The following is a 57671-nucleotide window of genomic DNA, read 5'->3' on the forward strand; positions in this document are numbered from 1 at the left end:
CACACCTCCGAGCCATGGGAAGGAGGTGAAACCGATGAGGGAGTTTTTCACCTCAGTGCTTGCGGGTCTTTTATCCGCTGTGCTATGGGAATTCGTTAGGTGGGTTCTCGCGCTCATCCGGGCACGAAAAAACCCGCCCAGCGCTAACAACCAGAGGCGGGTTTAAGACCCTGCGGGGGGCGGTTCGGTTCCGCCCCTCGTAGTTTTCTTATTGTATCACACTTCCCCATCGTCTGGCGACGGAACCGCTGCCTCAGAGGCGGAATCGACGGCAGCTGCCCCAGCCTCCTCCTTCTTGGAAGCCACCTTAACGGCGTGGTGGGCCAAGATGTCGGCTTTCAGCAGGCGATTGAACTCCTCCAAATCGTACAGCTCGCCGGTGTTTTCCTTCTCGTCCACCGCAGCAGCCTCTTCACCGTCGACGCCGATCGGCCAGTCGTCGCCGTCCTCCTCATCTACGGGCTCATCGAAGGCCACGGGGATGAGTTGCGGACCCTCGCCCCGGGCAGCTGCCGCAGCGGCCGCAGCGGCAGCCGGCGTAGATGCCGCACGCGCACGGGCAGCCTCGCGCTTACGCAGGGCGGCCTCCAAGGCGCTTTCCGCCGAACCGTCGGCCGCCGCAGCCGTCGCACCGGGCTCCGCATTGTCGCCAGTGGCATCTGCAAGTACCGCATCGTCGCCCAACACGTCGACATCAACCGCCACGCCCTCGTAGGCCTTCACCGGCACCCGCACCGCTTCCGAGCGCTCGCGCCGGGCCTTGTTGGCCTCCACGGCCAAGCCCACCGCCGCACCGGCACCCAGCACGCCCAGGGCAGCCAGCGACACCGGGCCCGCCATCTTCGCCCCGGCAATCCAGGGCATTTCCTCTGTTTCAGCAAACGGCTCGTTGATGTGCCCCTCGACACCGTACTTCAGCACCTGCAGCACGAAGTGGCCGCCCTGTTCGCTCTCGCCGAGCACCGCGGCGCGATCATAGCCGCGATCGCGCAGCACCGCAGCCCGCTCGCGAGCCTGCGCCGCCACCTCCTCGCGACCACCGTAGGACAGGGCACCGGTGGGGCACGCCCTCACGCAGGCAGGCGCGCCGCCATTGGTCACGATATCGGCGCAACCATCGCAAAGGCAAACGGCGGCGCGCCCATCGGCGTGATGGGGAACGGCCACCGGGCACACCATGGAGCACAAGCCGCAGCTCACGCACCGATCGCTATCGGGACCCACAAGACCCGCAGCGTCATCGACCACCAGGGCACCGGTGGGGCACACGCTGGCACACGGCGCCTCAAAACAGCGAACGCATCCCTTGCGCGCCGCCTCCCACACCAGGCCCGATCCTGTAGTCTCGCGTTCGGTGAGCACGATCATCAGGGGCGTCAAGCCGTCAAGGTCGGCTGCGCGCTGGTAGGCGTTGGCCGGGGCCTCGTTGCCCTCCTCGGTGTGAAACGGCAGCTGTCCGCGACGCTTGCACGCCACGGCACAGGCCTGGCAGCTCGCGCAGCGGCTGCCGTCGAACAGAATCGCCTTGTCCTTCATCGCGCCCCCTCGGCCTTCTCGACGTTCACGAGGAATCCCTTCACAGCGAAGCCCTCGCCCGCAGGGCTCGCCACACCCGGTGCCAGCGCAGCCCAACTGCCGCCCATCGCCGGCGCAGCGCCTTCGGTTTCCTCCTCGGCTTCCACGCCCATGCCGTTCAAATACACGTAGTGGGCCTCGTTGCCCTCGCAGACGAAGGGCGTCACGCGTGCCGTCACCAGCACCGGAGCCTCCACCGAGCCGCGCTCGTTGAACACGCGCGCCACATCGCCCGTCTGGAAGCCGCGAATGCGCGCCAGCTCGGGCGACACTTCCACGAAAAAGCCCGGATCGAAGGCCCGCGCGGCGGGAACCAGCGCGCGCCATGCCGCTGCATCCGCACGGTTGTTGTTCATCACCGCGCAAATGGGATACGCCTCGCGATCGGCCATCACATCGGTGTAATCGGGAGCCAAGGCCGCCTCCACCGCCGCATCGCGCGCTCCCGCGCCCTGCGCGTCAGCCGACCCGTCGGTGCCACCCGTTTGGGCCAGCACCGAACCCACGCCCCGGCGCGAAGCCGCCGCCAGAAGCACCGGCGATGCGTAGGAGGTGTTCAGCCGGTTGTTCAACGGCGACTCCAAGGGCTCGTAGTGCTCGGGCAGCGGACCGTCGGGTAAACGATCGGACCACAGCAGTCCCACTTGCTCCCACACCCCGGGAAACGCGCAGTTATCCGGAGCAACCCAACGACCGTCGCGCAAAGCCGGGAAGTCGGCCTGGTCGGCCATGGCCCACACCTGGCCATCCCAATACAGCAGATTGCGGTCGTTGCGCCAGGGCTGTCCGGCCAAGTTGGCGCTGGCCCGGTTGCCTCGCACGCGCACGTTCGACGGCCAGGTGAAACCCCAGCTGGCGAACAGACCCAGGCCGCTCTCGTCGGTCGCGTCGCGACGCCCCACCGGCTGCTCGGCCGGAGTCGCCGGGGCACTGTTGTTGTTCCAGCAGCCGGCGAAGGACGCGGCGGCGCAGGCGGCCGATCCGTCGGCCCGCAGACCCTGTGAGCCCTCCAGCAGCACCACCTTGCCGGCATTCCAATCGGCGCCCTCCACCTGATAGCCGTTCAGCGCCCAGGCGACGCGCGTCAAGTCGATGCCGTTCTCGCCCTCGTAGTCCCATTTGACGCCGAGCAGCGGGTCGGGCGCCGTGCCGCCCTTGGTGTCGTAGAGGTTGTACACGCGCCGCCACAGATCGCCGATGATGGCGGCCTCGCTGCGGCTCTCGTCGGCCGGGGGACAGGCGGCGGCCGCATACTGCACCAAGCGCGACCCGGCCACCCGCATGCCGTCCTTTTCGCAAGCCTGCGCCGTGGGCAGCTGGTACACCGTAGTGGAAAGGGCCGCCAAATCGCCATCCAGCTCACGCCAGAACGCGGCCGTGCGCGAAGGGGAGCCGTCGGCCACCACGAGCCAGTCCAAGCCGGCCAAGCCCTCGGGACCGAAGGCGCCGGGTGCCTGGGCCAGCAAGTCGGCCTCCCACACGAAGCAGCCCTTGGCGCCCCCTGCGGCCAGCGTATCGAACACCGAGGCGCCGGCCAGCGCCGCCGGGCGCTTCGGCAGCCAGTCGAAACCGTAGGAATTGTCGGCCTGGGCGCCTTCGCCCCACCATTCCTTCAAGGCCGATACGATGGCCTTGGGCTCCTGGGCTCGCGCGCCCGCCGCGGCCGTAACGGCCTCCAGCCACGTTTGCAGCGTGGGCGTCTGCTCGGTCGGCCAGGGCGTGCCGCCGGGAAACACCGCGCTCGTCAGACCCAGCACATCGGCTGCGCCCTCCCCCGCCGTGCCGCCCAGGTAGTGGATACCGCCGCCGACCACGCCCACATTGCCCAGCAGCAGCTGGGCCACGCAAGCGGCGCGCACGGCCTGGGCGCCGGTGCCGTGCTGCACCATGCCGGGACCCACCAGCACCTTCGCCGCGGTCTCGGGAGCGTTCGTGGCGGCCACAGCCTCGTACACCGCTTCCAACTGATCGCGGCCCACACCGCACACCGTGCTGACAGTATCCATGTCGTAGCGACCGTAGAATGCCTGCATCTGCATCCACACGCTCGCCTCGTACTGCAATGTGATGTCGCGAACCGGCTTCGGCACCGAGGGAATGGTCCACACGGGCACTCCCTCGCCGCGCACCCAGGCAAACTCGCCGTCGAAGCGCATGTTCCACGTGTCGAAGCCGTCGGTGCGGTAGCCCCACGTGCCGCGGTCGTAGGTGCCCCCCACCGGGTCCCAACCGCAGAACAGACCCGTAGCGTTGTCGAAGGAGAATCCGTCGCTCACCAGATACGAGGCGTTCGTGTAGTTCAGCACGTACTCCGGCTGCCAGCGGTTGTTGTCCATCAGGTACTTCACCAGGCCGCCGAAAAACGCCGTGTCGGTGCCGGGGCGCAGGGCCACGTGCACATCGGCCATCTCGGCCGTGCGGGTGCGCACCGGATCCACCACAATCCAGCGGGCCCCGGCATCGCGCGCCCGCTCGATCCAGCGCAGGGTAACCGGCTGGGTGGCCGCATGGTCCGATCCTACCGTGAGAATAACCGACGCATGGGGCGCATCGCTGGGAAGACCGTCGGGCGCGGCAATACCGAAGGCCGCCTCGCAGGCCGTCCCGAACGTACGCCGACCGAACAGGGCCTCGTTGTCCAGGTGCACCACGCCCCAGCCCCGCAGGGCCTTGGCCAACAGATACTGCTCCTCGGCCACCAGGCGCGCCCCGCCGAAGCTGACGATGGCCTCGGTGCGCATCACGGGCACCTCGCCCGCATACTCGACGAACGAGGCGTCACGGGTGGCCTTCACAGCGCTGGCAATTTCCGACAACGCCATATCCCACGAGATGTCCTCCCAGTGGTCGCTGCCCGCCCGGCGCACCCGCGGGGCGGCCAGCCGCGCCGGATTGGACGCCGCTTCACCATCGCCCTCGCCGGGAATCAACCGAGCATCCAGCAATTGCTGCCCCCGGGCGCACAGCGCGCCCTCGGTGAAGGGATTGGCGGCCTCGCCCCCCACCTCTACGGGCACGTCGAAATCGAAGGTGAGCAGAGCCGTGCAGCCGGCGGAACAGCCATCGCACACCACCGCACGCTTCTCGTTCTCGCCCTCGACCGGCGCCTCGGCAGCGTCCGCCTCGCCGTCGGCCCAAGCCTGCGGCACCGCGCCGACCCCCGCGCCCGCCACCGCTGCACCGGCGGCCAAAGTCGCGCCTGCGAGAAACTTCCTCCGCGTCAGTTCCATATACGCTCGATCTCCTCTGAGTACCTTATTCACACCCTGTCTCTCTTGGGTTGCATTTTCACACACCACACGCGAAAAAGGCCCCTGGAAATCAAGCATCCGCGAGCCGCGGGGGCCATCCTCATAAATTGTCCACGTTCGCACCCCTCATATCCCCTTTGATGAGGGAATTTATCAGCTTCTTACGCGCTCTAATCCGTAAGTGCGCGCACCCTCGCGGCTTCTTAACAAACCGTCTACAAGCTAAACCTGATCTTGTCCCTCATCCTTCAAGGGCTATACTGTCTGCATCGTTAATTGTCCCCGAATAAGGAGAAGCACCATGAACACCAACCATGCCAAGACCATCAAGGGCATGAGCATCGCCAACATCGTGCTGGCAGCCCTCGGCATCCTGGGCGTCCTCATCACCTGGATGGGCCTGGGCGCCAGCGGCGCGGCCGTTTCCGGCTCCGGCTACGACTACTTCTACACCGATGACGGCTACATCATCGAGACGAGCGACATCAACGCCATCCTAGGCGTGCTGGGCATTCTGGTGTTCTGGGTGTTCGTCTGCCTGGTTCTGGTGCTTATCGCCGGCATCATGGGCGTGCGCGGCGCCAATAAGCCCGAGAAGTTGAAGGGCGTCATGACCTGGAACATCGTGGGCGCCGTGGCCAGCTTCCTGGGCGCGGGCATCATCACGCTCGTGCTGTGCATCATCGTGGCCGTGTTCGCCAACAAGGACAAGCAGGCCCTGACGGCCGCCCCCTATGCTGCGCCGGCCTACGCTGCCGTGCCGACCGTCCCCGTGCAGCCCCAGCAGCCCGTGGCCCCGCAGGCCCCCGTCGCCGCGCCGGCTGCCGCCCCGGTGGCTGCCCAGCCCCTCGTGTCCGATCCGGCCCCCGTCACCCCGGCCGCTGCACCCGCTGCCGAGGCCGTGACCACTGCCGAAGTGGCCGCCGCCGAGCCCGCCGTGGTGCTCCCTGACAACTACATCGAGGACGCCCAGGCCAGCGTGACCATCGTGGAAGAGACGCCCGTCGACGGCGAGCAGAAGTAGCTTGCACGGGATATAGCTTCCCACACAGTGGTTCCGAAGAAGGGCGACCGAACGGTCGCCCTTCTTGCGTTTCGGAGTCCGCCCCGCACGAGACGGCACGCGGGCGGCCTGAAGGCCGCCCCTACGGGGATGCTGCAGGAGAGAGGGTCGCGGGGCGGGGGCGGGCGGCCTGAAGGCCGCCCCTACGAGGGCGTTGCGGGAGCGAGAGGGCCACCGGGCGAAAGACGTCCGGCCGCGGGGCGATTCCGTAGGGGACGGCTTCAGCCGTCCCGCGACTTCCCTAGTCCTCGTAGTCGGTGTCCACCACCACGTTGCAGGTGTAGCCGGGGTACTTCGCCTCCAGGGCACCCACCACCGCGTCACGGATGGCGTCGTTGTCGGCCGCGAAGTCGATCATCATGTCGAAGTACACCGTCTTCGCCTCCTCGTCCACGTAGAAGCCGTGCACCTGCAGTATCTTCGGATTCTCCTGGGCCAGCTTCTCCAGATCGGCCCGCATGGGGGCGAACTTCCCCGTGGTGTTGGCCGCGTACACGCCCACCGTCATGCTGATGTGGAACTTCGCGAACAGCCCCTCGGCGATCTTGCGCGTCAGCGCGTGGATCTGCCGGGCGTTCATGTCGTCGTCCACCTCGATGTGCAGCGAGCCGATCACCTCGTTGGGCCCGAAGTTGTCCAGCACCACATCATAGGCGCCGCGCACGCCGGGAAACCCGTTCGCATAGTTTTCGATGGCGGCCACAAGCTTCTTGTCCTCGGGCAGCCCGATAATGGGCGCCAGCGCGTCGCGCAGCACCTCGATGCCGGCCTTGCACACCACGAGCGATATCACAAGCCCCACCGCGCCGTCGATGTTCAGCCCCCACAGGTTCTGAGCCGCGGCCACCACCAGCGTGCCGGCCGACAGCACCGCGTCGTAGTTGGAGTCCACCCCCGAGGCGACGAGCGCCTCGCAGTCGGTCTTGTCGCCGAAGCGCTTGAACATGACGCCGATGACGATCTTCGCCAGAATGGCCACCACGATCACCGTGATGGTCAGCGTGGAGTACACCGGCGTGCCCGGGTGCAGTATCTTCACCACCGACTCGCGCAGCGAGATGAGGCCGGCCACCAGGATGATGACGGCGATGACCACGCTCGTGAGGTATTCCACGCGCCCGTAGCCGAAGGGGTGGTGGCGGTCGGGCCGGCGCCCGGCCAGCTTCGTGCCCACGATGGTGATGATGGACGACAGCGCGTCGGTGGCGTTGTTCACGCCATCCAAGATGATGGCGATAGAATGCGACACGAAGCCCACGGCCAGCTTGAAGGCCACGAGCAGCATGTTGCCCACGATGCCGTAGATGCTCGCCTTGACGATCTCACGCTCGCGATTCATAACCATCACCTTCACGATATTATGTGCGCCCTCCTGGCTCACATCAGATTATAGTCCCGGTGGCGCTTCGGGCCTGCGGCGGCGAAGTTGCCTTTGCAATGCAGTTCGGCAACTTCCCGCCAACAGGGGTCTCCGACGGCGAAAGCCACGGCCGCGGGCGGTCTATATTCTTGATCTGAAGCAGCGCTTCACCCTGCCCATTTTCGAGACCAGGAGGCATCTATGTCCACTGCACCGACCCCAACGGCCGCCGAGAACGCCAACCTCACCGACGGGTTCCATGTTCTCGTCCAGTCGCTGCTGAAGAACAACCTCGATAAGATGTACGGCGTCATCGGCATCCCCGTGACCGACGTGGCGCGCATCGCCCAGGCGAAGGGGATTCGCTATATCGGCCTGCGCCACGAGTCCGATGCCGGCAACGCCGCCGCGGCCGAGGGCTTCATCACCGGCAAGCCCGGCGTGTACCTGACCGTCTCGGCCCCCGGCTTCATGAACGGCCTCATCCCCCTGAAGGAGGCCACCGAGAACGGCTGGCCCGTCATCATGATGTCGGGATCGTCGTCCCGCGAGCTTATCGACATGGGCGAAGGCGACTACGAGGGCATGGACCAGCTGAACTACGCGAAGCCCTTCTCGAAGGCGGCCTACCGCGTCGATAAGGTGGAGGACATCCCGCTCGTGGTGGCCCGCGCCATCCGAGCCGCCTGCTCCGGGCGTCCCGGCGGCGTGTACATCGACCTGCCGGGCGACACGCTGGGCCAGACCATCGACGCTACCGTGGCCGAGGGCCTGCTCTATCAGGTGAACGACCCGGCCCCGGCCCAGATCCCGGCGCAGTCGGTGATCGACGGGGCCATGGAGCTTCTGGCCAGCGCGAAGAAGCCGCTCGTCTACATCGGCAAGGGCTCGGCCTACGCCCAGTGCGAAGACGAGGTGAAGCAGTTCGTGGAGTCCATCGGCGCGCCGTATTTGGCCATGTCCATGGCCAAGGGCGTACTGCCCGACAACCACCCGCAGAACGCCGCCAGCGCCCGCGGCATGACCATGCGCGAGGCCGATGTGGTGGTTCTTCTGGGCGCGCGCCTGAACTGGATGCTGAACTTCGGCAAGGGCAAGCATTGGAACGAGAACGTGAAGTTCATCCAGGTGGACATCGATCCCACCGAGATCGACAACTCCCGCTCCATCGCCGCGCCGGTGGTGGGCGACCTGAAGTCCACCGTGGCCAAGTTCAACGAGTACCTGGCGACGCATCCCTATCACGCCGACCCCGCGTGGCTTGAGGCCATCCAGGCTGATTCCGCCAAGAACAACGCCCGCTTCAGCGGCGCCGAGACGGCCGACACCGTGCCCATGACCCACTACAACGCGCTTGGCGCCATCAAGAAGGTCACCGACGCGAACCACGACGTGTACATCGCCAACGAGGGCGCCAACGCCCTGGACGACTGCCGCGACATCATCGACATGTACCTGCCCCGCCACCGCCTCGACTGCGGCACCTGGGGCGTCATGGGCGTGGGCCTGCCCTACGCCATCGGCGCGGCCGTGACCACCGGCAAGCCCGTCATCTCCATCCACGGCGACTCGGCCTTCGGCTTCGACGGCATGGAAGTGGAGACCATCTGCCGCTACCAGCTGCCCGTGACCGTGGTGGTGCTGAACAACGGCGGCATCTACCGCGGCGACTTCAAGAACCTGGGCGACGACGGCGACCCCTCGCCGCTGACGCTGTCGGCCTGCGCGCATTACGAGAAGCTCATGGAGGCCTTTGGCGGCACCGGCTACTACGCCACCACCCCGACCGAGGTGGAGAAGTACGTGGCCGCGGGCGTGGCCAGCGGCAAGCCCACCATGGTGTGCTGCGAGCTGTCCATCCACGCCGGCAAGGAGTCGGGGCACATCACCTACTTGAACCCGCAGCCCGTCACCGGCCCGCTCGTAGGCAACGAGCAGGAAGACCTCGCCGAGCACCGCGAGAACGGCAAACTCGTCGATTAGGGAAGACATCAACCGCGGCCGAGCGTAGAGGGCCGCGGGGTGGTGCTCACCAAGCGCAGTTCACCCCAAGGGTACTTGCTCGCTCCGCTCGCAGCGCCAACACGTGACTGGAAGTGCCCTCGACTATGGCAAAGCGTAGAGGGGGCGCAGGGTGCCTTGACCGAGCGAGTTCCGCAGCGGCTGAAACAGCCCAGCGGGCTGTTTCACAAAGCGAGGACTGTCTGAGCGAATCAAGGTACCCTGTGGCCCCGACTGGCGAAGAGCCGCAAACGGAAGTTCAAGTAAGAAAGAAGGCCCAAATGGGAGACATCGGTAACATCATCATCGCCGACATCCTGCCGATCTTCGCCATCATGATCCTCGGCTACCTCGGCGGCAAACTGCACAAGTTCGACAACGACCAGATGCAGGGCCTGAACAAGGTCGTGCTCGACATCGCCCTGCCGGCGGCCCTGTTTTTGTCCATCACCAAGGCCACCCGCGAGATGCTGTTCGGCGACCTCACGCTCACCCTGGTCAGCTTGGTCGTGGTCATCGGCATGTTCATGCTCAGCTTCTTTTTGTGCTGGAAGATGTTCAAGCACAACATCGCCGAGGCGGGCGTCTGCGCGCTTATCGCCGGCTCGCCCACCATCGGCTTTCTGGGCTTCGCCGTGCTGGACCCGGTGTTCGGCACCGGCACCCAGACGGGGCTGGTGGTGGCCATCGTAGCCATCATCGTGAACGCCATCACCATCCCCATCGGCTTCTACCTGGTGAACAAGGGCCTGAATGCCGAGGCCGCCAAGGGCACCGGCAAGACGGAGCTCGCCGCCACCGGCACCACCGCAGTTGCCAGCAAGGGCGCGCCCGCGGCCCCCGCGCAAGGCAAGAAGGCCCACAACTCCAACCTGGACGCGGTCATCAAGTCGCTGAAGCAGCCGGTAGTGTGGGTGCCCATCCTGGCCGTTATCATGGTGCTGCTGGGCATCAAGTTCCCCTCCGAGCTCGACCCCTGCTTCAGCCTCATCGCGAAGGCCAACTCGGGCCTGGCGGTGTTCGCCGCCGGCATCGCGCTGTCCACGGTGAAGTTCAGCCTGGGCAAGGAGACCATCTGGAACGTGTTCTACCGCAACCTGCTCACCCCGGCCATAGGCTTGGCGCTGGGCCTGGTGTGCGGCATCCACGGCGTGATGCTGCAGATGTTCGTGCTGGCCATCGCCCTGCCCCCGGCGTTCTCCGGCATCATCATCTCCAGCCGCTACAACATCTACGTGCGCGAGGGCGCGTCCACCGTGGCCGTGTCCACCCTGGCCTTCGCCGCCACGATGCCCCTCTGGATCGTCGTCACCCCTATGATCGAGCATATGTTCGGCGCCTAAGGGGCGGCCGCGATCTCGCGATTTCCCTACGAATGAGAAGGTAGCGCTGCAGGACGTCTGCCCCAGCCTGCACTGGTTCAGAATCGGATTGTCGTCTTGGCCCAGTATGTTCCATTTTGGAACATACTGGGCCTTGCAAGGGAGTGTATTTAGGTTGCGACTGAGCGAGAGGAGTCCCGAAGTGAGCACGCAGCGTACAGGAGAGGCAAAGACGGTATCGCAGCGCAGGGCGGTTACGGGCATGGAGGCCGCGGCGAGTGCGGCCTACGCGCTGTCGGATGCGGCGATGATCTTCCCCATCACGCCGGCCTCGCACATGGCCGAGACCGTGGAGTCGTGGGCGGCGGCCGGACGCGAGAACTTCTTCGGGCACCCGGTCGTCGTGAAGGAGATGCAGTCCGAGAAGGGCGTGGCCGGAGCGCTGCACGGATGCCTCGCCGGCGGCGCGCTCGCCACTACCATGACGGCCAGCCAGGGCCTCATGCTCATGATCCCCAACATGTACAAGATCTCCGGCGAGATGCTGCCCGGCGTTTTCCACGTCACCACGCGCTCGCTCGCGGCCCATGCGCTGTCCATCTTCGGCGACCACCAGGACCTCATGGCCGTGCGCGCCACCGGCGTGGCCATGCTCGGCAGCGCGTCGGTGCAGGAATGCCACGACCTTTCGTGGGTGGCGCACCTGGCAGCTATCGAGGGCAGCCTGCCCTTCGTGCACTTCTTCGATGGCTTCCGCACCTCCGACGAAGTGCAGACCATCGACCTCATAGACCCCGCGGCCGTGCGCCCGCTCGTGAACTGGCAGGCCGTGAGCGCGTTCCGCCACCGCGCCATGGACCCGGAGCGCCCTGCCATCCGCGGCACCGCCCAGAACCCCGACATCTACTTCCAGAACCGCGAGGCCCCCAACGCCGCCTACGACGCGCTGCCCGCCATCGTGCAGAAGAACATGGACGCCCTGGCGAAGGTCACGGGGCGCCATTACCACCTGTTCGACTACGTGGGCGCCCCGGACGCCGAGCGCGTGGTAGTGACCATGGCCTCCAGCTGCGAGACCGTGGAAGCCGTGGTGCGCGACCGTGTGGGCACCGGCGAGAAGGTGGGGCTCGTGAAAGTGCGCCTGTACCGGCCGTTCTCGGCCGAGCATTTGCTGGCGGCCATTCCGACCACGGCCCGCATCGTGTGCGCGCTCGACCGCACGAAAGAGCCGGGGAGCCTCGGCGAGCCCCTGTTCCTGGACGTGCAGGCCGCACTCGCCGCCGCGCGTCCCACCGTGCGCGTCATCGGCGGCCGCTACGGCCTCTCCTCCAAGGAGTTCGCCCCCGCCCACGCCCTGGCCGTGTTCGAGAACATGGCCACGTCCGAGCCGAAGACGCGCTTCACCGTGGGCATTACCGACGACGTGACCCATCTGTCGCTGCCCGTGCGCGACTGGCTGCCCGCGCCGGTCCAGAAGCTCACCCAGGCCGTGTTCTACGGCTTCGGCAGCGACGGCACCGTGAGCGCCAACAAGGTGGCCGCGCGCATCGTGAGCGACGCGGTGGGCAAATTCGTGCAGGAGTACTCCTGGTTCGACTCGAAGAAATCGGGCGGCCTCACCATCTCCTATATGCGCTTCGGCGACGCTCCCGTGCGCGAGCCCTGGCTCATCACGCAGGCCGACTACCTGGCCTGCCACAAGGACATCTACGTGAAGCGGGGCTACCGCATGCTCGACCGGCTGCGCGACGGCGGCACCTTCGTGCTGAACGCGCCCTGGACAAGCGTGCGCGAGCTGGACGCGGAACTGCCCGCCGAGCTGCGCCGGGCCATCGCCGCCAAACACGCCGACTTCTACGTCATCGACGCGGCCAAGCTGGCTGCCGACGAGGGGCTCGGCCCTCGTATCAACATGATCATGCAGACCGCGTTCTTCCGCCTGACAAAGGTGATGGACTTCGACACAGCGCGCCAGCTGCTGAAAGAGAACGTGGCCCGCGTATACGCCTCGAAGGGGGCCGACGTGGTGGCCCGCGACCAGAAGGCCATCGACGCGGCGGCCGACGCCCTCGTGAAGATCGGCTACCCGAAGCGCTGGGCCGACGCGACCGACAACGACACCGCCCCCGCAAGCGATTACGCAGCCGGAGCCGGCGCAGCCCCGGCGGTGCGGCTCGGCTCGGTTGCCGGCGAGGATGCCTTCATCGAGAACATCTTCCGCCCCATGGACCAGCTGCGCGGCAACGAGCTGCCCGTGAGCGCCCTTTCCCCCGACGGCATCGTGCCGCCGGGCTCGGCCGAATACGAGAAGCGCTGCGTGGCCTACGAGATTCCGTCCTGGGACGCCACGAAGTGCGTGGAATGCTACGAGTGCTCGCTCGTGTGCTCGCACGCGGCCATCCGCCCCTACGTGGCCACGGCCGCCGAGCTCAACAGCGCCCCGGCTGCCTTCGACACCAAACCCGCCACACTGAAGGAACTTTCCGGCATGGCCTTCCGCATCCAGGTGTACCCGGAGGACTGCGTGGGCTGCGGCAGTTGCGCCGACAACTGCCCGGGCAAGGCGCTCGCCATGACGCCGCTGCACCGCGAGCTGGAAACCCAGAAGGCAAACCTCGCCTTCGCCCAGGCCAACATCTCCCTGAAGGACAGCCTGGTGCCCGCCGACTCCATCCCCGGCACCCAGCTGCAGAAGCCCCTGCTGGAGTTTTCCGGCTGCTGCGGCGGCTGCGGCGAAACCCCCTACGTGAAGCTGCTCACCCAGCTGTTCGGCGACCGCCTCATCATCGCGAACGCCACGGGCTGCTCGTCCATCTGGGGCGCCTACATGCCCTCGATGCCCTACACGGTGAACACCCACGGGCACGGGCCGGCCTGGGGAAACTCGCTCTTCGAGGACAACGGCGAGTTCGGCTACGGCATCGCCAAGGCCGTGAAGGTGCGCCGCGCGCACTTGGTCGACCTCGTGAAGCAGGCCGTGGGCGAGGCAGTCGATAAGGCGAGCAACGTGCTAATTGCTTCCACGGGAACGACGCAGGCTGGTTCCGTAGGGGGCGGCTTTAGTCGCCCCTCAGCCGCAAGCGGCACAGAGCAAAGCGTCAGTTCCGCATCGGTCGCGACCCAGGGCGGACTAAAGTCCGCCCCTACGGGGGACATGACGGAGCGAGCGAAAGAGCTGCTGACCCCCGCTTTCTCCCCCGCCACCACCACGCTGCTGAGCGACTGGCTCGCAGCGGCCGACGATGCCGACGCCGCCTACGACCTGGGCCAGGCGGCCCAGCGCGCCCTGAAGGCCGAACGTATGGCGCTTCCCGCGGAATCGGCCGCCCGCGCCCTGGCCGATGAAATTCTCGACTACGGCGAGATGTTCGGGAAGAAGAGCGTGTGGGCCGTCGGCGGCGACGGCTGGGCCTACGACATCGGCTACGGCGGCCTGGACGAGGTGCTGGCCTCGGGCGAGAACATCAACGTGCTCGTGTTGGATACGGAAGGCTATTCCAACACCGGCGGCGAGATGTCGAAGGCCACCGAGCTTTCCAGCGTGTCCGGCTTCACGCTGGACGGCAAGCCCACGCCCCGCAAGAACCTCGGCCGCATGATGATGCAGTACGGCTATGTATACGTGGCCCAGGTGTGCCTCGGCGCCGACATGGAGCAGACCATCCGCGCCCTGCGCGAGGCCGAAAGCTACGACGGCCCCTCCATCGTCATCGCGCTGTGCCCGTGCATCAGCTGGGGCATCAAGGGCGGCATGAGCACGAATTTGCGCGTGGCCCGCGAGGGTGTGCGCGCCGGCTACTGGCCGCTCTTCCGCTTCAATCCGGCCTTGGCAGCCACGGGCGCCGACCCGCTCACCGTGGACCCCCCCGCCCCCGACGACGACTTGGACGACTTCCTTTCCAAGCAGGATCGCTTCACCTCGCTTACCGCCCGCGACCCGCAACGGGCGGCCACCCTGCACAGCGAGCTTTCCAAAGACCTCGCCCGCGAGTACACCGAGCTGGAGCGCGAGGTGAAGGTATACGAGCCCTAGCGCCCCGCCGAAAACCCGCTTCTAAGAAGACGGGGGCCGACGCACTCCGCGTCGGCCCCCGTCTGCCGCCTCGGCAAAACCCGCTTACGGCATTGCCGGCACCTCGGTCGTGCCCAAGTCGTAGTAAACCGTGCTCGCCTTCAAATCCAACGTCGAGCCAGCCGCCGTACCACCCGCTCGCATAACAACCGATGCCAAATTTCCCTCGGCATCCAAATAGTAGTTCGCCGTCAGCGAGGTCAGCGTTTCCAGCCCGTCGAAGGCCACGGATTCTCCCAGCTTCGACACGTCAGCCTCCAGCACGTATTCCCGCGAGCCGTCGTTGTAGTCGTACTGGTCGATGACCCGGGCGCTGTCCACCACCGCCAGGGCCCTCTCAGAGCCTGTCGGATCCACGGGCGCGCCCGTGCGCTCGTCGGAGACGATTTCGTCATGCTGCACAACCACCACGCGGTCGCCCGCGAAGAACGTCATCACCGCATCGTCCTCGTTGCCGTCAAGCTCCACATAGGTTGCCCCCTTGGGCGTGTCAGCGCGGTCGATCAGCGCCTCCGCATACACCTCGTTCGTCTGAGCCTGGCCATCGGCGGTGCCGGTCACCTCGGTTTCCGTCTGGGTTGAAAAATTCGACGGCAATCCCTGAACGCAATCGCGCAGAGCTGCGGCGGCCTCATCGGTCCCAACCGTCACCTGCTTGCCCTCGGGCTCGGGCGCCGCCGGCACCTCGGTCGCGCCCCACTGGGAATAGCGAATAGCCGTCTCTGAGGAAGCTGGCACCGCGGAACCGTCCACATCGGCCGTGCCCTCCACCTTAACCACTTCCTCTACCAACTGCCCCGCAGCATTGATCCGGCAAATGTCCTCGGCACGGGTCACCTCATCCACCATGCCGTAATCACCCTCCGCTTCGCCCTCCTCGAAAACGAAGCGATACACCGTGTCATCGCCCTCGGTCGTCACATCCACGAGATTGTTCAGCGCATACAGAAAGCCGGCCGAGTTGAAGCCCTCCAGTTCTTCCTGGGCGGACTCCTCTTCCTGCACACTTGCGGTCACGTCCACCGGCATGTCGTCATCGATGCGGATGACCGTATCACCCTCCTGATAGAACTCGCCACCCGGCAAGAAGCTGTCGTCCTCGGCATACACGGTGTGCTGGCGAAAATCGGCGTCAAGGCCGTCGGTCTGGGCCGTGTAATGGATAACGCCCTGCTCGCCCGTACCCTCGGCACCCAGCGTATAGGCCTCTTCGTACTCGTAGGTATAGTTTGTCGGCAATGCCGTCATCTGCTCGTCGAAGGTGGCGTAGTCCAAACCCAGAACAGCGCCCTGCGAGCTGCCCTCGCTGTTGGCGGCATCTTCCGCGTTACCTCCCTGGCACGCCGCCAGCCCGCATGCCAGCGCCAAACCCGCAAGCGCGGCAACAGCGCGCCGCGCCCCACTCCGTACACCGATTCGCATTATTCCCCCTTCTCCCATGGAATGCCCGTAAGCTGTACCGCAGTCAATAGCGGTATTCAATGGTTTTAAGCAATATAGTACGCGAAATTTCGTGCTGTCAAGACACGGCCTCGCGCGTCGCTCGCGCCAATGCTCGCGCGTTGTCAGCCTCCCTATGTCAGATCAGACATATGTCCGATGAGGCATAAGATTATTCTATAGCCATGGATACCGCACGCACCGACCCACGACTGGCGGCTTTGGGCATGAGAATTCGCCGCCATCGAGAGACGCAGAACCTCTCGCAGGATCGGCTTGCCAAAATGATCAACACCGATCAGGCCTACATCTGCCGCATCGAGAACGCACAAGTGAACCCTGGTATCGTCACCGTGTTCGAAATCGCCGACGCCCTGGACGTCCCGCTTAACAATCTCTTAGATCTTTAGGCCTCGTCGGAAGCATCCTTTTTGGTGGTTCGGCGCCGACGCTGAGGCACGACGGTGTCGTCGCGCGTGAACTCCAGCAAGTCGCCCGGCTGGCAATCCAGCTCATCGCACAGCTTCATCAACGTCGAGAAGCGAATGGCCTTCACGCGACCCGTGCGGATGCGCGAAATGTTCACCGGAGATATGTCGATCCGCTCGGAAAGCTCATTGACCGACATCTTCCGATCGGCCATCACGCGGTCAAGCCTCGAGATAATTTGCATTGAACCGTCCTCGTCGTCATCACACCGTGTCATCACTCAGTTGCTGCAGCAGCGCCGCATAGCGGAACAATGCCGAAAGCGAGTACATAATAGCAGAGAACGCGAGCATGCCGACATTGAGGTTAATCGAGTCGGCGGGATATGCATCATTAATCCCGATACTGTAGCCCACCTCGGGAATAATGCTGTACGACATGCTGGCGGTGTAGACAAGCTCGAGAATAGCAAAAGCAAGCGCAAGAATAGCAATGAGCCTTAGCCGATTAGCCTGTTTTTCTGAAAACGGCGGCGAGCCATATCCCACTTCAGCGAATATGCGCACCATGAGATACAGGAAGGCAACGATCAGAAGCCCGTGAAACGCCACATAAATGAACGCACTCGCAACATTGGAAATACTCTGCCCCATGCCACCCGCAATAACACCGACAAGCGAAACCACCAACGTAAGCGAATAGAGAACCAGTGCAACGATAAACACGCACTTAATGCCTTGGCAAACTTTGCGTGCCACGCCCAAAGAGTACCTTAGGTCAGAATCATCAGTTTCATACATTTTTTACCTCCGTCGAGACGGCCCCAGATGGGGGCCGTCTCCTCATTGTCTCCTGCGCTAAATACCGATTCTTAAGCAGTGTTGGCCATCGGGCCCGAGGTATTGACATACCGTAAACGTTCCCGCGTCTCCGAAGAACAGCATGGCTTCACCTCCTCTCCTCGTCGCTTCCCACCATGGCTTGAAAAAGGAGTTGGTAATAGGTTTTCATCAGCGCGCAATAGGGATCGCGCGCCCGAACGTCGCCGGTGGCGAAAAAGGCACGAGCTCGGCATCCGCCGCCGCACAGATAGCGAATCTCGCAATCGGTACAGGCGGGCAGTCCCTCCACCGCGCAAGCCGGCGGACGGCGCTGCCGCAAGCAGGCATCGTCTTCCACCAGCGAGCCCACCTTGAAGGTGTCGTCGTGCAGCATATGGCACGGGTACACATCGCCATCGGCCGACACGCTAACCATGGAGCAGCCGGCCCCGCAACCCACCGTGGTGCACAAGCCCGTGTTCACCGGTGTATCGGCCACCGCCACGGGCCGCGTGCTGCCCAGCGCAAGCAGGGTGCGCGCCAGATGGGCCTGAGCTTCCTCGTCGGGCAGGGCAGCTGCAACCTCTGCGCCATCGGACGGTGCCGACAGCAGGCTGAAGTTCACCGTGGCGCCCAGCTCGTCGGCCAGAGCGCAATAGCGCGCCGCGTCATCGATGTTCAGGGCGTGCAGCGTGGGAATGATATGGGCCGCAATGCCCGCCTCGCGAATGCGGCGCACCGTGTCCGTCAGCATGTCGTACAGCGGCTTGCGGCGAATGTGCGGCACCGAGGCGCCTGACACGCCGTCGAAGGACACCGCCACCCGATCGGCCCAGGGTGCCAATGCCGCCAGCGCATCATCGCCCACACAGGTGCCGTTCGTCAGCACGTCCACGAAGCCGATGCCCGCCTCCTTCGCGCATTGGGCGATGGCGGGCAAATCGGCGCGCAGGAAGGGCTCGCCGCCGGATATCACCAATCGCTGCACGCCCGCCGCAGCCAAACGCCGCACCATGGCAGCCAGCGTCTCCAACGGCAAGTCGACCCGCGCATTGCGATCGTCCACCCCGGAGTAGCACCCCACGCAGCGCAAGTTGCAATGGTGGGTCACATGCAGGTAGGCCGACGCCAGCGCACCGGGCGCAGTGCCAGCCTCCCCCGGCGCACCCGCTTCCCCGCCGGGCGCACATGCCTCCTCGGCGAAGCCACCCCGCTTCAAATGCGCCAGCAAGTCGCCGCTGACCTCCGCGATTTCCGCTTCGGAAACTTCCTCGGCAAATAAACGGTCGCACAGCCGCGCGCCCTCTTCGGTCAGGCCGATAGCGTAGCCGTTCGACACATTGCCGATCATGGGCACGCCGAAGGGGCGATGCCGCACTACATGGGTGCCGAATCGCATGGAATCTCTCTTTCGCTGAGTAATAAAGTCAGCTTTTATTGTGAGTCACCGATATGCATCGGTTATGTACGATTCGTCATGAAATAGCATCTATTTAATGAGATTTGCTACGATGTCCACAGCTTCCGAAGACCGTCCAGCGATAGGCTATGGCCTCCGGCAGTTCTTCGCGCCCCTGAACGCAAAGGCGCCCCCGACAAGCGGGGGCGCCCCATCGCGTGGCAGCTCGCTTACTTGGCAGCCTTCTGCTGGGCCTCGTACTCGGCGTAGGTGATAACCTTCACCGCCGGGTTGCTCGGCGTGACCGGGGCCTCCAAAACGCCCTTCTCGGTAAACTCCTTCACCTCGTCGGCGGTATACCCCAGGCTCTCCAGAATCTCGGCGTTGTTCTCGCCCAGATCGGGGGCGCGGGTGTAGTCGGGCTTGAAGTTCGACATGGTGAAGGGAAGCCCGATAGTCTTGAACTTGCCGCGAGCGCCGCCCTGGTCAATCTCGGGGATGGTGCCGTCGGCCAAAAGGTCGGGGTCGTTCTCAATCTCGTACCAGTCGAGCACCGGGCCCACCGGCACGCCGGCCGCGCCCAGCTTGTCGGTCAGCTCGTACTTGTCGTACTGCTTGGTGTACTCCTCGATGATGGGGTACAGCTCATCCTTGTGCAGCTGACGGTTGTTCCACGGCGTGAACTTCGGATCGGTGGCCAGCTCGGGCTTGCCGATGGCCTCGCACAGGCCCTTGAAGGCCTTCTCGGAGTTCTGCACCACGATGTACACGTAGGCGTTGGGATCGGTCTCCCAGCCCTTGGCCTTGTAGCACCAGCCGATGACCTGGCCGCCCTCGGTGTTCTCGGCGCGCGGGATAGCGCGGCCCCAGTTCCAGTCGGGGTACACCTCATAGTGCGGCAGCGCCCCCAGGTTGTCCAGCATAATCTGATCGCGCAGCTTGATACGGCACAGGTTCAGCACGGCGTTCTGCATGGACTGGTACACGTAGCAGCCCTCGCCGGTGCGCTCGCGCTGCAGCAGCGCCGACAGCACACCGATGGTCAGGTGCATGCCGGTGTTGGAATCGCCCAAGGCCGCGGCCGACTGGGTGGGCACATTGAAGGAGCCCTCGTTCCAACCGGTGGTGGAGGCAGCTCCGCCGGCCGACTGGGCCACCGGCTCGAAGGCCTTCACGTGGGCGAAACGGCTCTTCTGGCCGAAGCCCTTCAGCGACGCCATGATGCAGCGCGGGTTGATGGCGTGCACCTGCTCCCAGCCGAAGCCCATCTTCTCCACATCGCCCGGGCCGATGTTCTCGATGAACAGGTCGGCCTCTTTCAAAAGCTTGGTCAGCACTTCCTTGCCCTCGGGCGTCTTCACGTTCAGGGTGAGCGACTTCTTGCCGGAGTTCAGCTGCAGGTAGTACACGCTCCAGGAATCGGCGATGTCCAAAAGCTCCGTACGAGTTGGGTCGCCGCCAGGACGCTCGATCTTGATGACCTCGGCGCCCATCCAGGCGAGCAGCTGCGTGCAAGAGGGGCCGGACTGAACCTCGGTCCAGTCGATGACCTTGATGCCCGCCAGCGGGGCAGTGGAATTCGCGTTTGTTGCAGTCACGGGAACACCTCACTTCTCTTAGGACGTACAATGTGCCACGCAATCCATTCTATGGAGCCGCCAAAAGCGCGGCGACGCTCGACGGCCTTTGTCATCGAGCGGTTTGCGGAACGTGGACGGAAGGGAAGGTGCCATGGGTGCGGAAAGCCAGAAGCTGAAGCTTTTGTACCTGATGCAGATGCTCTACGAGGAAACCGACGAGGATCACGGACTCACCACCCCCGCCATCATCGAGGGCCTGCTCGCGCGCGGCATCGATGCCGAGCGCAAGTCCATCTACCGCGACATAGAGACGCTGCGCTCCTTCGGCATGGATATTGTGAAGCTGCCCACGCGCCCGGTGAGTTACGCGCTGGCGAGCCGCACCTTCTCGGGTCCCGAGCTCATGCTGCTCACCGATGCCGTGCAGTCGTCGCGCTTCCTCACCCGCCGCATGGCGAACCGGCTCGGCGGCGGCGTGGCCAGCCTGGGCTCGCGCCACCAGGTGCGCTCCATCAAAAAGCACGTGCACGTGGAGGGCCGCATCAAGATGCAGAACGAATCGGTGTTCCATCATGTGGACACCATCCACGAGGCGCTGAGCCGCCGGCGCCAGGTGGCCTTCCGCTACGTGAAGTACGACGCGGCCAAGCGCCCCGTGGCCCAGAAGGACGGCCAGCTCTACCGCGAGACGCCGGTGCACCTCATCTACTCCGAGGGCTGCTACTACCTCATCGTCTACAACGAGAAGCACGCGAGCTTCCCCACCTACCGCCTCGACCGCATGCAGGGGCTGCGCATCACCGATACGCCGGCCGTGCGCAACGCGGCCATCGCCACCTTCGATGCCGAGGCCTACAGCGCCCGCACCTTCTCGATGTTCGGCGGCGACACCCGGCGCGTGACCCTGCGCGTGGAAGAGCCGGTCATGGGCGCGCTCATCGACCGCTTCGGGAAGGACGTGGAAAGCACTGTGGGCGACGACGGCGCGGCCCGGGCCTACGTGACCGTGGCGCCGAGCCCCGTGTTCTTCGGCTGGCTGGCCCAGTTCGGCCGTTCCATGCGCATCGAGGCCCCGCGCGACCTGGCCGATGAATACGTCGCCTACCTGCGCGACATTCTGGAAGACTACGCCTAAGGGGCGTGCGCCCCATTCAGGAGACGCCATGGACGAGCAACGGAAAAGTCCCACCCGCACCAAGGCCACATGGAAGCCCCGCGTCGACGAAGCCGACCCGCGCTTCCTCGCCGCAAACGGCATCACCCTGCTGCCCCTGGCCGGCGCCCAGACGGCCGCCTTCCGTGAGCCGGGCCGCGCGCCGGTGGCCGAACTGCCCTACCAGCGCGCCAATGCGGAGGGCGCGCTACCGGAGGCCGAGCCGCTGCCGCTGCTGAATGTGGGCGACTTGCCCACAGGCTTCGCGCTGGACTACGTCATCGTCGGCGGCTACGACGCTAATGCCGTGCAGGTGAGCTGGACGCTGCCGCCCGCGCCCGACGGCACGTCGCAGCAGCCGCAGTGGGTGATGCTGAAGACGTTTACCGGGCTGCAGGTGAAATACCCGCTGCCCGGCAAACGTGCTCCGATCGTGTTCGCCCTGGCCGATGAAGACGCCTACGTGTACTGCGACGAGCCCCGCTGCCGCGAGTGCACCTTCCGCTGCAAACAAGGATTCGCGCTGTACGTGGCCATCGCCGATGTGGGCATCGTGAAAATGCCGCTGTCGCCCAATCGGCCAGGAACCGTTCAACCGGCCGTTTAGGAGGCGGTATCGAACATGGGGGTGGAAAGGTAGCGCTCGCCCGTATCGGGCAGGATGATCACGATGTTCTTGCCGGCGTTCTCGGGACGCTGGGCCAGCTTGGTGGCCGCAGCCACCGCTGCGCCGGCTGAGATGCCCACCAGCAAGCCGTCGCCGGCGGCCAGCTCGCGACCGGCCGCGAAGGCCTCCTCGTCGGTGATGGGAAGCACCTCATCGTAGATGGCGGTATCCAGCGTTTCCGGCACGAACCCGGCGCCGATGCCCTGAATCTTATGGGAGCCCGCGCGCCCTTCGGACAGCACCGGCGAGCCAGCCGGTTCCACGGCCACCACCTGAATAGCGGGGTTCTGGGCCTTCAGATAGGCGCCCGTGCCCGAAATAGTGCCCCCTGTGCCCACGCCGGCCACCAGGATGTCCACCTTGCCGTCGGTATCGGCCCAAATCTCCGGACCCGTGGTGCGCTCGTGCACAGCAGGGTTCGCGGGGTTGTTGAACTGCGAGGGAATGAACGAATTGGGAATCTCGGCCGCCAGCTCGTCGGCCTTCGCGATGGCCCCCTTCATACCCTTCGCCCCTTCAGTCAGCACCAGCTCGGCGCCGTAGGCGGCCATGAGGTTGCGGCGCTCCACCGACATGGTCTCGGGCATGGTGATGATAATGCGGTTGCCGCGCGCCGCCGCCAGCGCGGCCAGGCCGATCCCTGTGTTACCCGAAGTAGGCTCGATGATCACCGTGTCGTTGTCGATCTTGCCCGCCGCCACCGCGTCGTCGATCATGGCCTGCGCGATACGGTCTTTCACCGAGCCGCCAGGATTGAAGAACTCCACCTTGCCGATCAGCGTAGCTGGCAGGTCGTGGGCTTGCTCGTAGTTGGTCAGCTCCACCAGGGGCGTGCGCCCGATCAGCTCCGCCACGCTCTTGTGCACGTTCATCAATGGGCTCCTTTCTCGTTGCCAGTCGGGGCCGGCCGGCATTCTGATTCGCTCAAACAGTCCTCGCTTTGTGGAAGTGCCCACTGGGTACTTCCAGTCGCTGCGGAACTCGCTCGGTCAGAACACCGGCCGTCCCCTCTTCGCTCTCCCACGATCGAAGAGTAGGGTACCCCGCGCTCCCGACCGGCGATGAGTCGCATTTGTCCTCATCCTACCTGTCAATAAGCGCCCGTCAACCGAGGACGTCATAGCGGTTTTCGATGGCCACCTCCCCCAAAGCGACATCCCCGCTTAGAATTTTCCCAGGCCACCATCAAAGCCATCGGTATATAATTCCTAGAAAGTTACTAGACTTTATCGGCCACCCGAGAAGCGACGGAGCACCCCATGACCCTGCAGCAGCTGCGCTACCTCATCGCCATTGCCAACCACGGATCCATCTCGGCCGCGGCGCACACCCTGTACGTGTCGCAGTCGAGCCTGTCGGTGGCCGTGCGCGACATCGAGCGCGAAACCGGCGTGACCATCTTCGAGCGCAGCAACCGCGGCATCACGCTCACGAGCGATGGCATCGAGCTTTTGGGCTACGCGCGCCAGGTGGTGGAGCAGGCCGATCTGATGGCCCAGCGCTATTCGGGCCGCGGCGATGCCGCCAACCAGGCTCAGCGCCTCGCCATCACCTCGCAGCACTACGCCTTCGTCGTGGAGGCCTTCCTAGAGCTGTCCGAGGAATACGAGGGGGACAGCTACAACTTCAGCCTGCGCGAGACCCGCACCTCGGAAGTCATCGAGGACGTGCGCGACTTCCGCAGCGATTTGGGCGTGCTGTACCTGTCGTCGTTCAACGAAAGCGTCATCGGGCATGCCCTGGAAGATGCGAACCTGTCGTTCAACCTGCTGTTCACCGCCCAGCCCCACATCTTCGTGAACGAGGCCCACCCCTTGGCCGAGCGCGCCGAGGTGACGCTGGACGACCTGACCGATTACCCTCGCTACGCCTTCGAGCAGGGCAACGCGAACTCGTTCTTCTACGCCGAGGAGCCCTTCGCCGAGCTGGCACACAGCAAGCGCATCGCCGTCAGCGACCGCGGCACGCTGTCGAACCTGCTGGCGCACCACAACGGCTACACCATCTCCACCGGAGTGCTGTCCAGCGAGATGTACACGGGCATTGCCAGCGTGCCGCTGGCCACCAAGGAGCTGATGCGCGTGGGCTACATCGTGCACAACGAGCGCCAGCTGTCCGACCTGGCCCAGCGCTACATCGAGAAGCTGAGCCTGTTCGTGGAAGGCTACCAGATCGGCCTGTCGGCCCTGTAGCCCCGGAAAAAGGGCGCTCCCGCCTCTGGAGTGCGACAAAGGCGGGAGCTATCAGGGGAAAGATAGAGAGAAAATCAAAGGTACCGGCCCCGGTGGAGGCCGGGCGGGTCGCCTACAGGCGGCCCAGCACGTCGAGTGCGGTGTCCACGTCCATGACGACGCCCAAGTCGCAGTGCTTCATGAGCGGCGCGTTCTTGTCTTTGTTGACAGACACCACGTAAGCGGCCTCGTTCATGCCCACGGTGTGCTGCACCTGGCCGGACACGCCCAGGCCGATGTAGATCTGCGGCTTCACCGTGGCACCGGAGACGCCCAGGTAGCGGCTGCGGGCAAGCCACCCCTCGCCCTCGGCGATGGGACGGGTGCAGGCCACCTCGCCGCCCAGCTTGTGGGCGATCTCCAGGGCCTTCTGCACGTTCTCCTCGGAACCGATGCCGCGACCCACGCAGATAACGCACTTGGCGGCGCCCAGATCGACGCGCTCCTCCTGGCGCTCTTCGGTGCCGGTCAGCTTCACCGGGCCCGCCTCCACGGCAGCAGCCTCTTCCACCACCTCGCCGCCGGCAACGCCGTCGGCGGCGAAGGTGCCCGCAGCCAGCAGCAAGATGGCGCCGGCGCCCACGCGCTCGGTGCGCGCGGCGGCACCACCGTACACCAGGTGAGTCACCTCGGCGCCCTCGCCGGCCAGCGTCATGCCGGACACGTCGTTCACTGCGGGCACGCCCAGGCGCACGGCCAGGCGGCCGGCCACCAGCGCGTCGCGCTTGCTCGCGGCGGCCAGCACCAGCGCGGGCTGCTCGCGCTTAATGGCGGTCTCGAAGACGCTCACCACATCCTCGGCCATGGCGCCGGCCGGAATCTCGCCGAAGTACAGAACCTTCGCGCCGAAGCCGGCAATCTCGTCGGCACCGGCACGGGAACCGGCGTACAGGGCCACGGGCTCGGCCCCCAGGGCGCGGGCGGCAGCGGCAAGCTCTGCATAGGCGGACGGGGCGTCCGCGAACATCATAATCTGAGTCATGGTCTTCTCGTCCTTTCCTACAGCTGCTCGCGAATGGCCGCGAGGATTTGGTTCACGGTATCGTCATCGGCGCCCTCCAAGATAGTGCAGGCGCGGTCCTTCTGCTCGGGAGCCAGCGTGCTGACCACCTCGATGGCCTCGGGCACGTCCGTATAGCCGATCTCATCGAAGCCCAGCACCGTGGTGGGCTTCTTGCCCGCGCCCAGAATGTCCTTCATCGAGGGGATGCGCGGATCGTTCATGCCGGCCACCACCGACAGCACGGCCGGCAGAGGCACTTCCAGCGTCTCCACCACGTCGTCCAGGGTGCGCTGCACGCGGGCGACGGAGCCGTCCAGCTGAATGGCGCTCACGGCGTTCACCACGGGCATGCCCAGCATCTCGCCCAGCTGGATGCCCACCTGCTGGGAGTACAGGTCGGCGGAACCCTCGCCGCACAGCACCAGCGACACGTCGTCGAGCGTCTTCACGGCGGCGGCCAGCACGGCGGCCGTCTTCGACGAGCCGGCACCGGGCAGGCTCGCGTCCTTCACCGCCACGTTCGCCTGGGGGCCACGGGCCAGGATGGCCTTCTTGAGCTTCGAATCCTCCACGGCATCGCCGCCGGCGGTCAGGCAGGTAAGGGTGGCGCCCTCCTGCTCGGCCAGCACGGCACCGGCCTCCACGGCGTTCAGATCGTAATCGCCGATCTTCAGCGCCGCACGCTCGAAGGACAGCGTGCGATCGGCCTGAACCTGGGCATCTTGCTCGTCGGGAACAATCTTGTAGCACACAACGATGTTCATGAATCACTCCTTAAGGTCATCGGTCTTGCGGCTTCGAAAACCTATGGAGCAAATACCGTGCCAAAAAGCAACGCCCCGCCGCACCCGGTTAACCCGAGTGGGGCGGGGCGTTGGGCGCAACCCGTGCGAAACCCCTCTACCAGCGTACCCGATCGGAAATGTCGTCCTCGTCGTCCAGCACGATGCGGGGGCGCAGACCCAGGGCGCCCATGCGCCCTCGCAGCTCGTCGGCCGTCACGCCCAAACGCTCGGCAATGCGACCGAAATCGCCGTCGCATTCGGAAGTCAGCTGACGCAGCTGGCGCCGCTCCCCCTCGGCGCGCAGGGCTTGGGCCCGCTGCTCCAGCGCCTCGCTGCCCAGCGACCACTCCAGCGACATCATGGGGCCGCTCGACGCCGAGCTTGCCACGTTCTCGATATAGAACGGCAGCGACGACAGCTGCACCCGGGCGCCCTCGCCCTCCATGATCAGGCAGCGCTCCACCACGTTGCGCAGCTCGCGCACGTTGCCCGGCCAGCTGTACGAACCCAGCGCCTGCACCGTTTTCTCGGGGAAGGGGGTGTGGGGAACGTTCAGCTGAGCCGACAGCTGCTCGTTGAAGTACTCCACCAGAAGGGGGATGTCGTCGCGCCGCTTGCGCAGCTGGGGCAGGTGCATCTCCACCATGGCCAGGCGGTAGTACAAGTCGCTGCGGAACTGCTTCTGGGCGATCAGGCGCTGGATATCCTGATTCGTGGCGGCCACCACCCGCAAATCCAGGGCCTTCGCCGTATTGGAGCCCAACTTCGTCACCGACGATTCCTGCAACACCCGCAGCAGGCTCACCTGCATGTCCACGGGCATTTCCCCGATCTCGTCCAGAAACAGCGTGCCCCCGTCGGCGAACTCGAACTTGCCCGTGGCGCCGTCTTCCCGCGCGCCGGTGAAGGCACCGCCCTCGTAGCCGAACAGCTCGGTGGCCAGCAGGTCGCGGGGCAGCGCGCCGCAGTTCACCGCCACGAAGGGCCCTTTGCGCCCGCTGCGGCGATGGATGGCGCGAGCCACCACCTCCTTGCCCGTACCGGTCTCGCCCAGCAGCAGCACGTTGGTGCGAATGGGGGCCACCTTGCGCACCAGGGCGTCGATGGCCTTCCACTCCTCGGTCTCGCCGATGTAGTCCACCGTGGCACCCGTGGGCATCATCTCGGAATCGCGCCGGGGCTTGGCGGGCTTCCTCTTCACGGGCGCCTCCTCAACCGGCCGCTCGTTTTCGAACACCATCACCATGAACGGCTCCACGCCGTCGATGTCCACTTTCCCGCAGCGCACCAGCGGCACCTCCACAGTCGCGCGCGACCGACCCTTCTTGAAGGGCACGCCCACCGGCTCGGTTGCGCCCTCGGACAAGCGCACCACATCGCGGAAGGTCATCGACTTGCCCAAGTAGGCGCCAAGGGACTGCGCACCGTAGGAATACGCGTCCCAGTCGGGGCACCACGGTCGCATGGGGGCGTTGGCGTGCAGGATGCGACCCTCCAAATCCACCAGCAGCGTCGGTGCCTGGTACAGGGACAGCAGCGGCTTGAAGAACTCCACCGTGGCGAGCAGCTGCGAATAGCGGGCACCAGCCACGAACAGCTCCTGGGTCAGCCGCACGCCCTCCACGCACAGATCCAGCGCCTCAGGCGGCAGGTTGCGGAAGGGGCTGTTGATGTTCAAGGAGCCGTAGTAGCGCCCGTCCACATCCAGGTAGGGCGCGGCCACACCCGAATAGCTCTGGGCGATGGCGCGGTAGTGCTCGAAACCGTCCACCCGCACCGGCTTGCGCTCGGTGGCCACCAGAGTGGCGTTGCCAGTGCCCACGTCCTTCTCGCGCATGAAGGTGCCGTAGGTGCGCGGGTACAGCACCATGGGTGTCATCAGCTCGAACACGAAGTTCTCGCCGTCCATCAGCGACACGTTCGATCCCAGAAGGCGCATGAGGAACTTCATGACAGGCGCAGTGGCCCGCAGCGACGCCTTGAACCGCTCGCGCTTCTCGCGCAAAAGCGACGTGTTCTCCTTCTCGAAGCCGCTCGACCACGGATCAAGTCCCATGGCCTTGCAGCGAAGCCACGAGGCCGCCACCTCGGGGCGCACCTTGTCCTCGATAATGGTGTTCGTGCTGACGAAGGCCTTCCATGCCTCCAAGGCGTGCTCGTCGGAATAAGCCATGGGCTTCCTTTCCCCGTTCTCGTCGTTCCCCTGTTTCCTACGTCGCGGCGGTCGCACCCCGCCGCGGCCCTAGCGCCGGCGCTGCGATTGCCGCGAAATGCCCAGAGCCTCGCGATACTTCGCCACCGTGCGCCGCTTTATCTCCACACCCTCGGCGTTCAGCATCTCGGTGATGGTCGCGTCCGACAGGGGGCGCCGTGCGTCCTCACCCGCCACCAGTTCCTTGATGCGCTCCTTGATGGCCAGCGACGACAAGGCGCTGCCGCCGCCCGCGCCGGTGGCGGGCAAAGCCGTGGAAAAGAAGTGCTTCAAGGGATAGGTGCCCCAGGGGGTGAGGATGTGCTTGTCGGCCACAATGCGGCTGACCGTGGACACATGCAGCCCCAAACCGTCGGCCACCTGCTGCATGGTAAGGGGCCGCATGGCGGCTTGGCCGTGGCGGAAGAAGCCGTACTGGGCCTCCAGCAGGTACATGCCGAAGCGGAACAGCGTGCGCTTGCGCTGGGCCACGTTGGCCAGGGCCGTATCGGCTTCGGTGCGCTTCTCGTCCAACCACGCCCGGGCGTCGGCGTCGCCGCTGGCCTGCACCCACGCCTCGTACTCGTCGTGGCGCACCAACCGCTCGGCCAACTCGCCCGCCACGCGCACCGCAAACGACGTTCCGCGCCGCTCCACCACCAAATCGGGAACAACGTACACCGTGTCCTTGCGCTGCGAGAAGGAGGACCCGGGACGCGGATCCAACCCGGCGATGAGCTCGCGTATCTGGGCCAACTCGTCGAGGTTCACATGGTAGGTGCGCATGAGCCGCGTCGTGCGGTTGTCGGCCAAGTCCTCCAGGCTCTCTTTGATCATCAGGCGGGCGACGGCTGCCCCGGGCATTCCGTCGTCCAGCTGCAGCAGCAGGCATTCCTGCAACGTGCGCGCGCCCACTCCGCGCGGCGTGAGCCCCTGCACGAAGGCCAGGGCCCGCTCGCCCGCTTCCCCGTCGCAGCCCACCTCGGCGCACAGTGCGGGCAGGCTGCCGTCGAAGTAGCCGTCGTCGTTCAGGCAGTCGATGATCGCGTGGATGAGCGGGCGAGGCACATCGCTGGCAGCGGCGCCGTCCAGCTGGGTGCGCAGATGACAGGCGAGCGTCTCGGTTTGGCAGCATTCGTCGCGCACGCGCCCCATGTCGAAGCCGCCCTCCTGCTGGCGCATGCGCAGCCGCGGACGAAAGTCGCCGTCGGAGGGTGCCCAGTCGTCACGTTCGGAATCGTCCTGCAGCACATCGTCCAGCGCCACGGTGAAGCCGTCGGAATCGAAATCGAGCAAAGGGTTGCGCTCCACCAGAGCCTGCACGTAGGCGGAAAGCTCGGTAACGGGCAGCGCCAGAACCTCCAGGCCCTGAATGGCCGCCGGGGCCAGATGGGCGCGTTGCGTGGTGGCCGTGCGCGACCGAGACTCGATACGAAGCGACGACTTCGCCGGTGCGACCATACAACCCCCTGAGCTCTCTCGCGGCCCTCACAAGCAAATCGTGCCAAGGGTTGGGTCGTCATCAGACGCATTTGCCCCCCAACTTTTACCAAATGGTAAACAGAGGGCGAAGTTTTCCAACTTTTGACACGATCATTGCATCTCTAGCATGATTTCTGCTATGCACTGAGCATACTACCCCCCCCCAAGTACCGTCAAGGAGAAAATCATGACCGCTTTGCTTGCCCATAATCCCGATGGGGCAACGCCGGATGTCGTTCTGCGCGAAGCAACGGCCGGCGACGCCGACGCCATCGCCGGGCTGGCCGCCGAGGCGGACATCGACGAGCTGTCGGATCGCGGGCGCCTTTTCGTGGCCGAGCAGAACGGCGAGACGGTGGGGTTCATCCGCCTCGTGAAGGCAAACGGGATCTGGCACGTGAACCCCGTAGTGGTAACGGGCAGCTGCCGGCGCACGGGCATCGGGGCCGCCCTGATGCGCTTCGCCCGCAGCCGCTTCGGCGAGTTGCGCTTCGTCGCCCGGGGCTATGCGGTGCCCTTCTACGAGGCCCTGGGCTGCGAGCCGGTAGCGTGGGACGCCATAGCACCCCTCATCGCCGCCGATTGCGACGACTGCTCCATGGCGCCCACCTGCGGCGCCACCCCCATGCGCATGTCTTAGGCACGCGTCTCCGCCTCACCCCCATCGGAAAATACGAAACGGGCCCGTCCCCCTCCCCGGGACGGGCCCGCCTCTACCGCAGCCTGATGCCTAGCGCGGGTTCTTCGCCGCAGGGGCCGGATCGGCCGGGCCGGCGTAGGTCTGCACGATGCTCGCGTAGGTGCGGGCCTCGTCGCCCACTACCTCCAGATCGGTATCCATCCAGTTCCGACGGCGGATAGCCACCAGCGCCCAGTCCTTCGCGGTGCCCTTGATGTAGTTCTCGTCATTCGGCTCGCCCATGGCCCACAGGTCACCATCGGGCATGGTCAGCTCCAGATACATGGGAACCTCGGGTTTGAACTCCTTGCCGTTCACGTTGTACATGTTCGGACGCCCCTGCCACGACAGGAACAGCGTGGAGGCGATGCGCGCCTTCACCGGCACGTCCAGCCCCAGCGCGTCGTAGATATCCACCGAATGGGCCCACAGCTCCATCAGACGGGCGCTGGCCAGCGAGCGCACCGACATGGGCGGGATGCCCGCGGCCCACGGCACGCGGCCCTTGGGGCCGGCCTCCATGAAGGCGGCGTCCATCAGCGTGCGCTGCTCGCGCCACCAGTTCAGAATCTCGGCACCCGACTTGTCGCGGTAGGCCAGCACGTGATAATGCTCGTCCTGCTCGGAGGCGGCGTCGGCCACGGCGTTCACCGACTCGCCGCGTCCCGCCAGAAGCTCCACGGCGCAGTAGTCGAAGAACGCGATGTGGCAGATGACGTCCTTCAGCGTCCACGTGTCGCAGTAGGAGGCCATGCGGTTCCAGTCCTCCTCGGTGAAGTCGGCCACCAGCATATCCACCGCAGCCTGCTCAGCAATAAGATCGTCAACCGGATTAAAAATCTCTGCCATAACGTGATGCCCCTTTCATTCAATTCCGTCTGTTCATTTACCAACCGCGGGTTCGCCCAAGGAAGTCGGCGAGGGCCCAATGCGGGCGGCCTGAAGGCCGCCCCTACGGGGGCCGCTCCCCGCCGGCTCGCCCTATTTGCGACCACCGGGCGGCCTGAAGGCCGCTCCTACGAATATGCGCTCCCCGCGGATTCGCCTTCCTCGCGGCCATGCGGGCGACCTGAAGGCCGCCCCTACGGGGGCCGCCCTGCTGGTTCGTCTCATCCCTTCCCGTAGGGGCGGGCTTTAGCCCGCCCGGGAAAACCGGGAGAGAATCGCCTGCGGCCCTCTTCCCCTTAGTTCTTGAAGGGCTTCTGCAGGGCGCGGCCGGCGATGTGGATCATGATCTCGTCGGTGCCGGCGCCGATGCGGTACACGCGCTGGTCGCGCCAGATGCGCGAAATGCGGCTGTCCTTGGTGTAGCCGATGCCGCCCATAATCTGCAGGGCCTTGTCGCACACCTCGAAGGCGGCGCGGCCGCAGTACAGCTTGGCGCAGGCCGAATCCACCATCACCGACTCGCCGCGGTCGATCATGGCGGCGCACTTGAACACCCAGTTGCGCATGTTCTCGATCATGATGTACATGTCAGTGATGTGCTCCTGGATAAGCTGGTTGTTGCCGATGGGCTTGCCGAACTGGATGCGCTGGGTGGCGTAGCGCACGGCGTCCTCGTACACGCACTCGGCAGCACCGAGCGACTGGGCGCAGGCCAGCACGCGCTCCACCTCGAAGTTCACCATGGCCTGCATGAAGCCCTGGCCCTCAACGCCCACCAGGTCCTTCTCTTCCAGCTCTACGTCGTTCAGCGACATCTCGCAGGTGTTGCCCATGTTCCAGCCGATCTTGTCCAGCGGATCCATGGTAATACCCGGCATCAGGTTGCCCTCGTCGTCGTGCAGCTGCACCCACCACATAGAGAACTTGGAACGGTTCGCCTTTTCGTTCGGATCGTCATCGGCGTTGCGGGCCACGCACAGCATGTACTTGGAATTGAAGGCGTTGGTCATGAACGACTTCGAGCCGTTCAGGTACACCTTGCCGTCGCGGCGCTGATAGGTGGTGGCCAGCGAGCTGGAGTCGGAACCGGCACCGGGCTCGGTGAAGCCCAGCACGAAACCGGGCTTGCCCGCCATTACCTCGGCGAAGCACTGCTCCTGCTGCTCGGGGCTGCCGAACTCGGTCATGTCCTTCAGCGAGCACAGGTTGCCGTACACGTAGATGGGCGCGCCGTTCTTGCACACGCGCTCGGCCACCAGCATCAGCGTGGTCACGTCCACGGGCGTGCCGCCGAAGCGCTCATCAACGCCGAGCATCTGGAAGCCGTTCTCCAGCAGCGCATCGGTGAACTCCTGGGGCCACTCGTGCTTCTCGTCGCGCTCCTTGAAGTACTCCTCGGTGCCGTAGCGCTCCATCAGCTCGTCGAGGCTCTCGAGCAGCAGCTCCTGCTCGTCGGTCAGAATCATGTCCATGCCCTTCTGTCCTTTCTCGTGGTCTAATCCCCGCGCACGGGCTCGTAGCGGTTCAAGCCTCCGTGCACCTCCCTGCGCACCTGCCCCGTCTCCACCAAGTGATCCAGGTGGGCCGCCGTCTCGCTGACGATGATCCAACGCTGGATGATGGGGATGTCGTCCCAGGCGTCATAGGGAATGTTCCAATGAATAGATTTAGCAACTTCCGTGCCAGTCATGCCGGGACGCGCTTCCAACGCCGCGCAAATCTCCCCCAGACGCTGACGGTGATGATCTTGCAGCCATGCGATGCGCGCGGGCATCGCCGCGGCCTGGGCCCGCACATCCACAAAGCCGTGGGCCATGCAGGCGGCCTGCAAGGTGAAAGGCGTCACTTTCCGCAGGCTGGCCAGATAATCGCCCAGGGTATCGCGCCGGCCCTCGAAGGGCGCGATGTTCGGCGAGCTGTTCATCAGCACATGGTCGCCGAAGAACATCACCTGGGCGCCGCGCAGATACAGGCAGGTGTGGCCGGGCGTGTGGCCGGGCGTGGCCACCACCTGCAGTTCCCACGGCCCCACTTGCAGCACCTCGCCATCGGCCAGGTTCACGAAGGTGTCGGGCACCGGCCACTTCACCCGCGGAATGAGCGCCGCATCCGTGGCCATCAGCTCGTCGATATCGGCGTGGTCGAACCCCTCGACCTCAAGACGCCGCTTCATGGTGCCCCGGTAGACGCTCTCCCCCCGGGCGCGGAACAGCGCCTCGTCGGCCGCGCTCAGATACACCCGCGTCTCGGGTGCGGCCACGGCGGCGGCCAGACCCAAGTGGTCGATGTGGAAATGGGTGAGGAAGATGTCAGTGCGGGCCATGTCCACGCCCAAATCCTCCAGAGCCAGATGCAGCACCTGGAAGGAGGCCTCGTGGCTCGTGCCCGGGTCGATGAGCAGCCCGCGGTCGGCGGTGCGCAGGTAGTACACGTTCGTGTAGCCGACGGGCGTGCCACCCGAGAAGGGCACCTGGATAAGGTAGATCTCCGGGTCGTTCCACACCTTTTCGTGGAAGCGTGGAGCCGCCTGCTCCTTATGGGCATCGAAGTAATCGACGATGGCGCTCTTGCGCACCTTCCCGGCGCTGTCACGCCCCATATCGTCCATGAACACCACGTAGCGGGGCTTCTTGTAGCTGGCAATGGCCTGCTTGCAGTGCTCCTGCACCATGGTGGCCGTCAGCACCGCGCCGGGGCGCGGCTGCACCACTGCGGCCACGGCTTCCCCCATCACCGGATCGCTCGTGCCGAACACCAGGCAGTCGTCGATATCGGGGTGCTCGCGCAGCACCGATTCCACCTCGGCCACGAACACGTTCTCGCCGCCCGACTTGATCATGTCCTTCTTGCGCGACCGAATGAACAGATAGCCCTCGGCGTCGCGACACATCATGTCGCCCGTGCGCAGCCAGCCGTCCTCGGTGAAGGCGGCGTCGGTCAGATCGGGCTGGCCGAAATAGCCGTCCATGGCCGCCTCGGTGCGGATGAGCGCCTCGCCCACCTCGCCGACGCCCACCTCGCGCCCCGTCTCGTCCACAATCTTCACCTCGGCATAGGGCATGGGGCGCCCCACGCTGCCCAGCAGGGGCGACTCCTCTTCCAGCATGGCCCGGGTGATGCGCAGGCTGGTGCCGGTACCGCTTTCCGACTGGCCCCAGCCGTAGTTCAGCTCGGCGCGGGGGAAACGCTCGTACACCGCGCGGATCATAGCCACCGGCGCCGCGCCCGCCGCGCTCTGCACGATGCGCACCGAGGACAGGTCGAACTGATCGATGGTGGGGCAGCGCAGCAGCCGCTGGTAGGTGGTGGGCGGCAGCAAGATCATATGGGTGACCCCATAGGCCTCGATATCGTGCAGAATGCGCTCGGCGTTGAAGGCCTCGCAGATGATGAGCGCGGCACCGGTGGCGAAGGCGCTGGTGAACCAGCTGTGGCCGCCGTGGTGCTCCAGCGGACACTGCACCAGCACCACCGCACCCCGCTCGCGGGCCATGCCGTTGGAATCGGTCACGCTGGACAGCTCCACCAGATCGGCCCGGTGGCTGCGGGCGGCTCCCTTGGGCAGCCCGGTAGAGCCTCCGGTGAACTGAATACGCGACAGGCGCGCGCCACCGGCGGCCAACGGCGGCTCATCGGCCGCGCACTGCGCCAGCAGCGGCTCGGTCGCACGGGCGAACGGAACGTCGCCGCCCAGACTGAACAGCTGCACGGGATGATCGAACTGCTCGGCAGCCTCGGCCACCGCCGGGGCGAAGCGGGCATCGAACAGCAGCACCGACGCCTCGCCGGCGTTCACCAGATAACCCACCTCCCGGCCGATCAGCTTGAAGTTCAGCGGCACGGCCACCGCCCCGATCTTCTGCACGGCATAGTAGATCTCGGGAATTTCCGGGCAGTTCGCCAACAGGTAGGCAACCTTGTCGCCAGGCCGTACTCCCGCCTCGTCCCTCAGCAGATGGGCGAAGCGGTTCACCCGCTCGTTCATCTGACCGTAGGTGATGGCCTCCCCCTTGAACACCACCGCCGTGGCCCGGGGCCGCTCGGCTACGCTGGCCAAGAACGGCTCCGCCACGTTGTCGTACTGGAAAAATTGCATCAGCTTCCCATCCTCCGTTCCATATCATGCCGCCTGCGGACATGACGTGCCGCCCCGCGGGGCGGCCCAAAGGGAAGGGGCCGACCGCCGAGGCCGGCCCCTGCTGCGTGCTACTTCGCGAACCGCTCCATGGTCTTGGCGTAGGCGGTCGTGGTGGTGCAGAAGGGCGATGCGGTGGACTCGGCTTCCAGGCAAGCGCCCAGCGCCTCGTCGGAAAGCGCGTTCATCATCGTCTTCGTGATCTGAATGGAGGCATCGGGCATCGCCGACAGCTGCTGGGCGAAGGCCATGGTCTGCGCCTCCAATTCCCCATCGGCGAACAGGCGGTTCACCAGCCCCCAGTCACGCATCTGGACCGCGGGAATCTTGCCGCCGATGAACAGCAGCTCCTTGGCCCGCTGAGGACCCACCAGCTCGGGCAGCATCTTCATCATGCCCATCTCGGGAATGATGCCGATCTGGCAGAACGCCGGCACGAACTGGGCGCGCTCGCTCGCGCACACCAAGTCGCTCGCCAGGGTCAGGGCAAAGGCCCCGCCCACGGCATAGCCGTCCACCATGGCGATGACGGGCTTGGCGATGGACCGGATGGTGCGAACGGCGTTCAGATAGCGGCGCAACGTCTTGCGTGCCTGCTCGGGCGTGGGCTTGCCGCCGTCGCCCTGGTTCAGGTCGCCGCCGCTAGAAAAGTTCTCGCCCACTCCGCGCAGCACCACCACGCGCACCCCATCGTCGGAGTCGGCGGCCTGCAGCTGCGCGGTCAGGATGTCCATCATCTCGGCCGAGATGGCGTTTTTCTTCTGCGGCTGGTTCAGGTAGATCACGCGGATGCCGTCGCCGGCATCTTCCGCGTACACCACTGCTCTCTCTTCGGTCATGGCCTCTCCTAGATCGCGCAGGCGGCCACGTAACCGGCCTTGGTGGCGTCGGCGATGCGGCCGGGATTGTCGCAGTCGCCCACCAGGTACACGTCCTTCACCGCCGGCTTGATCTTCTCGCCCAGCTCGCGATTGGGATCGAGGCCCAGCGTGAGGGCCACGGTCTTGCCGGGCACGAAGATGGTCTTCTCGTTGCCCTCGCGGTCGGCCTGGATGCACTCCACGCCGTCCTCGCGAATGGCGGTCACGCGGGTCAGCGGGTACAGCGACACGTTGTCGGCCTTCTTGAAGGAGCTGGTGAGGCCGAAGCGCTCAGAGGGGCTCACGTCGTAGCCGATCTTCTTCTTTTCCTCGATGATGGCCGTGGTGCGCCCCGTCTCCATGCACAGGTGCCCCAGCTCGCAGCCGGGCAGGCCGCCGCCGATGATGGCGATCTCGCGACCGATGGGCCAGTTCATCTTCGCCGTCATCTCGCGGGCGAACGAGGGGGTGTAGTAGTGCTTCAGGAAGAACGCGCCGCCGCCCCACATGATGTTGTTGAACAGGCCCTTCTTGCCATGGGGCTTATGACCGTTCAGCATCTCCAGGAAGTCGTGGGAGGAAATGACGTTCTTGCCGTCGGCGCCGGGCACGTCCAGCCCGATGGGCGCGCCGCCCGTGGCCACGATGGCCGCGTCGGGCTTCACCGAGGCCACCAGCGTCGGCGTCACCTCGGTGTTCAGGTGCACGGTGATCTCGGGGTGCTTCTCCATCTCGTTGAACAGGTAGGTCAGGTAGCGCTCGTGGTAGGGGCTGAAGATAGAGCTCATCTTCACGCAGCCGCCCAAGCGCGGCCCCTGCTCGTACAGGTCCACCTTGTGCCCGCGCTGGGCCGCCGTCAGCGCCGCGTTCAGGCCGGCCGGGCCGGAGCCCACCACCATCACCTTCTTGGGCGTATCGGTCTTCGGGTACATCTCGTGCAGCAGCTCGGGGCCCAGATGCGGGTTCACGCCGCAGTACACCAGCGAAAGCCCGCGGGACACCACATCATCGATGCAACGGCAGCACACGATGCACTTGCGCATGTCCTTGGTGCGGTCCTCCATCACCTTCAGCGGCAGGGCCGGGTCGGCGATGGAATAGCGCAAACCGGCGATGACATCGCACTTGCCGTCCTGCAAATTCTGCTCCATGATGGTGGGGTCGGTGTTGCGATAGCCCTGGCCCACCGGCTTTTTCGCCACGGTCTTGATCTGCTCGGCGATGTACATCCAGTGGCCGTCCTCGATACCCTTGGTGGTCAAGGGCACGCTCGTCTCGTGCCAGCCCACCGACAGATCGTGCAGGTCAAGCCCGGCCTCTTCCATCCACACGGCAATCTGCTTGGCCTCGTCCATGGAAAGGCCCGGGCCGTTATCGGTCTTGATGAAGTCCACCGGCGACCAGCGCACCACGATGGGGAAATCGGGACCCACGGCCGCGCGCACCTCGCGAATGACTTCCAGGGTCAGACGCGCGCGGTTCTCCAAGCTGCCGCCGTACTGATCGGTGCGGTTATTGGTGGCCTGGCTCATGAAGCGGCTGAGGATGCCACCCACACCGGCCATCACCTCCACGGCGTCGAAGCCTGCTTTCTTGCAGACCAGCGTAGCGTTAACGAATTGCTTCTTGAAGGCCTCGATCTGCTCCAACGTCATGGTCTTGAAACCGCTCATCATAGGAATGACAGCGATTTCAGACGGGCCGTAGGGGCTTTCCTTGGTTTCCGCATCGGGCTTCCAATCGTGCACATAGTAAATTTGAGCGCAGATAAGACCATCGTGCTTGTGCACGGGATCAACCATGTACTTCTTCAGCTCGGGAACGCAGCTCTCGTCGTAGGCCATGGGCAGCGGATGCAGCCCGTCGCCCTCAAAGCGCTGCCAGGGACAGATGGTCTGAATAATCATGCCGGTGCCGCCCGCCGCACGCTCCTCCAGGTAGTTGGCGAGCATCTCGGTCGGGTGGTTGTCCTCGGTCACATAGCCCTCGCCCGGCGACATCGACGTGGTGATCATGCGGTTCCTCAACGTCACGCCGTTCACCTTCAGCGGCGATCCGAGAATGGGATATTCTTTGCTCATGGGTTCTCCTTTTCCTTCCAATCCCTTGTCTCTCTTACCCGATTAGCTACTCGTCCCTCTTCCATACTTTGTGGGAGACGGCGATGGTGAGGGGCACCATCGCCACACCGATGAGGTACAGGGCGATGACCACGACGAAGCACAGGTCGTAGGAACCCGTGGTATCGTAGATCATGCCGTAGACCACAAAGGAAATAGCCGTGAACACGAAGATGCCCGTAGACACCCAGGAATAGATCTGCGAGTAGTTCAGCGATCCGAACGACTCGCGCGCCAGCATGGGCGCGATAACCGTGAGGCCGGCGTAGCCGCCGCCGAACACCACCATGCCCGCGTAGAACACGGCGACGTTCGATCCGGCCACGAAGGCCAAAAAGATGCCGAGCGCACCGCTGGCCGCCGAGATCACGCCCGTCCAGCGCACGCCGATGCGGTCGTTTAGGGCGCCTAGCACCAGCTTGAACACGATGCCGCCCACCATCATGATGGACACGGCCATGGCCCCGGCCGCCGCGCCCAGCTCGGTGCGGGCGCAGAAGGCGGGAATCTGCTGGAAGAACGCCGCGCACATCACGAAGATGCCCGCCACGATGATCAGCATGTACAGGCCCGGGGAACGACGCGCCTGCTCCATGGTGGCGCCGTTCTCGAAGGTCAGCTCCTCTTCCCGCTCCACCGCCGACTCGCCGGGCTTGTGCTCGGCGCCCACGGGGATAAGCCCCATCACCGCCGGGCTCTTGCGCACGAACAGCACCGTGAGCACCACCGACAGCACCGTGGTGAACAGGGACATGATGGCGCGGGCCGTCTGCCAACCGTAAGCGTCGATCATGCCCTGGCCGAGCGGGCTGGCGAAAGCGCCGAGCAGGGAAAGGCCCGCCGCCGTGATGGAGATGGCGATGCCGGCATTCTTCTCGAACCAGGCGTTGATGAGCACGGGTGCCGCCAGGTACATGAAGAAACCCGCGGTAACGCCGAACACCACGCCGTACAGGTTCCACTGCCACAATTCAGTGGCATAGGCGCTCGCCCAAGAAGCCAAGCCGAAAACGAGGGATACGGCCGCGAGGATCCAGCGCGGGTTGCCTTTCTGCAGCATGCGACCCGCGAAGGGGGCCACGACCGCCGACACAAGAGGCTGAATGGTGCGGTACATGGTGGTATCGGTCTGTGTCCAGCCGAACTGGTCCATAACCGGCGCGACAAAGATGCCCGACGTATTGGCAATGATTCCGGTGGGGATAGAATAGAACCCCAGACATCCGATAACGACAAGCCACGCCCAGATCGTGCTCTTCTTCTGCATTGCGTTCATTGAACACCTCCTCGCCCACAGGCGTTAGAAGCTCAATACCATTAGCAATGCAGTGAGCAAATACCGTGCCAGATTAGGAAGCGCTCTCCTGCAGGTTCAGCTCCTCGCCCGCAAGGGATGCCCCGCAAGACTGCCACGAGCGACGGCAGAGGCGCACCGTTACCGGGCACAGCAGGGCAGAGGCAAGGTAAATGCCGATGACCAGCAAGAAGTCCACAGTGAACGAGCCGGTCACGTCGTAGAGGAACGCGAAGGCGAACGAGCCCACGGCGCTGGCAACGGAGATCGCCATGCACACGTAGGAGTAGATCTCGGAGAAGTGAGCTGTGCCGAACCCCTGGCTGCCCAGCATAGGCGAGACAATGGAAAGCGACGAATAGCCCAAGCCGTAAATGCCCACGCCCACAAAGAACATCGCGGCGCTCGAGCCGCTGAACAGGGCAATGGCCACGCCGACGGCACCGCCGAAGCCGGCGATCATGCCCGTCGGCACGGCGCCGACGCGATCGGCCAGCCAACCGAGCAGCGGCTTTCCCGCAATAGTTCCTATCATGATGGCCGACACCGCGAAGGCCCCCACCTCGGCACCCAGCGGCCCTACGGCGCAAATGGAAGGCACCTGCTGCATGAAGAAGGCTCCCATGGAGAAGCATCCCGCAACCACCATGAGCAGGTACAAGCCAGGAGAGCGCAGCGCCTGGCGCACCGTGGCCCCCTCGCGCACCACCTCCTGTCCCTCGGACGCATCCGACAGGGGCACCGGACGCCCATAGGCCTTGTCGGCCCCATAGGGCAAAACGCCTATGGACTCGGGCGAGGGGCGTAGAAGCAACGCGGTCAGACCCGCAGATACCACCATGCACACAAGGCTCGTGGACACCCGCGCCACTTGCCAGCCATAGGCCGTGATCAGCATCTGCGTGACAGGGCTCGCCAACGCCCCGAACACACCGATGCCCGCGCTGGCGATGCCAATGGCAAAACCGCTCCGCCGGACAAACCAGCGATTGATAATGGTGGGCACGGCGAGGAACAGAATGAAACCGGAGCAGAAGCCGTAGGCCACGCCGTAGAGGTTCCACTGCCACGGCTCGGTGAACGTCACGCAGGCCGCCGTGGAAACGCCTATGATGATGCAGATAATGGTCAGCACCCACCGCGGATTGAAACGGGCGAGAACCATGCCCGCCAAGGGCGTCACCGCCGCGGCCACCAGCTGCTGAATGGCCATGTACAACGTGGCTTCCGTGCGAGACCAGCCGAATTGGTCCATAACGGGTGTGGCATACACGCCCGCCGTATTGCCGACAACGCCCACCGGCATCGCGTAGAAGGCCAAGCAAGCGACCACGATGACCCATCCGTAATGAATGCGCGGTTTTGCTCCCATAGCGAGAAACGCCCTCCTTCATTGAGAAGTGCCGGGGCCCAATTCGCCGGGATCGTCCCTGTCGGGAACACATCCAGCGGGGCACCCGGCACCTTTTTGCACCTGTGCTTTACCCGAACGCGCCTAGCCGAACGGGGTCTCTTCCTTCTTCAGCAGCTTTGCGTCGTACATCGCGGCGATCTGATCGGGGGTGGCGCCCAGCTCTTCCAGAATGTCCTCGTTGTCGGCGCCCACAAGCGGCATGCCGCGCCAAATCTGACCCGGATTGTTCTTCAGCTTCGGCACGATGTTCACACCGCGGATGGTGTCGTCGTTGTAGGAGTTCTTCCATTCCGTGAAGCTCTCGCGAGCGATGTAGTGCGGGTCCTTCTCGGCGATGGCGAAGTTGTAGATGCGGCTCGCCGGCACCCCGCACTCCAGCATGATGCGCTCGGCCTCCTCGGCGTCGTGCTCGCCGAAGAACTTCTCCATGGCCGCCTCCAGCACGTCGCCGGCCTCGCTGCCGAAGGGCACCACCGGCGTGCCCACGGGGAACAGGTCGCTGCCGTATTCCAGACCGAAAGCGGGAATGGCCTTCTTCACCACGCCGGGACCCAGAATGAGCACGTAGATGGGCACACCGTCCTTGCAGATGTAGGTGCCGTAGCCCGCCGACGAGGTGGAGTGCGAGCCCTCGCGCACTGGCAGGGCCCCGGTGTTCAAGTAGTTCACCGCATAGAAGCCCTCGCAGCGCAGCATCGACTCGTACTGGGCCACGTCCACGCTTTCGCCCTGGCCGGTCTTGCTGGCGTTGATGTAGCCGGCCAGCGCGCCCAGATCGGCCATGAAGCCGGCATAGTAGTCGGACACCTGGGGGAAGGCCAGCACGGGCAGGCGATCGGGGAACCCGTTCATGTCCATGAAGCAGCCGAAGGCCTGGCCGATGCCGTCAAACGAGGCACGGCCGATGTAGTCGGGATCGCCCGTTTGGCCGAAGCCGGAAATGTGCACGATGGTCAGGCGCGGGTTGATCTCCCACAGCACCTCGTCGGGCATGCCCCACTTGGCCATCTGACCGCCGCGGAAGCCGTCCATCAGGATGTCGGCGTCTTTCAGCAGCTCGAAGAAGAAGTCGCGGCCGGCGCCTTCCTTCACATTCATGCACAGCGAGCGGGTGTTGCGGCGCTCCATCTGAGTGCCCCAGCCCTGCAGCGTCGGCCCCGTGGGGCGGGACGTGTCGCGGCCGAGCGGGCTCTCGATGCCGATCACGTCGGCACCCAGGTCGGCCAGAAGCCCGCAGGCGAAGGGGCCGGCGATGGCCATGGTGAGGTTCACGACCTTCACGCCCTGCAGGGGACCGAACTTCGGGCACTCTTCTGTTTTCATGGGATCCTCCTTTTATGTCGGGCCGCCGCAGACGGCGGCATCTCCTGTCCGGTGTTGTGCAAAATTCATGCCATACTGGCATGGATTTTGCAGTCCCCTTCCCAGAGCCCATCGACGAAAGCGAGGCGCCCATGGCCGCGAACAACCTTCCCAAGCCGCTTCCCTGCGAGAGCGTTGCCGTGCAGCTGGAGCCCACCGACGGCACGCTGCCTGCGAGCCTGGGCATCGAGGTGCCGGGCGGGCGCGTGGAACGCGTGCTGGAGCAGGGCATTCGGCTTCCCCATCGCCATACCGCCCTGTACTCCACCGCCGACCCCTACCAGATGGCCGCGGAATTCCACATCGTGATGGGCGAGCGCGTGCTGGCTCGCGACAACCTGGATGTTGCCCGCGTGCGTGTGCGCAACGTGAAATGGAGCGGCGCCGGCGTGCCGCAGATAGAAATCGCCTTCGAGGTAGACAAGCGAGGTCTGCTGACCATCGCCGCAGCCAACAAGGACAAGAAGAGCACCGAGATGCTGGCCCATGTGGCCCTGCCCACGGTAAGCGACGCCATGGTTCGGCAAGCCCAGGCCGACGCCGAGGCTCACCGCGACGAAGACGCCGTCCACGAGCGCAATATCGAGACGATGCTTTCCGGCTATTACCTGATGGATCAAGCCTACGAGCGCTTCGCCCTGGCCAAACGCCGCATGAACTTCGTCCGGAAACGCGCCTACAAGGCGGCCCGCAAGCGCCTGAGCCGCGCGCTGAGCGTCATGCCGCCCGAAGCCACCCCCGCCACCATGGCCGAGCTTGAGGCAGCTCTGGACAACTTCCGCGCCGTGTACGATGGTATGGCCGACGACTACCGCGCCGTGAAAAGCTGGTGGGGCAAGAAGTAGCCCCCATTCCCGGTTAACACCCGAATTCCAGCTCGTAGCAACAAGAAAGGCGCCCCGAGGGGCGCCTTTCTGCGAGTTAGCTTGCTCGGCGCATTGCCGAACCGTCAGGCCTTGCGGGCGTGCGGCTTAGTACATGCCGCCGCCACCGCCCATGGCACCGGCCAGGGCGCTCAGATCGGGACCCTCCTTGGGGATCTCGTTGATGGTAGCCTCGGTGATGAGGATGAGGGCCGCCACGGAAGCCGCGGACTGCAGCGCGGTGCGGGTCACCTTCACCGGGTCGTTCACGCCCATGGCGATCATGTTGCCGTACTCGCCGTTGGCGCAGTTCAGGCCCTCGCCCTTCGGCAGGCTCTTGACCTTCTCCACCACGACGGAGCCCTCGAAGCCGGCGTTCTGCGCGATGGCGCGCATGGGGGCCTCGATGGCCTTGCGGATGATGTTGATGCCGACTTCCTCGTCCTTGTCGGAGGCCACGACGGAATCCAGGGCGCCGATGGCGTCCACCAGGGCCACGCCACCGCCGGCGACGATGCCCTCTTCCACGGCCGCGCGGGTCGCCTGCAGGGCGTCCTCGATGCGGGACTTCTTCTCCTTCAGCTCGGACTCGGTGGCAGCGCCCACCTTCAGCACGGCCACGCCGCCGGACAGCTTCGCCAGACGCTCCTGGGCCTTCTCGCGGTCGAAGTCGGAGTCGACGCGCTCCAGCTCGGCGCGGATGATCTGGATGCGGTTCTGGATGTCTTCCTTCTTGCCAGCGCCGTCCACGATAAGGGCGGTGTCCTTGGTGACCTTCACGGTCTTGGCGGTGCCGAGCATCTCCATGGTGGCGTCGGCCATGGTCATGCCGAAGTCCTTGTCGATAACCTGGGCACCGGTGACCACGGCGATGTCCTCCAGGATGCGCTTGCGGCGGTCGCCGAAGCCGGGGGCCTTGATGGCCACCACGTTCAGGGTGCCGCGCAGGCGGTTCAGCAGGATGGTGGAGAGAGCCTCGCCCTCGACGTCCTCAGCCACGATGAACAGCGGACGGCCGGCGCGCATGATCTCCTCCAGCAGCGGAACCATGTCCTGGATGGAGTTGATCTTCATGTCGGTGAGCAGCACGAAGGGATCCTTCAGCACCGCCTCCATCTTCTCCATGTCGGTAGCCATGTAGGGAGAGATGTAGCCGCGCTCGTACTGCATGCCCTCGACGATCTCCATGTCGATGCCGAAGATGGTCTGGGACTCCTCCACAGAGATGGCGCCGTCCTTGCCCACGGCGTCCATGGCCTCGGCGATCTTGTCGCCGATGGCCTCGTCGCCAGCGGAGATGCGGCCGACGTTGGCCACCTGCTCCTTGGTGGACACCGGCGTGGCGTCGGCCTTGATGGCGGCCACGATGGCGTCGGTGGCCTTCTCGATGCCGCGGCGGATGCCCAGGGCGTCGGCGCCGGCGGTCACATTCTTCAGGCCCTCGGATACGATGACGTCAGCGAGCAGGGTGGCGGTGGTGGTGCCGTCGCCGGCCACGTCGTTGGTCTTCACGGCAACCTCGCGCACCAGCTGGGCGCCCATGTTCTCCACGGGGTTCTCCAGCTCCACTTCCTTGGCGACGGTCACGCCGTCGTTGGTGATGAGCGGGGCGCCGTAGGACTTCTCCAGGGCGACGTAGCGGCCCTTGGGGCCGAGCGTCACCTTCACGGCGTCGGCCAGCTTGGACACGCCCGCGGCCAGGCCGGAGCGAGCATCGGTATCGAACTTGATTTCCTTAGCCATAAGTTCGCGTTCCTTTCAGAAACTTTTTCTTTTAGATCAAAACTAAAATCAACAATGGAAACAGCAGGCTTTTCGTGGTGAGTCGCATAGCCCTGAAGGTTCTGCGGCCTTGAGCTAAGCAGCCTTCGCGCTGTGTGCGAAAGACCGCAGGTTCTGAAGGGCTAGGCGGCCGCCACGGAAAGCCATCGGGTGGTTGAATAATTAATTATTCAACCACCGCAAAAATGTCGTCGGCGCGGAGAATGAGCACATTCTCGCCGTCCAGCGCGATCTCGGTGCCGCCGAACTTGCCGTAGATGACCTTGTCGCCCACCTTGACGGGCATGGGGATCAGCTTGCCGTCCTTGTCCAGCTTGCCCTCGCCCACGGCGAGAATGGTACCGGTCTGGGGCTTTTCCTTGGCGTCGGAGGCCAGGAACAGTCCGGAGGCGGTGGTGACCTCGGCCTCGTCCTGCTTCAGGATGACGCGGTCGCCCAGAGGCTTCAAATTCATAGCTTGCCGTCCTTTCAATGGTTTGCGTAGTGCGGGTGCACAACCTCTCATTTAACCACTCGATCGGGTTAAGTGCTAGCACTCCGCGACTACGAGTGCTAAACAGGTAGACATCATAACAGCAACGGGACGGAATACAAGGGGGTGGGGAGAAAAACTTGAGTTTTTTCCGCTCAAGTTTCCTGTGATTATGCTCTTGATCAGGGATTACCTAAGCGCTCTGATTTTTGTGCACCTGCGCAGCTATTTTCCCGCCGGCGCGACGAGGCCCGTTTCGTAGGCGAACACCACCAGCTGGGCGCGGTCGTGGGCGTCGGTCTTCGCCATGATGCGTGCCAAGTGCGTCTTCACCGTGGCCGGCGAGATGAACAGCTCCTCGGCGATGTCGTCGTTGGAAAGGCCGCGCGCCACCAGCATGAGAATCTCGCGCTCGCGGTCAGTGAGGCTCGCCAGAGCGGTGCGACGACCGTCGGCGGCCTCGGCACTCCCCCATCCGGCGCGCGGGCGGGCGGCCACGAAGGTTTCCACGAGCCGGCGCATCACCGAAGGCTGGATGAGCGCATCGCCGTCGGCCACCACGCGGATGGCGGCGGCAATATCGTCGGGGTCGGCATCCTTCAGAAGGAAGCCGCTCGCCCCGGCGGCCAGGGCATCGAACACATACTCGTCGATATCGAAGGTGGTGAGCACCAGCACGCGCGTTTTAGACAGCAGCGGGTTACCCGTGATGGCACGCGTGGCGTCGATACCGCTCATCTCGGGCATGCGAATGTCCATAAGCACCACATCGGGCTTCAGGCGCTGCGCCTCGGCCACGGCCTGGGCGCCCGTCTTCGCCTCGCCGACGATCTCGATGCCCTCGTAGGTGGAGAGGATCATCTTGAAGCCGCTGCGCACCAGATCCTGGTCGTCCACCACCAGCACGCGAATGGGATCAGCCATCGGACTCCTCCTTCTGAACCAGCGGAATAGCCACGGCAATGCGCACACCGCCCCAGGGGCTGGGCTCGGCGGCGAAGGTGCCGTGCAGAAGCCGCGCCCGCTCGCGCATACCCAAAAGCCCGTGATGGTCGGCCGGCGCCTGGGCGCCCGTCAGCCCGCGTCCGTCGTCGTCCACGGTCAGATGCGCCCAGCCTGCAGCGGCATCGGTCGCAAGGGTGACGGCGGCCCGGGTAGCATCGGCGTGGCGCACGATGTTGGTGGCGGCCTCCCGCGCGATGCCATAGAGGGCTACATCGATGAAGGTGGGCACCACGGCGCGATCGTAGCCTTCCATGGCCAACGATGCCTGGATGCCGGCGCCTTCCAAGTAGGCCGTCAGATCGGCCATGCGCTCGGTGCCCTCGGTGGGCGCGGTTTCCGCCGGCCCCTCGCCGGTGCGCAAAACCCCGATCATGGCGCGAATCTCCTCCAACGCCGTCTTCGCCGTGCGGCGCACCTCGGCGATGGCCGCGCGGGCCGCCGCCGGGTCGCGGTCCACCAAACGCTCGGCCGCCGCAGCCTGGATGCTTACCGCCGACAGTGAGTGTGCCGTAATATCGTGCACCTCCCGTGCGATGGACACGCGCTCGGCCTCCACGCGGCGACGCGCCTCGGTCTCGCGGGTGCGCTCGGCGGCCAGTGCCCGTTCCTCCACGGCGCGCAGATGCTCCTGATGCTCGTGCAGGGCATAACCGGCGAAGGCGGCCGCCAGGGCCAAGGCCCCGTTCTGGAACAGCGTGAGCTGGGTGAGAATGCGCGACTGATCGGGCGGCGCCGGGGCGAACAGGAACACCGCCACCGCCACCGCGCAGGCGGCCACCGCCTCGCCGCGCGACCGCGTGGAGGCAACGGTGAACAGGGCGATGAGCGGCCCTGCTACCGAAAGCGCGATGCCGTTCATTTCCATCTGAAGCACGGCCCAAGCCAGCAGCGTCCATGCGAACACCGGCCAGGGGAACCGACGCCGGGCAACCAGGGGCAGCGTGGTCAGGGCGATGGCCCCCAGCGACAGCGCGGTGGGCACCATGGCCTGAATGCCCATGAGCCGCCGCATGAAATCATCGGGAATGAGCAGGTTCACCGCCAGCGTCAGCTGCAGGCACGCGAACCCGAAGGCTCCCAACGCGATCACCGCGTCGATAAGCCAATCGGTGGCGGAAAGCCGCCGGGCGCTCTGTCGGAATAACCTATCCATGAGCATCATGGTAAACGAGCGGGGCGACGACCGCCATACCCCGACCGATGTAGTTGCAAGGCTGTTAAACGTAGAATGCCGTCGCGGGATACGGGGGCTCCAGGGCGCGTTTGAAGGCATTGGCGGCCGTGCGTGCGAGAACGTAATCCACCAGCTGCGCGGCCTCCTCAACCGAGCGGCCCTCGTCGGCCAGCAGCGCGACAATCTCGCTGGCGTCCCTTCCCCCTTCCACGCTCGCCACCAGAATGCGATCCAGCGTGGCGTAATCGACCCCCAGCGATTTCTCGTCCTCCTGGCCGGGCGCCAGCTCGGCCGAGGGCGGCTTCACGAACACGTTCACGGGAATGGGCAGCGCGGCGCCCTCTTCGGCGGCACGGCGGTTGCGGGCGCGGGCCATGGCGAACACATCGGTCTTGTACACGCCTCCCAGCGGAGCGAAGGCGCCGGCCGTATCGCCGTACAGGGTGGAATACCCCATGCAGGCCTCGGACTTGTTTCCCGTGTTCAGCATCAGCCACCCGTGGGCATTCGAAAGCGCCATGAGACACACCATACGGCAACGGGCCTGGGTGTTCTCGGCGGCCAGGCCCGAAAGCGCCCCGCCGCACGCCCGGGCGAGCACCTGCTCGAAGGCCTCGAAGGGCTCGCAGATGGATATCGTGCGCACGGGAATGCCCAGGTTCTTCGCCAGAGCCTCGGCGTCGTCGATGGACGACTCGCTGGAATAGGGACCGGGCAGCATCACCCCGTGCACGTGGTCGGCCCCCAGGGCATCGACGGCCATTACGGCCACGAGCGATGAGTCCATACCGCCCGACAGGCCGATCACCACATCGGCGAACCCGGCTTCGCGCACGAAGGCGCCCAGGGCTTCGGTACAGGCGTCGTACATCTTCAGAGGCTCCATGGCGGTCCTTTCGGGTTGGCGGGCAAGATCCCTCGACTCCGCGCTGCGCGCTGCGCTCAGGATGGCACGGGAGGCGGCGGGCACGCTGCATCCAGTATGACACTGCTTTGTTTCGGGGCGATTGCCACCGGATGCTAATCGTCGGGCAGGTCGACCTCGATGGAATCGATCTGCAGCTCGCGGCCGGCCAGAAGCTCGGTGGCGAAGCTGTCGCAGGCCGGGCAGAAGCGGTTGTGCAGGTCGTGCTCGAATTCCTCGCCGCATTCCAAGCACACGCTGCGCGGGCGGATCATCGTCACGTCCAGCGTGGCCCCCTCGGTGAAGGGGTCGGAGGCGGCCAGGGCCTCGAACGAGAACCGCAGCGCATCTTCCACCGCCTCGGTCGCCTCGCCGATGGACAGCTTAATGGACAAAAGCCGCGTGGCGCCCTCAGCTCGCGCCGCCTCGCAGGCTGCGTCCATCACGCTCGTCATAATTCCCAGCTCGTGCATGCCGTTCCTTTCGCCCGCTTTCCGCCCATACAGAAAGGGCGGGGTAGCCCCCGCCCCAATACCGTTCAATACGCGCGTCTACTCGTCTTCCTCGGCGGCCAAACGCTCGTTCTGGGCCTTGATGCGCCGGCCCAGCACCACGCGGGCGATGAACAGGCTGCCTTCGTACAGCACGATCATAGCCGCGAACATCAGCAGCATAGTCACCGGCGAGGCATCGGGCGTGACCACGGCGCAGATGACCATCAGCACCACGTACACCGTGCGCCAACTGCCGCGCAGCTTCTTGTACGGGATAACGTCGAAGATAACCAGGTAGAACACGATGAGCGGCAGTTCGAAGGCGAAGCCGAAGCCAAGCTCGAACTTGATGATGATATCGATGTACGAGCTCATGCGCGGCGCCACGTAACCCAAGCCCATGGCCTGGTCGGTCAGCCATTGGAACGCCGGATTCAAGATGATGCAGTAGCAGAACACGGTGCCGATCATGAACAAGGCAACCGCCGCCGCGAAGGTGGGCACGAACCACTTGCGCTCCTGGGGCTTCAGCGCCGGCAGGAAGAACGCCAGCAGCTGCCACAGGATAACCGGAGACGTGGCTACGATGCCGGCCCATACCGATATCTGGAAGCGCACGGCGAAGGCCTCGAACGGATCGATGGCCTGCAACGATGCCATGCCGTTGGCCGGGTTCGTGGGCAAAAACTCGGCAATGGGCATCAGCAGGAACTGGCCCATGGTGGGAGTGGCCATATAGAACACCACCACGGCCACGGCCAGGCAGGCGACGATGCGCACGAGGCGCATGCGCAGCTCGCCCAAGTGGTCGAAAAGGGGCATGCGCGCCGGTCCGATAGGCATGATTTAGTCCTCCTTCTCGGAAGCAGCGGGGGCGTCCGCATCGGCCGCCTCGGAAACGGTTTTGGCAGTGCTTTTCTTCGGGGGCACGGGGGCGGGCTCGGCCGTCGGCTGCACACCGGATGCGGCCTTGGCGGCCTCGGCCTTTTTCTTGGCCTCGGCTTCCTTGCGCTTCGCGGCCGCCTCGGCCTTGCGCTTCTCGGCGGCGGCCTTTTTCTCCTCGGCCTCCTTGGCCTTGGCGGCCTCGGCTTCGGCCTCCTTGCGCTCGGCGCGCTCCTTGTCGTAGCGGGCCTTGCGCTCGGCGAAGCTCTCGGGCTTGGCCGGCGTGGCCTCCTCGGCATCGTCGGCGGCGTCCTTGCCGTCGGCGGCCTTCGCGGCCGCAGCACCCGTGGCCGCCGCCGTGCTCTTCTTGGTAGCTTCGCTCACCTTCTTCGAGGCGGTGGAGGCGGCCTTCTTGGCGGCCTCGGCGCCCTTGTTGGCCTTGGCGGCCACCTCGTCCAGGGCGTCGAGCGGATTCTTGAAGGGATCGTCGGAGTCCTTGTCGAACACCATCTCGCCCTTCAGCACGCCGCTCATCTCCTCTTGAGCGCTGCGGAACTTCGCGATGCCCTTGCCGATGGTCTTGGCAATGGCAGGCAGCTTATCGGGCCCGAAAATGAGGAACCCGAACAGCAGAATGAGAAAAAGCTCGAATCCGCCGATTCCAAACACGTCTACGGTCCTTTCTACAGCCCTACAGCGAGAGCACGGTCAGAGCCATGGTGGGAATACCGAGGGCGAGCACCAGGATAATACACACGACCACCGTGAAGATCTTCTTCGTGCGCGCCCGGGCCTCGGCGGCCTCCTTGGCGCGACGTTCCCGCTCCTCGGCCGCGCGAATGCGCTCGGCCTGCTGCTTGCGGGTGATGTTCTTCGACCCGGTCTTGTTTTTCCTCTGCGACATCGCGAATGCTCCTCGATTTCCTTATTTGCTTAGGCAAATTCGCTATTATCGCAGATTGGCCCCGTCCGCGCTAGGAAAAAGCCCGCACAATACGCAGCACTGCACGATTTCCACGGTTGCGCCGACAACGCGGCACGCGGGCCGCTAGGCCTCGGGGCGCAGCTTGCTGCGAATCTCGATGACGCGGGCGATGTTCTTGGCCACTTCCACTTTCACGTGCCAGCGGTTTTTCTCGTACAGCACGCTGCCGTCCACCATGGTCATCAGCACATCGGCGGTGGTGCAGGTGTTCACCACCGCAGCCACCGGATCGGTGGTGAAGGACTGGTGCGAGCTGGACAAGTCCACAGCGATGAGGTCGGCACACTTGCCGATTTCCAGCGAACCCACCTTGTCCTGCAGACCCAGGGCACGCGCACCGCCGATGGTGGCCACCTCCAGCATGGTCTTGGCATCCAAGAAGTCGGTGTTCACGGCGCGCTGCAGAAGCATACCGAGGCGCATCTCGGACAGCATGTCGGTGGACTCGGTGGCCGCCGGCGAGTCGGTGCCCAGGCCCACGCGCAGATCGGCGCGGAGGAACTCGTCCAGGGGAGCCACGCCCATGCCCAGCTGGGCGCAGGCGCGGGGGCACACGCACACGGCCACGTCGTATTCGCGCAGCTTGCGCAGGTCCTCGTCGTCGACGCACACGGCGCCCACGATCATCACGTTGGGAGCCTCGAAGGCGCTCCAGTTCAGGGCATAGCGCACGGGGCTCACGCCGGTGGGCAGCCACGGGGGAATCTCCACGTAGCCGCGCTTCACGTCGCCGCCGTGCACCTGGAAGGGCGACGAGCCGTACTTCACGAAATCGCACTCCTCGCGGCTGCCGGCCAGCCACATGGCCACGGGCAGATTTTCCTTGGTGGCGAACTGCGAGACAGCCGTCAGCATAGCCGGATGGTTGGTGAACAGGGGCGCAGGCGCGATACCGATGGTCACGCGGTCGGAGTCCACCTCCTCGCGCCAGTGCAGGATGTCCTTCTGGGCCAGCTGCATGGCGGCGTTGATGCGGTCCTTGTCCATGGCGGCCACGCTGCGGTAGATCACCGAGCGCAGGCCCAGCTTGTTCACCGCCGTGCAGGACGCGCCGGTCATGGTGATGTCGGCCACGCAGGTGATGCCGCTGGAAAGCGCGTCCAGACCACCCAAGATGGCGGAATCGAACCAGTCGGGTGCCTCCAAACGACCTGATTTGCGAGCCACCTCCGACAGCCATTCCACATAGGGGGCGTCGTTCACCACACCGCGCAGCACCGACTGCTCCAGGCGCGTGTGCAAGTCCACCAGGCCGGGCATAATGGCCGCCAGACCCTGGTCGACCACCTCCTCGTCGGGATAGCGCAGACGCAGCATATCGGCGCTGCCGATGTCGCGAATGACACCGTCGCGCACGAGCACCGCCCCATCGACGATGGGGTCGGAAGTTACCGGCAAAACGTACTGGGCGCACAAAAGCATGGGGGCCTCCCGATCACGAGGGGTCAGCTGGAATAGCAACCAATAATAGCACGACGTATCGCCGCGCACGGATGGGCGCGCCCGATTTGCGGTCGCGGGCCTTATACTGGGGGCCGAACGTAGAGTGAAGGGCAAGGAGTTCTACCCCATGAGCATCGATACCGCCACGGGCCTGGAGGCACCCGCCGAACTGTCCAGCGAGCGCGTGCGCGACATCTTCTCGTCCATCGCGCGGAAGTACGAGCGGTTCAACGCCATTTCCAGCTTCGGCGCCTACAAGCTGTGGCTGGCCGGCATGATGCGCCAGGCCCCCATTCTGGAAAGCCACGACGTGCTGGACATCGCCGGCGGCACGGGAGACGTCACCTTCGCCGTGGCGCGCACGAAGCACCCGCGTCACATCCAGTGCACCGACCTGGTGCCCGAGATGCTGGACGTGGCCCGCATGCACGTGGACAAGGGCGACGGCGCCGGCGTGCCCATCGATTTCGAGGTGGTTGACGCTCAGGACATCCCCTATGCCGACGCGTCCTACGACGTCATCACCATGGCCTACGGCATCCGCAACATGCCCGACCGGCCCCGGGCCCTGGCCGAGATGTTCCGCGTCCTGCGCCCGGGCGGGGCGCTGGTGTGCCTGGAGTTCTCCACGCCGCCCAACGGGGCCTGGCGAGCGCTGTATCACTTCTACCTGCGCCATCTCATCCCGTTCTGGGGCGGTCTTATCACCGGCGACAAAGACGGCTTCGTATACCTGGCGAAGTCCATCAAGGCCTTCCCCAACCAAGAGGGACTGGCCGCCCTGATGCGCGAGGCCGGCTTCACAGACGTGACCTGGAAGAACTACACCGGCGGCATTGCTGCCGTGCACGTGGCGATAAAGCCGGAGTAACCCCGAGCGGGCACCTCGCGTTCCAGAAATCATTATGTCATCCTAGGCGAGCAAGAGGTAATGTCATCCTGAGCGGAGGCCGCAAGACCGAAGTCGAAGGATCTCAAGGAAGGAGCGGCGTGTTCGGGTTCGTGGTAGCCGATGCGGGGGCGCTTTCCGAGGAGGAGAAGGACCGCTACCGGGCGGTGTACTGCGGGCTGTGCCTGGCACTGCGCGACCGCTACGGACAGCTTTCGCGGACATGCCTCACCTACGATCTCACCTTCTTCGTGCTGTTGTGCAATTCTCTGCACGAGCCCGCCGAGACGCAGGGTGCAAGCCACTGCATCGTGCATCCGGCGCCGGCCGCCCCGCGCGCCTGGGCCCGTTCAACCTGGACCGACTATGCGGCCGACCTTTCCGTGGCGCTCGCCTATCACAAGGTGCTCGACGACGTGCACGATGACGGCAGCATGAGAGCGCGGGCAGCCGAGCGGCTGCTCGCCGGTGCCTACGAGCGCGCACGAGCTCGCATTTCCGAACAGTGCGCCGAGATCGAGCGAGCCATGGCGGCCATCCGTGTTATCGAGGACGCCGAACGTTGCGCTGGGGCCGTCTTTCCCGATGGCGCCGCAAAAACTCTCCCCCGCAACGTCGTGATGGCCTCCCCTTCCCCCATCGGGCCGCACGCAGACGAGAAAGACACCGTGCACACCTTCGCCGCCAGCCCCGATGCGGCGGCGCAGGAGTTCGGGCGCATGCTCGGGCGAGTGTTCTCTTGCGGCCAGGGTTTCTGGGCCGAGGGCATGGAGGAGCTGGGGCGCGGCCTCGGGCGGTTCGTCTACCTGATGGATGCCGCCGTGGACTTCGCCGATGATGCGGCCTCGGGCAGCTACAACCCCTTCGTTTCCATTGACGCGACGCCCGACACCATGCGCACCGCCCTGGCCCTGGCCGCCGCCGATGTAGCCGAGGCCTACGAGCGCCTTCCCCTCGTGCAGGACGCCCATCTCATGGACGCCATCTTATACTCGGGCATGTGGGCCCAGTTCAACCAGACCTATCCACCCGAGGAGAAGACTTCCAGCCAAGAGAGCGCGGAATCAGCGGGCGAAGCTCGGCTGTAAGGCGCAAACCAGAGCTTCGGTCGGCGAAGACCCCGGTTTCTGCATGAGATCTTGACTTATGAGCGTCTCAGCATCGTTCTTACTTACCCTACGAAAGTTCGGCCACAAACGGCAATGCTGTGACCAGGCATTACGACAATCCTGGTATCCGAAGACGCTCTCGACAAAAAACCAAGACGCTAATAACTCGAGATTTGCTGCAAAAACCAGGGTGTTCATCAACCGAAGGCCCGCGCCAACAACGAGTTGGCACGGGCCTCGGGTGCGGTTATGGGCGCAAGAGTGAAGGGGCCGGCAGGCAGCAGCGCCGACGCTACTTGACGAACGCGGCGAGCAGGCTGGCAGCCTGTCGGTAGAAGGGCACGCGGGAATCCCTCTGCACCGCCTCGGCGAACTGCGGCATCCACTGCGCGGCGTGATCGGCCATGAACTCGTCCCAGGCCGCTTCGGGGGAGCCGCCGGGCAGATCGGCCGAGGCCACCACGTCGCCCGGCTCGGGGCCGTCGTCCTCGGCATCGAACTCGTCGATATCCTCGCCGATCTCACGGTATTCCGTGGCCTGCTCCCCAGTAGGGGCACCGTCGCCACCGGCCGCCACATCGGCCGCACCTTCCGCGTCCAGCGCATCGGCGGCGGCGCGCAGGGCTAGGTACTCCAGAAGTTCCAGCTCGGTCCATACGGCGTCCAGCGGCTCGTTGGTGCCCTCGGGGCGGCCCAAGCCGCAGCTCTTGCAGAAGCGCTCCACAGCCATGGAGTGCGGATTCACGAACAGCAGCGGCTGCACGCCTTCTGCCTGGGCGCGCCACACGCCCTCATAGGGGCTGCACACCGCCTGCGGAGCGCCCACGAACAGGCGCGTAGCCTCGGGGCGCAGCTCCTTCTGGATCTCGGCCGGATCGGGCAGCGCAGCGGCCTCGGCAGCACCGGGAGCCGCAGCAACGCTCCAGTTAAGTCCGAGCGCCCCGGCGATCTCGTCGGCAGCCTCGCCCCACTCCCCCGAGGCGATGGCATCGGCCAGCACGGTGTCCTCGGGATAACGGAACGACAGCGCCAATAGCTCGCACAAAGCCGCACGGGCCTGCCAGGTGTCAGCGGAAATGGTCATGGGGAACAGCGCCTCCTTCGGAAATAATTGTTTCTAGGAAAGAATAGCACAGTATCGCGAAGGTACTCGCCTTTACTTGGGCTTCCCCGTGGCGGATTAGCCCCAGTTTTCAAGTTTGCAAAATACGCTCACCGTGCTCTTGGCAAAACAGTAAAACAGAGAAGACCGCGCGCGCAAGATTCACCTCGGCCCCCTCAATATTGGGACTATCGCGGAAAGACAGGGGGATTCTCTGCGGTATTACCCGAGTCAAGTACGGGCGCATTCGGAACATTCGCGAGCTGCCGGGGCTCGACATCCGTGAGTTCAGCCCCTATCGCCAGCGCCTTATCCGCAAGGGCATCATCTCTGGGGAGGAGCACGGCTGCGTGCGGCTCCTCCTTCCGTTCTTCGACCGGTACATCCTGGCGCATTAAGACTTCGGCTAGAGAGGGCGGAACGAGCTCCCGCAAGGCCTCCGGGTCTTCATAATCTCAAAGCAATAATCTCTCCCTATCTACAACGTCAATAGCAAGCCCTCCGCATCTGGAGGGAGGGAAGATGCGGAGGGCTTTGATTGCAAATGGCCTCACATTGTTGAAAGACCATCAGAATCCATTTTTCTGCACGCTAGACGAGGTAATACACCGACGGAGTGGTCCCCTCTTCCGGAAGTAGCTGCTTATACTCGCGCGAAACGATAAGCTTTGAAACCTCGGACTCAGGATCGTCGAAATCGCCGAAGTAGCGCACGCGAGCGGGGCATACTTCAACGCAGGCGGGTTGCTCTCCGCGCTCCAGCCTATGCCAGCACATTGTGCACTTCTCGACCGTATTGCTTTGATGGACCGGGGCGGCCGCATCGCCCATCGCGAAATCGATTGCGTACTTAGGCTCGCCTTCGTTATACGAACGCACTCCTGTATAGGGACATGCCATCATGCACGACTGACAACCGATGCACGTATCACAATCTTGACGGACAGCTCCTGTATCGGGGTCTTTGAAAGTAGCGCCAACGGGACAGACTTCTACACAAGCGGGTTTTTCGCAATGCTGACAGGCAGTAGCGACGTTGTCCATGGTTAACGCAGGCTTCTCTCCAATCGCGGGATATACTCCCGAAGGCGTGTCGAGATTTTCCTTTCCCTCGGTTACTACACGGTTGTACCAAATTCCATCCGGGAGATTGTTTTCAACTTTACAAGCAACAGAGCAAGCGTTGCATGCTATGCAGCCCTTCATGTCGATAACATAGCCAAAACGCGTCATTATTCATCGCCCCCTTCATTCCACGGACGAACCTCGCAAACGACATCCATGAAGTTAGAGTTGACGCCGTACTCGTCGAACTCATTCGTGAGTAACTCGGACCATCCGCCCGCCTTGTGCTGCGAGCGCTGCCAGCCCTTCGGGTAAACCATCACCCCAGGACGCATGGCCTCGGAGTACACCGCCTTTGCCACCGCATGTCCGCGATCGTTGTAACAGTCCACATACGACCCGTCCTCAATGCCACGGGCCTTTGCGTCTTGCGGGTTGATCTTCACAATGGGTTCCGGATCAATCTCTCGCAGCATAGCCACGTTGTAGTACTGAGAGTGCACACGATAGCGCGGTCGCTCACTCATCAATTGAAGGGGGTATTTCTTCATAATGTCATTCTCGGACCAGGCTTCAAACGGGGGGAACCAATGAGGCAGCCTCTCCGCCTCATAACGTTCAGGACTCGGCACCTTCTCGCGAGGAGAACGCACCTGCGGATCCTCCTGATAGAACTCCAAGCGTCCCGTTGGAGTAGCGAAACCCGTTCCGTCCGGCCACGATACATGCGGATCAGCGACGTCGTAGCGCAAGTCTCCCTGCTCCTTGAGGGCGTCGATGGTCAACCCCCTAGCCACCCCGTCTTCTGTCTCGAGGATTTCTTTGATTGCCTCCTCATCCGTCATCTGGAAGTATTCGCCATATCCCAGCTCCTGAGCCAAAAGGCGCGCAATATCCGAGTCGCGCTTTGCCTCATAGGGAGGCT

46 protein-coding genes (1 of these 46 running past the window's edge) are annotated in these 57671 nt (G+C 64.8%); 12 read left to right on the plus strand and 34 right to left on the minus strand.

Annotated features, from left to right (window positions below):
- Positions 1-216: 216 nt before the first annotated feature.
- Both VIN30_RS07230 and VIN30_RS07235 read right to left on the minus strand, forming a co-directional pair.
- A complete protein-coding gene (locus VIN30_RS07230; protein WP_338210433.1) occupies positions 217-1536 on the minus strand; it encodes a 4Fe-4S dicluster domain-containing protein in 1320 nt (439 codons plus the stop codon).
- Positions 1533-4805, minus strand: a complete 3273-nt coding sequence (locus tag VIN30_RS07235; protein ID WP_338210435.1) for a molybdopterin-dependent oxidoreductase — start codon at positions 4803-4805, stop codon at positions 1533-1535. The genes VIN30_RS07230 and VIN30_RS07235 overlap by 4 nt, the downstream gene beginning before the upstream one ends.
- A 322-nt stretch (positions 4806-5127) precedes the next feature.
- Here VIN30_RS07235 and VIN30_RS07240 point away from each other — a divergent pair, with 322 nt between their 5' ends.
- Positions 5128-5850, plus strand: coding sequence for a hypothetical protein (locus VIN30_RS07240; RefSeq protein ID WP_338210437.1), 723 nt, complete (start codon positions 5128-5130; stop codon positions 5848-5850).
- A 280-nt stretch (positions 5851-6130) separates the two neighbouring features.
- Here the strand turns inward: VIN30_RS07240 and VIN30_RS07245 are convergent, their stop codons facing one another.
- A complete protein-coding gene (locus tag VIN30_RS07245) occupies positions 6131-7228 on the minus strand; it encodes a cation diffusion facilitator family transporter (protein WP_338210439.1) in 1098 nt (365 codons plus the stop codon).
- Positions 7229-7450: 222 nt separating this feature from the next.
- On the opposite strand from VIN30_RS07245, the gene oxc reads away from it, so the two are divergent.
- The 3 genes from oxc to nifJ all read left to right on the plus strand — a co-directional run bounded on the left by oxc (position 7451) and on the right by nifJ (position 14605).
- On the plus strand, positions 7451-9232 hold the full coding sequence (oxc, locus tag VIN30_RS07250) for an oxalyl-CoA decarboxylase (RefSeq protein ID WP_338210441.1): 1782 nt from the start codon (positions 7451-7453) through the stop codon (positions 9230-9232).
- Positions 9233-9531: 299 nt separating this feature from the next.
- Complete coding sequence (locus VIN30_RS07255) at positions 9532-10593, plus strand: AEC family transporter (protein ID WP_338210442.1); 1062 nt, start codon at positions 9532-9534, stop codon at positions 10591-10593.
- 181 nt (positions 10594-10774) lie between these two features.
- The gene (gene nifJ / locus VIN30_RS07260) at positions 10775-14605 is read left to right on the plus strand and encodes a pyruvate:ferredoxin (flavodoxin) oxidoreductase (protein WP_338210444.1); all 3831 of its coding nucleotides are present in this window, start codon (positions 10775-10777) and stop codon (positions 14603-14605) included.
- 84 nt (positions 14606-14689) lie between these two features.
- Here the strand turns inward: nifJ and VIN30_RS07265 are convergent, their stop codons facing one another.
- Positions 14690-16066: a hypothetical protein gene (locus tag VIN30_RS07265; protein WP_338210446.1), complete on the minus strand. Its 1377-nt coding sequence runs from the start codon at positions 16064-16066 to the stop codon at positions 14690-14692.
- A gap of 203 nt (positions 16067-16269) precedes the next feature.
- Between VIN30_RS07265 and VIN30_RS07270 the strand changes: the two genes are divergently transcribed.
- The gene (locus VIN30_RS07270; RefSeq protein ID WP_326424851.1) at positions 16270-16494 is read left to right on the plus strand and encodes a helix-turn-helix domain-containing protein; all 225 of its coding nucleotides are present in this window, start codon (positions 16270-16272) and stop codon (positions 16492-16494) included.
- Here the strand turns inward: VIN30_RS07270 and VIN30_RS07275 are convergent.
- From VIN30_RS07275 to frc, 4 genes are all read right to left on the minus strand, one after another.
- Complete coding sequence (locus VIN30_RS07275; RefSeq protein WP_326424852.1) at positions 16491-16757, minus strand: helix-turn-helix domain-containing protein; 267 nt, start codon at positions 16755-16757, stop codon at positions 16491-16493. The genes VIN30_RS07270 and VIN30_RS07275 overlap by 4 nt on opposite strands.
- Positions 16758-16776: 19 nt before the next feature.
- Complete coding sequence (locus VIN30_RS07280; RefSeq protein WP_338210448.1) at positions 16777-17271, minus strand: hypothetical protein; 495 nt, start codon at positions 17269-17271, stop codon at positions 16777-16779.
- Between the two features lie 190 nt (positions 17272-17461).
- The gene (locus tag VIN30_RS07285) at positions 17462-18733 is read right to left on the minus strand and encodes a radical SAM/SPASM domain-containing protein (RefSeq protein WP_338210450.1); all 1272 of its coding nucleotides are present in this window, start codon (positions 18731-18733) and stop codon (positions 17462-17464) included.
- Between the two features lie 230 nt (positions 18734-18963).
- Positions 18964-20331, minus strand: coding sequence for a formyl-CoA transferase (gene frc / locus VIN30_RS07290; RefSeq protein WP_338210452.1), 1368 nt, complete (start codon positions 20329-20331; stop codon positions 18964-18966).
- A gap of 133 nt (positions 20332-20464) precedes the next feature.
- Here frc and VIN30_RS07295 point away from each other — a divergent pair, with 133 nt between their 5' ends.
- A complete protein-coding gene (locus VIN30_RS07295; RefSeq protein ID WP_338210454.1) occupies positions 20465-21448 on the plus strand; it encodes a helix-turn-helix transcriptional regulator in 984 nt (327 codons plus the stop codon).
- 28 nt (positions 21449-21476) lie between these two features.
- Positions 21477-22073 carry a hypothetical protein gene (locus VIN30_RS07300; RefSeq protein ID WP_338210456.1) on the plus strand — a complete coding sequence of 199 codons (597 nt, stop codon included), beginning with the start codon at positions 21477-21479 and terminating at the stop codon, positions 22071-22073.
- Here VIN30_RS07300 and cysK read toward each other — a convergent pair.
- A complete protein-coding gene (cysK, locus tag VIN30_RS07305; protein ID WP_338210458.1) occupies positions 22070-23005 on the minus strand; it encodes a cysteine synthase A in 936 nt (311 codons plus the stop codon). The two genes, VIN30_RS07300 and cysK, sit on opposite strands and share 4 nt — an antisense overlap.
- A gap of 387 nt (positions 23006-23392) precedes the next feature.
- Here cysK and VIN30_RS07310 point away from each other — a divergent pair, with 387 nt between their 5' ends.
- Positions 23393-24325, plus strand: a complete 933-nt coding sequence (locus VIN30_RS07310; RefSeq protein ID WP_326424859.1) for a LysR family transcriptional regulator — start codon at positions 23393-23395, stop codon at positions 24323-24325.
- Positions 24326-24437: 112 nt separating this feature from the next.
- Here VIN30_RS07310 and VIN30_RS07315 read toward each other — a convergent pair whose 3' ends face one another.
- The 4 genes from VIN30_RS07315 to rpoN form a co-directional block, all read right to left on the minus strand.
- Complete coding sequence (locus VIN30_RS07315; RefSeq protein WP_338210461.1) at positions 24438-25346, minus strand: electron transfer flavoprotein subunit alpha/FixB family protein; 909 nt, start codon at positions 25344-25346, stop codon at positions 24438-24440.
- Between the two features lie 17 nt (positions 25347-25363).
- The gene (gene fixA / locus VIN30_RS07320) at positions 25364-26131 is read right to left on the minus strand and encodes a putative electron transfer flavoprotein FixA (RefSeq protein ID WP_338210463.1); all 768 of its coding nucleotides are present in this window, start codon (positions 26129-26131) and stop codon (positions 25364-25366) included.
- Between the two features lie 136 nt (positions 26132-26267).
- Complete coding sequence (locus VIN30_RS07325) at positions 26268-28325, minus strand: sigma-54 interaction domain-containing protein (protein ID WP_338210465.1); 2058 nt, start codon at positions 28323-28325, stop codon at positions 26268-26270.
- 69 nt (positions 28326-28394) lie between these two features.
- A complete protein-coding gene (gene rpoN, locus VIN30_RS07330; protein WP_338210467.1) occupies positions 28395-29804 on the minus strand; it encodes an RNA polymerase factor sigma-54 in 1410 nt (469 codons plus the stop codon).
- Between the two features lie 208 nt (positions 29805-30012).
- Between rpoN and VIN30_RS07335 the strand changes: the two genes are divergently transcribed.
- The gene (locus VIN30_RS07335) at positions 30013-30465 is read left to right on the plus strand and encodes a GNAT family N-acetyltransferase (protein WP_338210468.1); all 453 of its coding nucleotides are present in this window, start codon (positions 30013-30015) and stop codon (positions 30463-30465) included.
- Between the two features lie 90 nt (positions 30466-30555).
- Here the strand turns inward: VIN30_RS07335 and VIN30_RS07340 are convergent, their stop codons facing one another.
- The 8 genes from VIN30_RS07340 to VIN30_RS07375 all read right to left on the minus strand — a co-directional run bounded on the left by VIN30_RS07340 (position 30556) and on the right by VIN30_RS07375 (position 42538).
- Positions 30556-31353, minus strand: coding sequence for a TIGR03084 family metal-binding protein (locus VIN30_RS07340; protein WP_338210470.1), 798 nt, complete (start codon positions 31351-31353; stop codon positions 30556-30558).
- Between the two features lie 335 nt (positions 31354-31688).
- Positions 31689-32864, minus strand: a complete 1176-nt coding sequence (locus tag VIN30_RS07345) for an acyl-CoA dehydrogenase (protein WP_326424866.1) — start codon at positions 32862-32864, stop codon at positions 31689-31691.
- Between the two features lie 23 nt (positions 32865-32887).
- On the minus strand, positions 32888-35488 hold the full coding sequence (locus tag VIN30_RS07350; RefSeq protein ID WP_338210473.1) for an AMP-binding protein: 2601 nt from the start codon (positions 35486-35488) through the stop codon (positions 32888-32890).
- A gap of 110 nt (positions 35489-35598) precedes the next feature.
- Positions 35599-36366, minus strand: coding sequence for an enoyl-CoA hydratase/isomerase family protein (locus tag VIN30_RS07355; RefSeq protein WP_338210475.1), 768 nt, complete (start codon positions 36364-36366; stop codon positions 35599-35601).
- Between the two features lie 8 nt (positions 36367-36374).
- The gene (locus tag VIN30_RS07360; RefSeq protein ID WP_338210476.1) at positions 36375-38468 is read right to left on the minus strand and encodes an oxidoreductase; all 2094 of its coding nucleotides are present in this window, start codon (positions 38466-38468) and stop codon (positions 36375-36377) included.
- 46 nt (positions 38469-38514) lie between these two features.
- On the minus strand, positions 38515-39783 hold the full coding sequence (locus tag VIN30_RS07365; RefSeq protein WP_338210477.1) for an MFS transporter: 1269 nt from the start codon (positions 39781-39783) through the stop codon (positions 38515-38517).
- A gap of 73 nt (positions 39784-39856) precedes the next feature.
- On the minus strand, positions 39857-41173 hold the full coding sequence (locus tag VIN30_RS07370) for an MFS transporter (RefSeq protein WP_338210479.1): 1317 nt from the start codon (positions 41171-41173) through the stop codon (positions 39857-39859).
- A 123-nt stretch (positions 41174-41296) separates the two neighbouring features.
- On the minus strand, positions 41297-42538 hold the full coding sequence (locus tag VIN30_RS07375; RefSeq protein ID WP_326424872.1) for a CaiB/BaiF CoA transferase family protein: 1242 nt from the start codon (positions 42536-42538) through the stop codon (positions 41297-41299).
- A 131-nt stretch (positions 42539-42669) separates the two neighbouring features.
- Between VIN30_RS07375 and VIN30_RS07380 the strand changes: the two genes are divergently transcribed.
- Entirely contained in the window at positions 42670-43422 is a 753-nt protein-coding gene (locus VIN30_RS07380; protein WP_338210482.1) for an Hsp70 family protein, read from the plus strand.
- A 126-nt stretch (positions 43423-43548) separates the two neighbouring features.
- On the opposite strand, the gene groL is transcribed toward VIN30_RS07380, so the two are convergent.
- The 10 genes from groL to VIN30_RS07430 all read right to left on the minus strand — a co-directional run bounded on the left by groL (position 43549) and on the right by VIN30_RS07430 (position 52560).
- A complete protein-coding gene (gene groL, locus VIN30_RS07385) occupies positions 43549-45183 on the minus strand; it encodes a chaperonin GroEL (RefSeq protein ID WP_326424874.1) in 1635 nt (544 codons plus the stop codon).
- A 205-nt stretch (positions 45184-45388) separates the two neighbouring features.
- Positions 45389-45676, minus strand: coding sequence for a co-chaperone GroES (locus VIN30_RS07390; protein ID WP_326424875.1), 288 nt, complete (start codon positions 45674-45676; stop codon positions 45389-45391).
- Between the two features lie 243 nt (positions 45677-45919).
- Positions 45920-46618 carry a response regulator transcription factor gene (locus VIN30_RS07395; protein ID WP_338210485.1) on the minus strand — a complete coding sequence of 233 codons (699 nt, stop codon included), beginning with the start codon at positions 46616-46618 and terminating at the stop codon, positions 45920-45922.
- Positions 46611-47852 (minus strand): sensor histidine kinase, encoded by a 1242-nt coding sequence (locus VIN30_RS07400; protein WP_338210487.1) that lies wholly within the window; start codon positions 47850-47852, stop codon positions 46611-46613. The genes VIN30_RS07395 and VIN30_RS07400 overlap by 8 nt, the downstream gene beginning before the upstream one ends.
- 64 nt (positions 47853-47916) lie before the next feature.
- The gene (nadE, locus tag VIN30_RS07405) at positions 47917-48759 is read right to left on the minus strand and encodes an NAD(+) synthase (protein ID WP_338210489.1); all 843 of its coding nucleotides are present in this window, start codon (positions 48757-48759) and stop codon (positions 47917-47919) included.
- 134 nt (positions 48760-48893) lie between these two features.
- A complete protein-coding gene (locus VIN30_RS07410; RefSeq protein WP_338210491.1) occupies positions 48894-49250 on the minus strand; it encodes a hydrogenase maturation nickel metallochaperone HypA/HybF in 357 nt (118 codons plus the stop codon).
- A 78-nt stretch (positions 49251-49328) separates the two neighbouring features.
- A complete protein-coding gene (tatC, locus tag VIN30_RS07415) occupies positions 49329-50114 on the minus strand; it encodes a twin-arginine translocase subunit TatC (RefSeq protein WP_326424880.1) in 786 nt (261 codons plus the stop codon).
- A 3-nt stretch (positions 50115-50117) separates the two neighbouring features.
- On the minus strand, positions 50118-50822 hold the full coding sequence (locus VIN30_RS07420; RefSeq protein WP_326424881.1) for a Sec-independent protein translocase subunit TatA/TatB: 705 nt from the start codon (positions 50820-50822) through the stop codon (positions 50118-50120).
- Positions 50823-50844: 22 nt separating this feature from the next.
- Entirely contained in the window at positions 50845-51057 is a 213-nt protein-coding gene (locus VIN30_RS07425) for a CASC3 protein CASC3 (RefSeq protein ID WP_326424882.1), read from the minus strand.
- 144 nt (positions 51058-51201) lie between these two features.
- Positions 51202-52560 (minus strand): amidohydrolase family protein, encoded by a 1359-nt coding sequence (locus VIN30_RS07430; protein ID WP_326424883.1) that lies wholly within the window; start codon positions 52558-52560, stop codon positions 51202-51204.
- 148 nt (positions 52561-52708) lie between these two features.
- On the opposite strand from VIN30_RS07430, the gene VIN30_RS07435 reads away from it, so the two are divergent.
- Both VIN30_RS07435 and VIN30_RS07440 read left to right on the plus strand, forming a co-directional pair.
- Positions 52709-53452 carry a class I SAM-dependent methyltransferase gene (locus VIN30_RS07435; RefSeq protein WP_326424884.1) on the plus strand — a complete coding sequence of 248 codons (744 nt, stop codon included), beginning with the start codon at positions 52709-52711 and terminating at the stop codon, positions 53450-53452.
- A gap of 119 nt (positions 53453-53571) precedes the next feature.
- Positions 53572-54558 (plus strand): DUF5685 family protein, encoded by a 987-nt coding sequence (locus VIN30_RS07440; RefSeq protein WP_326424885.1) that lies wholly within the window; start codon positions 53572-53574, stop codon positions 54556-54558.
- A gap of 313 nt (positions 54559-54871) precedes the next feature.
- Here the strand turns inward: VIN30_RS07440 and VIN30_RS07445 are convergent, their stop codons facing one another.
- The 3 genes from VIN30_RS07445 to VIN30_RS07455 form a co-directional block, all read right to left on the minus strand.
- A complete protein-coding gene (locus tag VIN30_RS07445) occupies positions 54872-55663 on the minus strand; it encodes a TorD/DmsD family molecular chaperone (protein ID WP_338210495.1) in 792 nt (263 codons plus the stop codon).
- A 609-nt stretch (positions 55664-56272) separates the two neighbouring features.
- Complete coding sequence (locus tag VIN30_RS07450; RefSeq protein WP_326424887.1) at positions 56273-56914, minus strand: 4Fe-4S dicluster domain-containing protein; 642 nt, start codon at positions 56912-56914, stop codon at positions 56273-56275.
- On the minus strand, positions 56914-57671 hold the 3' portion of the coding sequence (locus VIN30_RS07455; protein ID WP_326424888.1) for a molybdopterin-containing oxidoreductase family protein. Its footprint extends 1732 nt past the window's final position; only the last 758 of its 2490 coding nucleotides appear in the window; its start codon lies off the right edge, out of view — the gene reads right to left on this strand; it ends in the stop codon at positions 56914-56916. The genes VIN30_RS07450 and VIN30_RS07455 overlap by 1 nt, the downstream gene beginning before the upstream one ends.

Origin of the sequence: Adlercreutzia wanghongyangiae, assembly GCF_035989245.1 — a bacterium.
GTDB classification, from domain to species: Bacteria; Actinomycetota; Coriobacteriia; order Coriobacteriales; family Eggerthellaceae; genus Adlercreutzia; species Adlercreutzia wanghongyangiae.

Coding starts and splice junctions, on each gene's coding strand:
- VIN30_RS07310 (WP_326424859.1), top strand. CDS start 23,393: ATGACCCTGCAGCAGCTGCGCTACCTCATCGCCATTGCCAACCACGGA.
- VIN30_RS07235 (WP_338210435.1), bottom strand. CDS start 4,805: ATGGAACTGACGCGGAGGAAGTTTCTCGCAGGCGCGACTTTGGCCGCC.
- VIN30_RS07380 (WP_338210482.1), top strand. CDS start 42,670: ATGGCCGCGAACAACCTTCCCAAGCCGCTTCCCTGCGAGAGCGTTGCC.
- VIN30_RS07295 (WP_338210454.1), top strand. CDS start 20,465: ATGGGTGCGGAAAGCCAGAAGCTGAAGCTTTTGTACCTGATGCAGATG.
- VIN30_RS07350 (WP_338210473.1), bottom strand. CDS start 35,488: ATGCAATTTTTCCAGTACGACAACGTGGCGGAGCCGTTCTTGGCCAGC.
- VIN30_RS07245 (WP_338210439.1), bottom strand. CDS start 7,228: ATGAATCGCGAGCGTGAGATCGTCAAGGCGAGCATCTACGGCATCGTG.
- VIN30_RS07425 (WP_326424882.1), bottom strand. CDS start 51,057: ATGTCGCAGAGGAAAAACAAGACCGGGTCGAAGAACATCACCCGCAAG.
- VIN30_RS07450 (WP_326424887.1), bottom strand. CDS start 56,914: ATGACGCGTTTTGGCTATGTTATCGACATGAAGGGCTGCATAGCATGC.
- VIN30_RS07390 (WP_326424875.1), bottom strand. CDS start 45,676: ATGAATTTGAAGCCTCTGGGCGACCGCGTCATCCTGAAGCAGGACGAG.
- VIN30_RS07360 (WP_338210476.1), bottom strand. CDS start 38,468: ATGAGCAAAGAATATCCCATTCTCGGATCGCCGCTGAAGGTGAACGGC.
- cysK (WP_338210458.1), bottom strand. CDS start 23,005: ATGAACGTGCACAAGAGCGTGGCGGAGCTGATCGGGCGCACGCCCCTG.
- VIN30_RS07430 (WP_326424883.1), bottom strand. CDS start 52,560: ATGCTTTTGTGCGCCCAGTACGTTTTGCCGGTAACTTCCGACCCCATC.
- VIN30_RS07410 (WP_338210491.1), bottom strand. CDS start 49,250: ATGCACGAGCTGGGAATTATGACGAGCGTGATGGACGCAGCCTGCGAG.
- nadE (WP_338210489.1), bottom strand. CDS start 48,759: ATGGAGCCTCTGAAGATGTACGACGCCTGTACCGAAGCCCTGGGCGCC.
- VIN30_RS07365 (WP_338210477.1), bottom strand. CDS start 39,783: ATGAACGCAATGCAGAAGAAGAGCACGATCTGGGCGTGGCTTGTCGTT.
- VIN30_RS07375 (WP_326424872.1), bottom strand. CDS start 42,538: ATGAAAACAGAAGAGTGCCCGAAGTTCGGTCCCCTGCAGGGCGTGAAG.
- VIN30_RS07335 (WP_338210468.1), top strand. CDS start 30,013: ATGACCGCTTTGCTTGCCCATAATCCCGATGGGGCAACGCCGGATGTC.
- rpoN (WP_338210467.1), bottom strand. CDS start 29,804: ATGGTCGCACCGGCGAAGTCGTCGCTTCGTATCGAGTCTCGGTCGCGC.
- VIN30_RS07315 (WP_338210461.1), bottom strand. CDS start 25,346: ATGACTCAGATTATGATGTTCGCGGACGCCCCGTCCGCCTATGCAGAG.
- VIN30_RS07300 (WP_338210456.1), top strand. CDS start 21,477: ATGGACGAGCAACGGAAAAGTCCCACCCGCACCAAGGCCACATGGAAG.
- tatC (WP_326424880.1), bottom strand. CDS start 50,114: ATGCCTATCGGACCGGCGCGCATGCCCCTTTTCGACCACTTGGGCGAG.
- VIN30_RS07275 (WP_326424852.1), bottom strand. CDS start 16,757: ATGCAAATTATCTCGAGGCTTGACCGCGTGATGGCCGATCGGAAGATG.
- VIN30_RS07230 (WP_338210433.1), bottom strand. CDS start 1,536: ATGAAGGACAAGGCGATTCTGTTCGACGGCAGCCGCTGCGCGAGCTGC.
- VIN30_RS07255 (WP_338210442.1), top strand. CDS start 9,532: ATGGGAGACATCGGTAACATCATCATCGCCGACATCCTGCCGATCTTC.
- VIN30_RS07395 (WP_338210485.1), bottom strand. CDS start 46,618: ATGGCTGATCCCATTCGCGTGCTGGTGGTGGACGACCAGGATCTGGTG.
- VIN30_RS07265 (WP_338210446.1), bottom strand. CDS start 16,066: ATGCGAATCGGTGTACGGAGTGGGGCGCGGCGCGCTGTTGCCGCGCTT.
- VIN30_RS07355 (WP_338210475.1), bottom strand. CDS start 36,366: ATGACCGAAGAGAGAGCAGTGGTGTACGCGGAAGATGCCGGCGACGGC.
- VIN30_RS07240 (WP_338210437.1), top strand. CDS start 5,128: ATGAACACCAACCATGCCAAGACCATCAAGGGCATGAGCATCGCCAAC.
- VIN30_RS07370 (WP_338210479.1), bottom strand. CDS start 41,173: ATGGGAGCAAAACCGCGCATTCATTACGGATGGGTCATCGTGGTCGCT.
- VIN30_RS07285 (WP_338210450.1), bottom strand. CDS start 18,733: ATGCGATTCGGCACCCATGTAGTGCGGCATCGCCCCTTCGGCGTGCCC.
- VIN30_RS07325 (WP_338210465.1), bottom strand. CDS start 28,325: ATGGCTTATTCCGACGAGCACGCCTTGGAGGCATGGAAGGCCTTCGTC.
- fixA (WP_338210463.1), bottom strand. CDS start 26,131: ATGAACATCGTTGTGTGCTACAAGATTGTTCCCGACGAGCAAGATGCC.
- VIN30_RS07435 (WP_326424884.1), top strand. CDS start 52,709: ATGAGCATCGATACCGCCACGGGCCTGGAGGCACCCGCCGAACTGTCC.
- VIN30_RS07400 (WP_338210487.1), bottom strand. CDS start 47,852: ATGGATAGGTTATTCCGACAGAGCGCCCGGCGGCTTTCCGCCACCGAT.
- VIN30_RS07270 (WP_326424851.1), top strand. CDS start 16,270: ATGGATACCGCACGCACCGACCCACGACTGGCGGCTTTGGGCATGAGA.
- VIN30_RS07345 (WP_326424866.1), bottom strand. CDS start 32,864: ATGGACATGATTCTGACCGACGAGCAGGAGCTGCTGCTCGAGAGCCTC.
- VIN30_RS07445 (WP_338210495.1), bottom strand. CDS start 55,663: ATGACCATTTCCGCTGACACCTGGCAGGCCCGTGCGGCTTTGTGCGAG.
- groL (WP_326424874.1), bottom strand. CDS start 45,183: ATGGCTAAGGAAATCAAGTTCGATACCGATGCTCGCTCCGGCCTGGCC.
- VIN30_RS07340 (WP_338210470.1), bottom strand. CDS start 31,353: ATGGCAGAGATTTTTAATCCGGTTGACGATCTTATTGCTGAGCAGGCT.
- oxc (WP_338210441.1), top strand. CDS start 7,451: ATGTCCACTGCACCGACCCCAACGGCCGCCGAGAACGCCAACCTCACC.